Annotated in this window: 46 protein-coding genes and 1 pseudogene (2 of these 47 only partly in view); 21 read left to right on the top strand and 26 right to left on the bottom strand. The window is 66.2% G+C overall.

What is annotated here, in order from left to right:
- The 6 genes and pseudogenes from truA to prmB form a co-directional block, all read right to left on the bottom strand.
- Positions 1-723, bottom strand: the 5' portion of a protein-coding gene (gene truA / locus BIZ42_RS03875) for a tRNA pseudouridine(38-40) synthase TruA (RefSeq protein WP_046273243.1). It extends 51 nt beyond the left edge of the window; 723 of the gene's 774 nt are visible here — the first part of the coding sequence; it begins with the start codon at positions 721-723; its stop codon lies off the left edge, out of view.
- A gap of 146 nt (positions 724-869) precedes the next feature.
- Positions 870-2,920, bottom strand: a pseudogene (locus BIZ42_RS03880) (FimV/HubP family polar landmark protein).
- An 88-nt stretch (positions 2,921-3,008) separates the two neighbouring features.
- Positions 3,009-4,034, bottom strand: coding sequence for an aspartate-semialdehyde dehydrogenase (locus tag BIZ42_RS03885; protein ID WP_019182660.1), 1,026 nt, complete (start codon positions 4,032-4,034; stop codon positions 3,009-3,011).
- 165 nt (positions 4,035-4,199) lie between these two features.
- Positions 4,200-5,255, bottom strand: a complete 1,056-nt coding sequence (locus BIZ42_RS03890; RefSeq protein ID WP_070425599.1) for a D-glycerate dehydrogenase — start codon at positions 5,253-5,255, stop codon at positions 4,200-4,202.
- On the bottom strand, positions 5,248-6,351 hold the full coding sequence (gene aroC / locus BIZ42_RS03895; RefSeq protein ID WP_070425600.1) for a chorismate synthase: 1,104 nt from the start codon (positions 6,349-6,351) through the stop codon (positions 5,248-5,250). Before aroC ends, BIZ42_RS03890 begins: the two co-directional genes overlap by 8 nt.
- The gene (gene prmB, locus BIZ42_RS03900) at positions 6,348-7,277 is read right to left on the bottom strand and encodes a 50S ribosomal protein L3 N(5)-glutamine methyltransferase (RefSeq protein ID WP_019182657.1); all 930 of its coding nucleotides are present in this window, start codon (positions 7,275-7,277) and stop codon (positions 6,348-6,350) included. Before prmB ends, aroC begins: the two co-directional genes overlap by 4 nt.
- Positions 7,278-7,424: 147 nt before the next feature.
- On the opposite strand from prmB, the gene BIZ42_RS03905 reads away from it, so the two are divergent.
- Together BIZ42_RS03905 and asd are read left to right on the top strand one after the other, a co-directional pair.
- The gene (locus BIZ42_RS03905; RefSeq protein ID WP_019182656.1) at positions 7,425-8,075 is read left to right on the top strand and encodes an SCO family protein; all 651 of its coding nucleotides are present in this window, start codon (positions 7,425-7,427) and stop codon (positions 8,073-8,075) included.
- Positions 8,072-8,914 carry an archaetidylserine decarboxylase gene (asd, locus tag BIZ42_RS03910; RefSeq protein ID WP_046273246.1) on the top strand — a complete coding sequence of 281 codons (843 nt, stop codon included), beginning with the start codon at positions 8,072-8,074 and terminating at the stop codon, positions 8,912-8,914. The genes BIZ42_RS03905 and asd overlap by 4 nt, the downstream gene beginning before the upstream one ends.
- Positions 8,915-9,013: 99 nt before the next feature.
- On the opposite strand, the gene BIZ42_RS03915 is transcribed toward asd, so the two are convergent.
- Both BIZ42_RS03915 and BIZ42_RS03920 read right to left on the bottom strand, forming a co-directional pair.
- Entirely contained in the window at positions 9,014-9,355 is a 342-nt protein-coding gene (locus BIZ42_RS03915; protein ID WP_070425601.1) for a ribonuclease E inhibitor RraB, read from the bottom strand.
- A gap of 114 nt (positions 9,356-9,469) precedes the next feature.
- Positions 9,470-11,074 (bottom strand): transglycosylase SLT domain-containing protein, encoded by a 1,605-nt coding sequence (locus tag BIZ42_RS03920; RefSeq protein WP_070425602.1) that lies wholly within the window; start codon positions 11,072-11,074, stop codon positions 9,470-9,472.
- A gap of 121 nt (positions 11,075-11,195) precedes the next feature.
- Here BIZ42_RS03920 and BIZ42_RS03925 point away from each other — a divergent pair, with 121 nt between their 5' ends.
- Both BIZ42_RS03925 and greB read left to right on the top strand, forming a co-directional pair.
- Positions 11,196-12,701: a helicase HerA-like domain-containing protein gene (locus BIZ42_RS03925; protein WP_070425603.1), complete on the top strand. Its 1,506-nt coding sequence runs from the start codon at positions 11,196-11,198 to the stop codon at positions 12,699-12,701.
- 55 nt (positions 12,702-12,756) lie between these two features.
- Positions 12,757-13,260 (top strand): transcription elongation factor GreB, encoded by a 504-nt coding sequence (gene greB / locus BIZ42_RS03930; protein ID WP_019182651.1) that lies wholly within the window; start codon positions 12,757-12,759, stop codon positions 13,258-13,260.
- Positions 13,261-13,334: 74 nt separating this feature from the next.
- On the opposite strand, the gene BIZ42_RS03935 is transcribed toward greB, so the two are convergent.
- Together BIZ42_RS03935 and rimO are read right to left on the bottom strand one after the other, a co-directional pair.
- Positions 13,335-14,165 carry a DUF3025 domain-containing protein gene (locus tag BIZ42_RS03935; protein WP_156785799.1) on the bottom strand — a complete coding sequence of 277 codons (831 nt, stop codon included), beginning with the start codon at positions 14,163-14,165 and terminating at the stop codon, positions 13,335-13,337.
- Positions 14,165-15,529 (bottom strand): 30S ribosomal protein S12 methylthiotransferase RimO, encoded by a 1,365-nt coding sequence (gene rimO, locus BIZ42_RS03940; RefSeq protein ID WP_070425605.1) that lies wholly within the window; start codon positions 15,527-15,529, stop codon positions 14,165-14,167. Before rimO ends, BIZ42_RS03935 begins: the two co-directional genes overlap by 1 nt.
- A gap of 203 nt (positions 15,530-15,732) precedes the next feature.
- Between rimO and BIZ42_RS03945 the strand changes: the two genes are divergently transcribed.
- The 3 genes from BIZ42_RS03945 to BIZ42_RS19680 are packed head-to-tail and all read left to right on the top strand — an operon-like array spanning position 15,733 to position 17,009.
- The gene (locus BIZ42_RS03945) at positions 15,733-16,410 is read left to right on the top strand and encodes a dienelactone hydrolase family protein (RefSeq protein WP_070425606.1); all 678 of its coding nucleotides are present in this window, start codon (positions 15,733-15,735) and stop codon (positions 16,408-16,410) included.
- Positions 16,407-16,829, top strand: coding sequence for an HIT family protein (locus tag BIZ42_RS03950; protein WP_019182648.1), 423 nt, complete (start codon positions 16,407-16,409; stop codon positions 16,827-16,829). Before BIZ42_RS03945 ends, BIZ42_RS03950 begins: the two co-directional genes overlap by 4 nt.
- A 15-nt stretch (positions 16,830-16,844) precedes the next feature.
- Positions 16,845-17,009 carry a DUF5668 domain-containing protein gene (locus BIZ42_RS19680; protein ID WP_167390309.1) on the top strand — a complete coding sequence of 55 codons (165 nt, stop codon included), beginning with the start codon at positions 16,845-16,847 and terminating at the stop codon, positions 17,007-17,009.
- Between the two features lie 242 nt (positions 17,010-17,251).
- Here BIZ42_RS19680 and dcd read toward each other — a convergent pair whose 3' ends face one another.
- On the bottom strand, positions 17,252-17,824 hold the full coding sequence (gene dcd / locus BIZ42_RS03955) for a dCTP deaminase (RefSeq protein WP_019182646.1): 573 nt from the start codon (positions 17,822-17,824) through the stop codon (positions 17,252-17,254).
- A 272-nt stretch (positions 17,825-18,096) separates the two neighbouring features.
- Between dcd and BIZ42_RS03960 the strand changes: the two genes are divergently transcribed.
- The gene (locus BIZ42_RS03960; RefSeq protein ID WP_070425607.1) at positions 18,097-21,138 is read left to right on the top strand and encodes a TonB-dependent receptor; all 3,042 of its coding nucleotides are present in this window, start codon (positions 18,097-18,099) and stop codon (positions 21,136-21,138) included.
- A gap of 75 nt (positions 21,139-21,213) precedes the next feature.
- On the opposite strand, the gene apbC is transcribed toward BIZ42_RS03960, so the two are convergent.
- Complete coding sequence (apbC, locus tag BIZ42_RS03965; RefSeq protein ID WP_102788256.1) at positions 21,214-22,056, bottom strand: iron-sulfur cluster carrier protein ApbC; 843 nt, start codon at positions 22,054-22,056, stop codon at positions 21,214-21,216.
- 219 nt (positions 22,057-22,275) lie between these two features.
- Between apbC and BIZ42_RS03970 the strand changes: the two genes are divergently transcribed.
- From BIZ42_RS03970 to BIZ42_RS03990, 5 genes are all read left to right on the top strand, one after another.
- Positions 22,276-25,077, top strand: coding sequence for a TonB-dependent receptor (locus tag BIZ42_RS03970; RefSeq protein WP_046273250.1), 2,802 nt, complete (start codon positions 22,276-22,278; stop codon positions 25,075-25,077).
- Between the two features lie 421 nt (positions 25,078-25,498).
- Entirely contained in the window at positions 25,499-28,306 is a 2,808-nt protein-coding gene (locus tag BIZ42_RS03975; protein ID WP_026069695.1) for a TonB-dependent receptor, read from the top strand.
- Between the two features lie 408 nt (positions 28,307-28,714).
- Positions 28,715-31,528, top strand: a complete 2,814-nt coding sequence (locus BIZ42_RS03980; RefSeq protein ID WP_070427439.1) for a TonB-dependent receptor — start codon at positions 28,715-28,717, stop codon at positions 31,526-31,528.
- A gap of 220 nt (positions 31,529-31,748) precedes the next feature.
- Positions 31,749-33,857, top strand: coding sequence for a M13-type metalloendopeptidase (locus BIZ42_RS03985; RefSeq protein WP_172838069.1), 2,109 nt, complete (start codon positions 31,749-31,751; stop codon positions 33,855-33,857).
- 142 nt (positions 33,858-33,999) lie between these two features.
- The gene (locus BIZ42_RS03990; RefSeq protein ID WP_070425610.1) at positions 34,000-36,012 is read left to right on the top strand and encodes a M13 family metallopeptidase; all 2,013 of its coding nucleotides are present in this window, start codon (positions 34,000-34,002) and stop codon (positions 36,010-36,012) included.
- Between the two features lie 102 nt (positions 36,013-36,114).
- On the opposite strand, the gene BIZ42_RS03995 is transcribed toward BIZ42_RS03990, so the two are convergent.
- From BIZ42_RS03995 to BIZ42_RS04020, 6 genes are all read right to left on the bottom strand, one after another.
- Entirely contained in the window at positions 36,115-36,789 is a 675-nt protein-coding gene (locus BIZ42_RS03995; RefSeq protein WP_070425611.1) for a rhomboid family intramembrane serine protease, read from the bottom strand.
- Positions 36,790-36,878: 89 nt separating this feature from the next.
- Positions 36,879-37,226, bottom strand: coding sequence for an MGMT family protein (locus BIZ42_RS04000; RefSeq protein ID WP_019182636.1), 348 nt, complete (start codon positions 37,224-37,226; stop codon positions 36,879-36,881).
- Positions 37,227-37,237: 11 nt separating this feature from the next.
- Positions 37,238-38,158, bottom strand: a complete 921-nt coding sequence (locus BIZ42_RS04005) for a DMT family transporter (RefSeq protein ID WP_070427440.1) — start codon at positions 38,156-38,158, stop codon at positions 37,238-37,240.
- A 261-nt stretch (positions 38,159-38,419) separates the two neighbouring features.
- Entirely contained in the window at positions 38,420-39,775 is a 1,356-nt protein-coding gene (gene gorA, locus BIZ42_RS04010; protein WP_070425612.1) for a glutathione-disulfide reductase, read from the bottom strand.
- A 153-nt stretch (positions 39,776-39,928) separates the two neighbouring features.
- Positions 39,929-41,176, bottom strand: a complete 1,248-nt coding sequence (locus BIZ42_RS04015) for a DUF418 domain-containing protein (RefSeq protein WP_070425613.1) — start codon at positions 41,174-41,176, stop codon at positions 39,929-39,931.
- Between the two features lie 83 nt (positions 41,177-41,259).
- Complete coding sequence (locus BIZ42_RS04020; RefSeq protein WP_019182632.1) at positions 41,260-41,739, bottom strand: peptidylprolyl isomerase; 480 nt, start codon at positions 41,737-41,739, stop codon at positions 41,260-41,262.
- A 111-nt stretch (positions 41,740-41,850) separates the two neighbouring features.
- Here BIZ42_RS04020 and BIZ42_RS04025 point away from each other — a divergent pair, with 111 nt between their 5' ends.
- From BIZ42_RS04025 to BIZ42_RS04035, 3 genes are all read left to right on the top strand, one after another.
- The gene (locus tag BIZ42_RS04025) at positions 41,851-42,390 is read left to right on the top strand and encodes a C40 family peptidase (RefSeq protein ID WP_070425614.1); all 540 of its coding nucleotides are present in this window, start codon (positions 41,851-41,853) and stop codon (positions 42,388-42,390) included.
- Positions 42,391-42,536: 146 nt separating this feature from the next.
- The gene (locus BIZ42_RS04030; RefSeq protein WP_235318920.1) at positions 42,537-43,298 is read left to right on the top strand and encodes a C40 family peptidase; all 762 of its coding nucleotides are present in this window, start codon (positions 42,537-42,539) and stop codon (positions 43,296-43,298) included.
- 246 nt (positions 43,299-43,544) lie between these two features.
- Positions 43,545-44,882: a sigma-54 dependent transcriptional regulator gene (locus BIZ42_RS04035; RefSeq protein WP_046273254.1), complete on the top strand. Its 1,338-nt coding sequence runs from the start codon at positions 43,545-43,547 to the stop codon at positions 44,880-44,882.
- Positions 44,883-44,913: 31 nt separating this feature from the next.
- Here BIZ42_RS04035 and BIZ42_RS04040 read toward each other — a convergent pair whose 3' ends face one another.
- The 7 genes from BIZ42_RS04040 to BIZ42_RS04070 form a co-directional block, all read right to left on the bottom strand.
- Positions 44,914-46,230, bottom strand: coding sequence for a hypothetical protein (locus BIZ42_RS04040; protein ID WP_019182628.1), 1,317 nt, complete (start codon positions 46,228-46,230; stop codon positions 44,914-44,916).
- Between the two features lie 48 nt (positions 46,231-46,278).
- On the bottom strand, positions 46,279-47,043 hold the full coding sequence (locus BIZ42_RS04045) for a hypothetical protein (RefSeq protein ID WP_070425615.1): 765 nt from the start codon (positions 47,041-47,043) through the stop codon (positions 46,279-46,281).
- 9 nt (positions 47,044-47,052) lie between these two features.
- Positions 47,053-47,739: a C39 family peptidase gene (locus tag BIZ42_RS04050; RefSeq protein ID WP_026069689.1), complete on the bottom strand. Its 687-nt coding sequence runs from the start codon at positions 47,737-47,739 to the stop codon at positions 47,053-47,055.
- Positions 47,740-47,898: 159 nt separating this feature from the next.
- Positions 47,899-49,365, bottom strand: a complete 1,467-nt coding sequence (locus BIZ42_RS04055) for an adhesin (protein WP_237393557.1) — start codon at positions 49,363-49,365, stop codon at positions 47,899-47,901.
- Between the two features lie 56 nt (positions 49,366-49,421).
- Positions 49,422-50,060, bottom strand: coding sequence for a hypothetical protein (locus tag BIZ42_RS04060; RefSeq protein ID WP_046273258.1), 639 nt, complete (start codon positions 50,058-50,060; stop codon positions 49,422-49,424).
- Complete coding sequence (locus BIZ42_RS04065) at positions 50,057-50,587, bottom strand: hypothetical protein (protein ID WP_070425617.1); 531 nt, start codon at positions 50,585-50,587, stop codon at positions 50,057-50,059. The genes BIZ42_RS04060 and BIZ42_RS04065 overlap by 4 nt, the downstream gene beginning before the upstream one ends.
- 447 nt (positions 50,588-51,034) lie before the next feature.
- Positions 51,035-52,363 carry a dicarboxylate/amino acid:cation symporter gene (locus tag BIZ42_RS04070; protein WP_019182622.1) on the bottom strand — a complete coding sequence of 443 codons (1,329 nt, stop codon included), beginning with the start codon at positions 52,361-52,363 and terminating at the stop codon, positions 51,035-51,037.
- A gap of 149 nt (positions 52,364-52,512) precedes the next feature.
- Here BIZ42_RS04070 and BIZ42_RS04075 point away from each other — a divergent pair, with 149 nt between their 5' ends.
- From BIZ42_RS04075 to BIZ42_RS04095, 5 genes are all read left to right on the top strand, one after another.
- Positions 52,513-54,225 (top strand): alkaline phosphatase, encoded by a 1,713-nt coding sequence (locus BIZ42_RS04075; protein ID WP_019182621.1) that lies wholly within the window; start codon positions 52,513-52,515, stop codon positions 54,223-54,225.
- Positions 54,225-54,833, top strand: coding sequence for a hypothetical protein (locus tag BIZ42_RS19685; RefSeq protein WP_070425618.1), 609 nt, complete (start codon positions 54,225-54,227; stop codon positions 54,831-54,833). Before BIZ42_RS04075 ends, BIZ42_RS19685 begins: the two co-directional genes overlap by 1 nt.
- A 64-nt stretch (positions 54,834-54,897) precedes the next feature.
- A complete protein-coding gene (gene tilS / locus BIZ42_RS04085) occupies positions 54,898-56,187 on the top strand; it encodes a tRNA lysidine(34) synthetase TilS (RefSeq protein ID WP_070425619.1) in 1,290 nt (429 codons plus the stop codon).
- 36 nt (positions 56,188-56,223) lie between these two features.
- Positions 56,224-56,484, top strand: coding sequence for an exodeoxyribonuclease VII small subunit (locus BIZ42_RS04090; RefSeq protein ID WP_019182618.1), 261 nt, complete (start codon positions 56,224-56,226; stop codon positions 56,482-56,484).
- Positions 56,474-57,352 carry a farnesyl diphosphate synthase gene (locus tag BIZ42_RS04095; protein WP_019182617.1) on the top strand — a complete coding sequence of 293 codons (879 nt, stop codon included), beginning with the start codon at positions 56,474-56,476 and terminating at the stop codon, positions 57,350-57,352. The genes BIZ42_RS04090 and BIZ42_RS04095 overlap by 11 nt, the downstream gene beginning before the upstream one ends.
- Before the next feature lie 102 nt (positions 57,353-57,454).
- Here the strand turns inward: BIZ42_RS04095 and BIZ42_RS04100 are convergent, their stop codons facing one another.
- A protein-coding gene (locus BIZ42_RS04100; protein WP_019182616.1) for a DUF4870 domain-containing protein crosses the window boundary here: on the bottom strand, positions 57,455-57,671 show its 3' portion. 161 nt of this gene lie beyond the right edge of the window; only the last 217 of its 378 coding nucleotides appear in the window; its start codon lies beyond the right edge, outside the window; its stop codon occupies positions 57,455-57,457.

The raw sequence follows: 57,671 nt of genomic DNA on the forward strand, positions 1-57,671 counted from the left end.
AACGAAGACCAATCCCTGCGGCGGAGCGGTCGGGCCGGCGACGGTACGGTCGCGCCCGGCCAGCAACTGCTCCATCCACGAGACCGGTTGCTCACCACAACCGACCAGAATCAGTGAACCGACGATATTGCGCACCATGTGATGAAGGAATGCATTGGCCTGAACGGCGACCTCCACCACCTCGCCCTGGCGGGTCACCGAGAGCGACTGCATGTTCCGGCGCGCGTGCAGGGCCTCGCACTGCACGCTGCGGAAGGCACTGAAGTCGTTCTCGCCCAGCAGGGCCTGCCCTGCCGCATGCATCAGCCCGGCATCCAGCGGCCGGCGCTCCCAGCTCAAGGTCTGCCGATACAGCGCCGGGCGGACCTGGCGATTGAGCAGGCGATAGCGGTAGCGTCGCGCGCGCGCGGCGAAGCGCGCATGGAACTCATCGGCCACCGGAACGCACCAGCGCACGGCGATCGAGCGCGGCAGGCGGGTGGTGGTGCCCAGCATCCAGCTGCGCGGATCGCGCACGACATCGGTATCGAAATGCACGACCTGGCATTCGCCGTGGACGCCGGCATCGGTACGCCCGGCACACACGACCTGGATCGGCGCATTGGCCACCGAGGACAGCGCTTCCTGCAGGCTGGCCTGCACGCTCGGGCAGCCGCTCTCACCGAGCTGCTGCCAGCCTTTGAATTCGCTGCCGTCGTATTCCACGCCCAGTGCGTAGCGCATGGTGAACCTCTGTGTTTTGGGGGACCGGCGCAGGCGCCGGGTGGTGCATCAGGCAGCGTCGCGCTCGGACCACACAGCCGGTTCGCTGGAAGCGAACGCGACGTGCTCCAGCGGGCGTGCGCGGGTTGCCATCGGGCGGACGTGGCTCATCCCAGCCGCGCCAGCAGTTCGCGCGCCTCGGCCTGGCTGTGCGGGTCGGCACCGACGGCCACTTCGTGCAGCAGGGTGCGCGCGGTCTCGGCGTCGCCGAGGTCCAGATAGGCAATGGCCAGTTCCAGGCGGTCGCGGCCAGGGCTGCCGACCGGGGCGATGGGGGCCTCGTCGGCCGGCGGAGCAGCGGCATCGGCAATGTCATCCGCGCGGGCCGTGTCATCCGCACTTGCGATGGCCGGCGCAGCGTCGAGACCCTCAGGATGATCGCTCGCCTCTGAACCGTGCGCTTCACCCGCCGCGGATTCGTCCGGGAATTCGAAGACGCCGCGGAACGAGGGGTGCGCTTGGGCTTCCAACGCGTGCGCCGGCGGCTCGATCAGCGGTGCCGGGTCACGGAACAGCGCATCGTCCACGGTCACATGCTGCGCGTCGGCCTCGATGCCGTAGGCGGATGCAGCCGTGGCCTCGACCTCCGGCAACACCGGCGCTTCGTCCGTCGCGGGGGCGCTCCAGCGAGGATCATCGAGAGGAACCTGCGGCTCGGCGTCGTGCATGGAAGGCGTGGGCGAGAAGACCGGCTCACGGCGCAGCCCGGCATAGACGTCGGCGTCGGCAACGGCTTGCTCGTCGGGCAAGCGGTGCGCGTCATCGCGGTGTGCGGCCAGTTCGTCCCCATCATCGGCCGCCGGCACGGCCGCGGCCAGCGAGGCGCCGTCGAGCCCATCACGCGCCAGTGGCGGCAGCGGCGACGGCTTGCGGCGGCGCACCAGCGCCCAGCCCCGACCACCAGCAGCAGCACGACCAGGCCCAGCCAGTACCAGCCACCGCCGGCGCTGTCGCGCGTACCGGGCGCCTGCTCCAGACGCTGTTGCGCGGCGGCCAGGTCGGTGTCCCTCATCTCGATCAGCGAGGCCTGCTGCGCCTTGAGTTTTTCCAGCTCGGCCACGCGCTCACGCAGTTCCTGGATCTCGGCATCGCGCGTGGCAACGTCTTCCTTGGCCTGTCGCAGTTGTTCGTTAGCCAGCATGTCGCCCTCGGTGCCGGCAGCGGTGCCGGTGGTTGTACCTGCGGTGGTGCCTGCGGCGGCAACGGCCGGCGCGATTTCAAGGCGAGCGCCCTGGGTGGCGGCCGGGGCCACGGTGGCGGGTGCCGGCGCTGCGACGACGCCACTGTCGGCCGGTTGCGGGATCGCCGCACGCGACTGCCGCCACTGCGCGGTGTGCTCGCGCACGATCGCCGCAGCCTGCTTTGCATCGATCTGCGCCACCCCGTCGGCGCCCGGCGTGCGCAGCACCGCGCCCTGTTTGAGCAGGTTCACGTTGCCACGGATGAAGGCATCGGGATTGGCCCGCAGCAGCGCGATCATCGCCTGGTCGCGGTTGATGCCCTGCTCGCGGGCCAGCGAGCCTGCGATCTGCGAGAGGGTCTGCCCACGCTGCACCGTGACGCTGCCATCAGCGGCGACCGGCGCAGTGGGTGCCGCACGTGGCGCGGCCGGGCGCGGCGTGGTGACCGGTTGCGCACCACGCGACGGCGTGGCGGCAACAGGTGCGGGCTCACGGATGATGGCGTTGGACATCGCGCCGGCAGGGGCGACGATCTCCGGCTCGGCCACGGTGGCGGCGCTGTTGGGCGCGTCCACCAGGGCGGAATACTCACGGACCAGGCGGCCCTGCCCCCAGTCGGCTTCGATCAGGAAATTCAACGAGGGCGTGGCGACCGGTGCCTGGCTGCTCACGCGCACCACGGCGCGGCCCTGCGCATTGCGGGTCAGCTCGAACTGCAGCTCACTGACCAGCCCGGACGGCGGCTCAAGGCCCACCCGGGCGAACGTGGCCGACGAGGCCAGCGCGACGCGGAGGTTTTCCAGTTCCGACGGATCGGCGGAAATGACGGGGATTTCGGCCAGCAGCGGCTGGCCCGGCTTGGACAGCACCCGGATATCGCCCAGGCCCAGGGCCATGGCCGAACTGCTGGCCAGGGCCAGCAGCAGCGTCGATACATACTTGAGCGGACGCACTGCGCCCGGAGCCCGGTTCTTCATGGCGGCCAATATAACGGCTCCCCCCGTGATCGGCGATGTTTCAATGCGGGTTGTCGGCGGCATCCCCATGCCGCCGACAGCCACGCGATCAGCCTTCGGCGGCGACCAGCTCGGCCAGCTGCACGGCATTGAGGGCCGCGCCCTTGCGGATGTTGTCCGAGACGATCCACAGATTCAGGCCACGCGGGTGCGACAGATCCTCGCGGATGCGGCCGACGTACACCGCATCGGTGCCCGAGGCATGGGTGACCGGGGTCGGATAGCCACCGGCCTCGTGCTTGTCCACCACTTCCACGCCCGGCGAACGCGCCAGCAGCTCGCGCGCCGCGTCCGGGGTGACCTTGTCACGGGTTTCGATGGTGACCGCTTCGGAGTGACCGTAGAACACGGGCACGCGCACGGCGGTCGGGTTCACCAGGATGCTGTCATCGCCAAGGATCTTGCGCGTTTCCCAGACCAGCTTCATTTCTTCCTTGGTGAAACCGTTGTCCTGGAAGTCATCGATGTGCGGGATCAGGTTGAACGCGATCTGCACCGGGAAGCGCTGCGGGTCGATGTCCTGGAAGCTGAGCAGCTGGCCGGTCTGCTTGCCGAGCTCTTCCAGCGCCGAGCGACCACCGCCGGAGACGGACTGGTAGGTCGCCACGTTGATGCGCTCGATGCCGTACTGGCGGTGCAGCGGGGCAAGTGCGACCAGCATCTGCATGGTCGAGCAGTTCGGGTTGGCGATGATGCCGCGCGGACGGTGCTTCAGCGCCTCCGGATTCACTTCGGAGACGACCAGCGGCACGTCATCGTCGTAACGGAAGGCCGAGGAGTTGTCGATCACCACCGCACCGGCGGCGGCGAACTTCGGGCCAAACTCCTTGGAGACGCTGCCACCGGCAGAGAACAGCGCGATGTCCACGCCGTTCGGATCGAAGGTGCTCAGGTCCTGGACCTTGATCTTCTCGCCCTGGTACTCGATCTCGCCACCTGCCGAGCGCGAGGACGCGAGCAGGCTCAGCGTGGCGATCGGGAAGTTGCGCTCGGCCAGGATGGCCAGCATGGTTTCGCCGACAGCACCGGTGGCACCGACGACGGCGACGTGGAAACGACGATCTGGATTGCTCATGGGGAAACCTCGTGTTGGGCGTACCGACCAACGGTCGGTATCTGCCGGAATGTTGAATGTGCGTGCCGACCAACGATCGGTACCTGCCGTGCCTTGGGGATGCGTACCGACCGACGGTCGGCACCTTCCGGTTCGGGAACCTCGCCTGTTGGCCAGCGCGGTTCCCTATCGTTTTGCGTCGTCGATTTTTTTGCCGCCCACGGTCGCGCCGCCGGTTTTCACGGCAGCGACAGCGTCGGCATTGATCGCGCTCGGCGGATGGCCCGCGTTCGGCCCCTGCCCCAGTGCGGCGGTCAGGTTGTCCACGGCCAGCTGCACCATCGCCCGGCGCGTGGCCTGGCTGGCACTGCCGATATGCGGGGTCAGCACGATGTTGTGCAGGGCGAGCAGCTCCGGGCGCACCGTCGGCTCGCCTTCGAACACATCCAGCCCGGCCGCGGCCAGGCGACCCTTGGCCAGGGCATCGGCGAGCGCCAGCTCATCCACGATGCCGCCACGGGCGATGTTGACCAGGGTGGCGGTCGGCTTCATCTTCGCCAGCGCGGCGGCATCGATGATGTGATGCGAGGAGGCGTTGTACGGCAGCACCAGGACGAGGTGATCCACCTGCGCCAGCAGGGTGTCCAGGTCCACGTACTGCGCACCGACCTCGGCCTCGGTGGCCTCGGGCAGCCGCGAGCGGTTGTGGTACAGCACGCGCATGCCGAAGCCGTGCGCGCCGCGGCGGGCGATGCCCTGGCCGATGCGGCCCATGCCGAGGATGCCCAGCGTGCTGCCGTGGATATCCGCACCGAGCATGGTCTGGAACGACCACTGGCCCCATTGGCCATCGCGCAACCAGCGCTCGGATTCGGTGATCCGGCGCGCGGTGGCCATCAGCAGCGCGAAGCCGAGGTCGGCCGTGGTTTCGGTCAGCACGTCCGGGGTGTTGCTGGCCAGGATGCCGGCGGTGCTGAGCGCGTCGATATCCAGGTTGTTGTAGCCCACACCGACGTTGGCGATCGCGCGCAGCCGCGGCGCGTTGGCGATCTCGGCCGCGCCGATGCGTTCGTTGAGGGTGATCAGCGCGCCATCGACGCCAGCCAACTGCTCGGCCAGCCCCTGCGGCGTATAGCGGGTGACGTCGCCGGTCATGGTCAGGTCGAAATGCTGCCCGAGCTGCTCGACGACATCGTCGAACAGGGGCTGGCTGACCCAGACCTTGGGGCGCGGGTCAGCCATCGATCGTGCCCGGGATGCGCGGGGTGATCTCGCCGACATCGCCGCACTGGGCGCGATGCCGCAGCGCCTGGTCCATCAGCACCAGTGCCATCATCGCCTCAGCGATCGGCGTGGCGCGGATGCCGACGCAGGGGTCGTGGCGACCGGTGGTGATCACCTCGACCGAGGCACCGCTGGCGTCCACCGTGGCACCGGGCAGGCGCAGGCTGGAGGTCGGCTTGAGCACGATCGAGGCGGTGACCTGCTGGCCGGTGGAAATGCCACCGAGGATGCCGCCGGCATGGTTGCTGGCAAAGCCCTGCGGGGTGAGCAGGTCACGGTGCTCGGTGCCCTTCTGCGCGGCGCTGGCAAAGCCGTCGCCGATCTCCACGCCCTTGACTGCATTGATGCTCATCAGCGCGGCCGCCAGATCGCCATCGAGCTTGCCGTAGATCGGCTCGCCCCAGCCCGGCGGCACGCCGTCAGCCACCACGTTGACGCGCGCGCCGACCGAATCACCGGACTTGCGCAGCGCATCCATGTAGCTTTCCAGCGCCGGCACCTGATCGGCGACCGGCCAGAAGAACGGGTTGTCTTCCACCGCCGACCAGTCGAAGCCGGTCGGGGTGATCTCGCCCAGCTGCGAGAGATAGCCACGCACCGTGACGCCATGGCGCTGCAGCAGCCACTTCTTGGCGATGACGCCGGCAGCGACGCGCATGGTGGTTTCGCGCGCGGACGAGCGCCCGCCACCGCGCGGGTCACGGATGCCGTACTTCTGCCAGTAGCTGTAGTCGGCATGGCCGGGACGGAACTGCTGGGCGATGTTGGTGTAATCCTTGCTGCGCTGGTCGGTATTGCGGATCAGCAGGCCGATCGGGGTGCCGGTGGTACGGCCTTCGTACACCCCGGACAGGATCTCGATCTCATCGGCTTCGCGCCGCGCGGAGGTGTGCCGGCTCTTGCCGGTGGCGCGCCGCTGCAGGTCGTGGGCGAATTCGTCGGCGCTGATCTCCAGCCCCGGCGGACAGCCGTCCACCACGCAGCCGATCGCCGGACCGTGCGATTCGCCGAAGGTGGTGACGGTCAGCAGTTTGCCGAAGCTGTTGGAACTCACGGCCGCTGCGCTGCCAGTTCGGTGATGCGGGCGCTGTGCGCGATCAGTTCGCGGCACTCCACGGCGAAGATGCCCATCTGGCCGACCTTGAACTCGACCCAGCGGAAATCCACTTCGGGCAGCAGCTTGTACAGGTGCTGCTCGGACTCGCCCACTTCACAGATCAGCAGGCCATCCTCGCTCAGGTGCAGCGGGGCATCGCGCAGGATCTTCAGCACCAGGTCCAGGCCATCGTCACCGGCACGCAGGCCCATTTCCGGCTCGTAGGAGTATTCCTGCGGCAGGGCATCGGTCTCATCGTTGGTGACGTACGGGGGGTTGGTGACGATCAGGTCGTAATGGCGACCGGTCAGGCCGTTGAACAGGTCGGACTTGAGCAGGGTGACGTTCGGCGTCTGCAGCCGTTCCTTGTTCTCTTCGGCCAGCGACAGGGCCTCGTCGCTGAGGTCCACACCATCCACTTCCCAGTTCGGGTAGTAGTGGCCCATGGCGATGGCGATGCAGCCCGAGCCGGTGCACAGGTCGAGGGCGCGATGGACATCGCGGCCGGCCAGCCACGGCTCGAAGCCGCACTCGATCAGTTCGGCGATCGGCGAGCGCGGCACCAGGGCGCGCGCGTCGCTCTTGAAGCTCAGGCCGGCGAACCAGGCCTCACCGGTCAGGTAGGCGGCCGGGATGCGCTCGTCGATACGGCGCTGGAACAGCTCCAGCACGCGGACCTTTTCGTCCTGCAGCAGGCGCGCCTGGCCATAGGCCGGGCCAAGGTCGTGCGGCAGGTGCAGGCTGTGCAGGACCAGCTGGGTGGCTTCGTCCAGGGCGTTGTCGTAGCTGTGCCCGAAGGTCAGCCCGGCGGCGTTGAAACGGCTGGTGCCGTAGCGGATCAGGTCGATGATCGTGTGGAGTTCGGCGGCCGTTTCGGCAGTCATGGCGGGGCAACAGACAAAGTGGCCCTCGATTATAGGCGCTGGGGCGGGCCGGGGCATCCGTTGCAGTCGAAACGGGTGCGGCTGCCGCATGGGACGCCACCGCCCGCATCCCTCTATCATGGTGGCCACTTCCGGGACGGGGCCCTTATGTTCAATCGCAATGTCGGCATCATCCTGCTGATCGCCCTGGCCGCTGGGCTGGGCCTGGTCGTGGCCCAGAAGGTCTTCGCGCCCAAGCCGGGCGGTGAACGACCCGCCACGGAATCGATCACGTTCTACCCGCAGCCGCGCCCGCTGCCCGATTTCAACCTCGGCCAGTCCGACGGCACCCGCCTGATCCCCGGCGAGCTGAAGGGCCATTGGACCCTGGTGTTCCTCGGCTTCACCTTCTGCCCGGACGTCTGCCCGACCACGCTGGCCGATCTGGCCCAGGCCCAGAAGCAGTGGGAAGCCCTGCCTGAAACACTGCGCCCGCGGCTGGTCTTCATTTCGGTCGATCCCGAGCGCGACACCCCGGCGCGGCTGGGCGAGTACGTCCACGCCTTCCACAAGGACACGCTGGCGGCCACGGCGGATGTGCCCTCGCTGGAGCGCTTCGCCACCTCGCTGGGCTTCGTGTTCCAGAAGGTGCCGGGCAAGCATTTCGATGAAAACCCCGAGGACTACACCCTCGAGCACTCGGCCAGCCTGGCCGTGCTGGACCCGGAAGGCCGCCTGGCCGGCCTGATCCGCCCTCCTTTCCAAGCGCAGGCCATCGCCCGCGACCTGCAACTGCTGACCGAGAAATCCGCCCCATGAGTTTGATGACCACGCTGAGCTACGCCCTGCCCCACCGCCTGCTGTCGTCCATGGCACGCAGACTGGCGTACTCGAGCAACCCGCGGATCTCGCGCTGGCTGATCGATACCGTGACCGCCAAGTTCGGCGTGAACCTGGCCGAAGCCGCCAACCCGGACCCGCGCAGCTACCGCACCTTCAATCAGTTCTTCACCCGTGCGTTGAAGCCGGGCGCGCGCGTGGCCGATGCCGATCCGCGCACGCTGGTCATGCCGGCCGACGGCCGGATCAGCCAGCTGGGCACGATCGAGGACGGGCGCATCTTCCAGGCCAAGGGGCAGTCCTTCACCGCCGCCGAACTGCTGGGCGATGCCAAGGATGCGGAAGTCTTCCACCACGGCCTGTTCGCCACGGTGTATCTCTCGCCGAAGGATTACCACCGCGTGCACATGCCGTGGACCGGCACGCTGCGCGAGACGGTGCATGTGCCGGGTCGGTTGTTCAGTGTCGGGCCGGCGGCGGTGAACAAGGTGCCCGGGCTGTTCGCCCGCAACGAGCGCCTGGTCTGTCACTTCGATACCGATTTCGGCCCGATGGTCTCGGTGATGGTCGGCGCACTGCTGGTCTCCGGCGTGGAGACAGTGTGGGGCGGCGAGGAGATCCCGGCCTACGGCGATACCATCACCCGCAAGGATTACCGCGGCAAGGGCATCACCCTGGAGCGCTTTGCGGAGATGGCGCGCTTCAATTACGGCTCGACCGTGATCGTGCTGCTGCCGCCGGGCGTGGCCGAGTTCGCGCCGCATCTGGACGCCGAGCATGCGGTGCAGTTGGGGCAGGCGCTGGCCACCCTGAAGTGACGGTAGTGCCGGCCCATGGCCGGCACTACCCGGGCTCACGCCCATAAAAAAACGCCCCGGGAAACCGGGGCGTTTTTTTGTGTGCGATGTTCCGCTCGATCAGACCTCGACCGGGCCGACGTCCATGCCGTCGTAGTCTTCCACGCCGTTCGCTTCGGCCAGCGCCTGCAGCTCGTGGTTGCGGGCATCCAGCGAGGCTTCGGTGTGGACCTCGGCGCGCTCCACGTGCAGCACGTGGTACGGGGCCTCGCCCTCTTCCAGGTCCGGCTCGAACACTTCCACCAGGGTGTACCCCATCTCGACCAGCTTCTCGCCCAGGCCGTGCAGTGGCTCCGGGGTGGTGTTGACGAAGAAGTAGCCCCACAGCATCGGGCCGTTGAGGTCCCAATCGGTGTTTTCACGGATGTTGGCGAACATCTCGTTGATCGCGGTGATATCCATCTTGCTGTCCTGTCTGCGTGTTGCGGTGAGCACCGACCCGTGGCCGACGCTGCGATGGATGTGCTGGGCCGGGCGGCCGCAGGCGTGATGCCGGCGAGCCTACCCGGTTATGGCTTACTTGTCGCAGCCCTGCAGCTTGATGCTCTGGCCCTGCCTGAGCGAATAGGCCGGCGCCTTGAGGCCGTTGGCCCGGGCCAGGGTCGGTACGTCGCACTGGAACCTGGCCGCGATCTTGCCAAGGGTCTCGCCTTTGCCGACCTTGTAACTGCGGGCCGGCTTGGCCTTCGGCTTGGCGACCGGCACGGCGACGGGCGCAGCCGGGGTCACCGCCGGCATGGCCTGGGCCTGGGCGACCGGGACCACGCTGCCCACCGCCACGTTGCCGGTGTAGCTGACGGCCGTGGGACGCACGATCGCCGCATTGAGGTCGGCGGTGATCAGGGTGCGGGCCAGATCGGCACGCGGGCCGCTGACACAGAAGCGGTTGTACAGCCCGGCGATGCGGGTGGTCGCGTTGATCGTGGTGCCGGCCGGAATCCAGCCGTCGGCCTCATAGCGCGGGTTGAGGTTGCGCAGCGCGCGCATGTAGCCGTCGCGGGTGCCGGCGCTGCCCAGGCAGATGGTCAGCTCATAGATCGTGGTCGACTTGGCCAGGCGGATGGTGGCCGGCTGTGCGCTGATCTTCGGGAACTCCACGCCGTACTGCTGCGGGTGCAGATAGATCCAGGCCGCGGCGATCACCATCGGCACGTAGTCCTTGGTCTCGCCCGGGAACTGGTTGTAGACGCTGTCGGTCCAGAAGCTCTGGCCCGGATACTGGCGGAACACCCGGATGGCACGGCCCTCACCGCCGTTGTAACCGGCCAGCGACAGCTCCACGCTGTTGTTGAGCTCGCGCATGCGCTCGTTGAGGTAGGTGGCGCTGGCCTCGGCCGCGCTGCGCGCATCGAAGCGGGTGTCGAAGCCGGTGCCATCCGGGCCCAGGCCGAAACGACGGCCGGTGGCCGGCATGAACTGCATCAACCCCGCCGCGCCCGCACGCGAGGACGCATGCACCCGCCCGTTGGATTCCTTGGCCATGATGCCGAACAGCAATGCTTCGGGCAGGCCACGCTTTTCCCACTCCGGCCACATCACCGCCCGCAGGTTCTGGTAGTTCTCGTAGCTGGTGAGCAGCGCCGGGCGCATGTCGGTCAGCCAGCGGCGGATGCCCGCCTGCACGGCCGGGTTGTACTCGACCATGGTGTCGAAGGCGTGGCGCTTGTCATTGAGCAGCGCTGCGGCGCGGGCAGCTTCGGGCACGTCGGCAGCCAGCGGGCCGACATGGTCCGGGTCGGCCTCCAGCAGGGTGCCGTCGGCGATGACGGTGCCGTCCTCGCTGTCCTGCTGGCTGTCGGCGTTGCTCTTGAGCAGGCGCTTGTAGGTCGGCAGCAGGTTGCTGACCTGGCAGCCCTTCTGGGCCACGCAGGCGCTGATCACATCCTCCATGTCCTCCAGCGCGGCATCGGCCTCGCTGGTGCCTTTCGGGTCGGCATTGTTCACCAGCACCAGCGCCGCGTTGTAGCGCTTCTCGGCGGCTGTCATGCGCTGATCGAGCGCCTCCACCTTGGCCTTGTCGCGGGCGGAGACGCGCTGGGCATGGGCCTCGGGGACGAACGACAGCATCGCGGCGACCGCCAGCAACGGCCAACCACGGACAAGCAAGACAGGAACGGGCATTTTTGGCACTGTGTGCGAACGATGGGGCAGAGTAGCCGTGCCGCTTGCATCGGGGCAACCCGTCTGCCGGCCGGTCAGTGCCGACGTTTAGAATCCCGCCTATTCACACTGCGAGTTGACCATGGATCCGATTCTGCTCGGCAAAGGCATCACCGACGATATCCCCGTCACTCTGTTGCCGCGGCTGGGCAACCGGCACGGCCTGGTGGCCGGCGCGACCGGTACCGGCAAGACCGTCACCCTGATGACGCTGGCCGAAGGCTTCTCGCGGATCGGCGTGCCGGTGTTCCTGGCGGATGTGAAGGGTGACGTGTCCGGCCTCGCCGTAGCCGGTGCCGGGACGGATGCGCTGCTGCAGCGTGCGAAGGACCTGGGCGTGGCCGACTACGCGCCCGCCGCCAGCCCGACCATTTTCTGGGATCTGTACGGCAAGCTCGGCCACCCGGTACGCACCACGGTGAGCGAGATGGGCCCGACCCTGCTGGCCCGCATCCTGGAGCTCAACGACACCCAGGCTGGCGTGCTGGACATCGTGTTCAAGCTCGCCGACGACCGCGGCCTGCTGCTGCTCGACCTGGATGACCTGCGCGCCCTGCTCGGCCTGGTCGCCGAAGAGCGCAAGGACATCTCCACCGAATACGGGCTGGTCAGCGCGCAGACGGTGGCGGCCATCCAGCGTTCGCTGCTGCGCCTGTCGCAGGACGGCGGCGAGGCCTTCTTCGGCGAGCCTGCGCTGGAGCTGGCCGACATCATGCGCGTCAACCACGACGGCCGCGGCGTGATCGGCATCCTCGCCGCCGACCAGCTGGTACTGAAACCGCGGCTGTACTCGACCTTCCTGCTGTGGCTGCTCTCCGAGCTGTTCGAAACACTGCCGGAAGTGGGTGATCTGGAGAAGCCCAAGCTGGTCTTCATCTTCGACGAAGCGCATCTGCTCTTCGATGACGCACCGCCGGCGTTGGCGCAGCGCATCGAGCAGGTGGTCCGGCTGATCCGCTCCAAGGGCGTGGGCGTGTATTTCTGCTCGCAGTTCCCCGATGACGTGCCGGCCAACATTCTTGGCCAGCTCGGCAACCGCGTGCAGCACGCGCTGCGTGCGTTCACCCCGCGCGACCAGAAGGCGGTGAAGGTCGCCGCCGAAACCTTCGTGCCCAATCCGAAACTGGATGTGGCTGCCACGCTGGCCAAGCTGGGTACCGGCGAGGCGCTGGTCTCCACGCTGCAGGACAAGGGCATCCCCTCCCCCGTGCAGCAGACCCAGATCGCACCGCCGCGCTGCCGGATGGGCGCGATCAGCGAGGCCGAACGTGCGCAGGTGCGCGCCGGCAGCCCGGTCGGCACCCGCTACGACACCGCGATCAATCGCGACTCGGCGGCGGAACGGCTGGCGCAGCGCGCGCAGAAGACGGTCGAGCAGGCGGATGCGCCGAAGGCCCGCACCCGCCAGCAGGATGAGGCGCAGGAGGGCGGCTTCGGGCAGAGCATCAAGGATGCGATCTTCGGTACCAAGCGCCGCCAGGGCATGATCGAAACCATGGCCAAGCAGACCACCCGTACCGTCGGCACCAAGCTGGGCAACCAGATCGTGCGCGGCCTGCTGGGCGGTATTTTCGGCGGAAAGCGCTGATACTCCGTGTCGCGCCCCATGGCGCGGCACCTTTTGACGAGCACAAGCAGACCTGATGTCGCGTTGGCGTCCCCCCGCGGAAAAAAGCACGGCCCTGATCACCGCACAGGGCCATCAGCGGCTGAAGACCGAACTGGATGAACTGTGGCGGCACAAGCGCCCGGAGGTGGTGAAGGCCCTGGCCGCAGCCGCCGCGGAAGGCGACCGTTCCGAGAATGCCGAGTACACCTACCGCAAGAAGCAGCTGGGCGAGATCGACCGGCGCGTGCGTTACCTGACCAAGCGACTGGAGGCGCTGCGCATCGTCGATACGGCGCCGACCGATCCGAACGCCGTGTTCTTCGGCGCGACGGTCGAGCTGGAGAACGTCGACTCGGGCGATATCCACGTGTACCGCATCGTTGGTCCGGACGAGACCGACGCCGGTGCCGGCTGGATCAGCATCGATTCGCCCTTGGCCCGCGCATTGCTGAAGAAGCGCGTGGACGATGAGTTCGAAGTGGAACTTCCCAGCGGCCGCCATGGGTTTGCGATCCTGTCGGTGGCGTATCCCGGCTGACGGCAAGTGCATCCACGCGTGGCGTGGATCTACAGGTGGCGCCGGAAACCAGCGGGGCTAGAGCAGCCGCCGAATCACCCCAGCGCTGCGGGATACACGCGCCCCGGGCGCAACGGGCGGAAGTAGTCGGCCCGCGCATAGAAGGCCGCCGCCTGCCGCGCGTGCCACCCGGGAATCCCCGCCAACGGCAACGGACGCAGCTCCAGCGGATCACCAAGCCGCCCACCATCCGCGATGGCCTGCGCCACCGCCGCGACTGCACTGGCATCGTCATCGCCCTGTACCAGCACGCACTTCCCGACCAGCAGGCGGTCCGGCAGCAGGGCCTGCTCCAGCAGCGCATGCCCGATCACCGCCGCGACGGCGATATCACCGTTGCACCAGTGCCCTGCTCCGTCCACGAACAGCGCCGGCCAGTCGTGCCGGTCCCATGCGCCCAGCAGCGCAGGGTCGCGCACCCGCACGATCACGCCTGTTTCGTCGAACTGGGTCAGTGCAGCCTGCGCACGGTTGCGTTGCCCCGGCGCCATCGCCGCGATGTGCCGGCATTGCTGTTGGTTGAGCGCGCGCTTGATGGCAGGGTAACGCGCCCAGATCAGGGCGTTGAACAGGTCATGCCAGTTGTCCGCACGCGTGGCGATCCGGCCGCGCCCGGCGATGCGCGTTTCATAGTGCAGGCCGTCGGCCAGCAACGCCTCGTCCTGCTCGGCCAGATGCTTGTCTGGCAACGCGAGGCGCGCATCAAGTGCTGCGATGGTGGGCCAGTCGGGTGCGCCCATCAGATCCTGGAACTCGCGCAGCCCGGCATAGATCGGCTGTGCGAAGCAGGCCGCATCCACCGCGTTGCGCGGTGGTGCGATGAAGCGGCGTCGACCGCCAGTATCGGCAGCCGACGCCGATACGATCACAGCACGTGCAGATCGAACGGCTTGCGCGCTTCGGCGGCGAGGATCGCGTCACCGAACAGATCGTGGTCGTCGCTCTCGGTGATCTCCACATCGACGAACTGACCCACCCGCAGCCTGGCTTCTTCCGCGTTCTGGATATGCACCAGACCGTCGATCTCCGGCGCATCGGCCTTGGAACGGGCCACCGCGATGCCGTCTTCGATGGCATCGACCAGGCACTGCTGCACGGTGCCGATCTTGGCTTCCAGGCGCGCGGCGGAAATCTCCGCCTGGCGCTCCATGAAGCGGGCCAGGCGCTCCTGCTTCACTTCTTCGGGCACCGCACCGGGCAGATCGTTGGCGGTCGCGCCGGTGACCGGCGAGTAAGCGAACGCACCGACGCGGTCCAGCTGCGCCTCGTCCAGGAAGCTCAGCAGCTCCTCGAACTCGGCATCGGTCTCGCCGGGGAAGCCGACGATGAAGGTCGAGCGCACCGTGATGTCCGGGCAGAGCTGGCGCCAGCGCTGCACACGCTCGAGCGTCTTGTCGACCGCGCCCGGGCGCTTCATCAGCTTGAGGATGCGCGGGCTGGCATGCTGGAACGGGATATCCAGGTACGGCAGGATCCGGTTCTCGGCCATCAGCGGCACGATCTCGTCCACGTGCGGGTACGGGTAGACGTAGTGCATGCGGGTCCACGCATCCAGCTCGGAAAGGCCTTCGCACAGCGCCTTCAGGCGGGTCTGGTAGGCCTTGTCGCGCCACATGCGCTCGGCGTACTTCACGTCCACGCCATAGGCCGAGGTGTCCTGGGACACCACCAGCAGTTCCTTGACGCCACCACGCACCAGCCGCTCGGCTTCGCGCAGCACCTCATCCACCGGGCGCGAGACCAGCTTGCCGCGCATCGAGGGGATGATGCAGAAGCTGCACTTGTGGTTGCAGCCTTCGGAAATCTTCAGGTACGCGTAATGGCGCGGGGTCAGCTTGATGCCGTAATCGGGCACCAGATCCACGAAGGGATCGTGCTTGGGCGGCAGCGCGGCGTGCACGGCCTCCATCACGCTCATGTAGTCCTGCGGACCGGACACCGCCAGCACGTTCGGGTAGGCCTCGCGGATCTGCTCCGGGCGTTTGCCCAGGCAACCGGTGACGATCACCTTGCCGTTGGCGTTCATCGCCTCGCCGATCGCATCCAGCGACTCGGTCACGGCCGAATCGATGAAGCCGCAGGTGTTGACCACCACCACATCGGCCGAGTCATAAGAGGGAACGATGTCGTAGCCCTCGGACCGCAGCTGGGTCAGGATGCGCTCGGAATCGACAAGGGCCTTCGGGCAGCCAAGGCTGACGAAGCCGACTTTGGGGTTCAGCTGGGACATGGATCGCAAGGACTCTGGGGGCCTGGGCCCATGCCGGAATGGCGTGGGGACCTGGGGCCGGAAACGGCGGCAAGTATACCGGCGTTCAGCCCGCGCCCCTGAACCGGATCGGGTCGATCCCGCCAGATACCGCATGCCCGCTGACATCACGCTAACCCGCGCGGGGCCGATAATGAATGCCTGAACCAACGGAGTCTCGCACCATGGGTGAGTGGATCACGCTCGATACGCATTACGGACCGGTCCGCGCCTGGCAGGCAACGCCGGCAGGCAAACCGCGCGGGGGCCTGGTGGTGATCCAGGAGATTTTCGGCGCCAACCCGCACATCCGCGCGGTGGCCGACGACTATGCCGCCAAGGGCTATGCGGTGCTGGCCCCCTCGTTCTTCGACCTGGCCGATTCGGCCCCGGACGGGACCGAACCGCCGGAACTGCCTTATGACAGTGAAGGCGTGGCCGCCGGCCTGCAGATGGTGGACGAACTCGGAGTGGAAAAAGCGCTGGAGATCGTCCGGGCCGCCGCGTCGCGGCTGGCACCGGCTGGCAAGGTCGGCACGGTGGGCTACTGCTGGGGCGGCAGCATCGCCCTGCTCTCCGCGCTGCGCCTGGGCCTGCCCTCGGTCAGCTATTACGGCGCCCGCAATGTGAAGTACCTGGACGAAACGCCCAAGGCGCCGGTCATGTTCCACTTCGGCGCCCAGGACAAGAGCATCCCGCCTGAAGCGATCAAGGCCCACCGCGAGAAGCTGCCGCAGATGGCCACGTTCGTCTACCCGGCCGATCATGCCTTCAACCGCAGCGTCGGACATGCGTATGATCCAGACAGCGCCCACCTGGCGCTGGAACGCACCCTGGACTTCTTTGCGGAGCATCTTGGATGAGCGAGTTCGAACTGGATTCACGCCTGGCCACCGACAGCGTACTGGTAGCAGAAGGGCCGTTATCGCAAGTGCGATTGATGAACGATGAAAGGTATCCCTGGCTGATCCTGGTCCCACGCCTGAGTGGCGTGACCGAATGGATCGACCTGGATGGCGAGCAGCAGGACAAGCTGCGGACCGAATTGAACCGGGCGTGCAAGGCGCTCAAGGGCACCGATGGGGTCGAGAAGATCAACATCGGCTCGCTGGGCAACATCGTGCGCCAGCTGCATTTCCATGTGATCGGGCGCCATGTCGGCGATCCGGCATGGCCGGGCCCGGTCTGGGGACAGGGGCAGGCACACCGTTTTGACCCGGAGGTGCTGGCCGAGCGTGTCGCACTCTGGAAGGAACGGCTAGGATATTCGCCCCAGCCCTAGCGGACCCTGCCCCTGATGCGTTCCAACCTTGTCGCCGCCATCGTCCTGATCCTTGTCGGCCTGTTCCTGCTGGCCAGCAATCTGGGCTGGACCAACATGAACATGGGAAAGCTGATCCTCACCTGGTGGCCGGTCGTGCTGGTGGCGGTTGGCATCGGCCTGCTGTTCGGCCGCAAGTAGAGCGGACCGTTGGTCCGCTGCTTTTCGGCCCACTGCTTTTGGGCCCGCTGCTTTTGATCACCACGCCGCACGTCGGACCAAGCCACAAAAAAAGCGCGGAGTACTCCGCGCTTTTTTTGTGGTCGCCCCTTGATGGGTGACGGTAACCGCAGAAGCAGCCGACCAACGGTCGGCTCTACCAGGCGCGGACGCGGCAGCACGCCCGGGGATCGATCAGGTGCGCCGCGCCACCGGCGTGATCATCAGGTCCGCGGCAGCGTGACGCCGGTCTGGCCCTGGTACTTGCCACCGCGGTCCTTGTAGGACGTCTCGCAGATATCGTCCTTGTCAGCCTGGAAGAACAGCATCTGGGCCACGCCTTCGTTGGCATAGATGCGCGCCGGCAGCGGCGTGGTGTTGCTGAATTCCAGGGTCACATGCCCTTCCCACTCCGGCTCCAGCGGGGTCACGTTGACGATGATGCCGCAGCGCGCGTAGGTGCTTTTGCCCAGGCACACCACGAGCGTGTCGCGCGGGATGCGGAAGTACTCCACGGTGCGCGCCAGCGCGAAGCTGTTGGGCGGGATGATGCACTCATCACCCACGATGTCCACGAAGCTGCCCGGGTCGAAGTGCTTCGGGTCCACGATGGTGGAGTTGATGTTGGTGAACACCTTGAACTCGCGCGAGCAACGGACGTCGTAGCCGTAGCTGGAGGTGCCGTAGCTGACGATGCGCTGGCCGTTGGCCTGCTTGACCTGGCCAGCTTCGAACGGCTCGATCATGCCGTGCTGCTCGGCCATCTGACGGATCCAGCGGTCACTCTTGATGCTCATGTTCGATCCTGGCTGGGGACAATTGGACAGACGCCCGGGCCAGCGATTCTACAGCGACCTGTGATGCTCGCCTACGCGCTTCAGCGTGACCGGGAAAGGCGCGAATCAGCCCAACCACTCTCGCTCTAAAGTGAGACATATAACCTCTAATTATCTCATTTTTACAGAATGGTTGCGCCGCGAAGAACTGTTCATTATGGTTTCATTAAGCCTGAACGCTCGATTCAGGTAGGGATATTCAGTCACCGTAAAGCATCACGCAAAGGAATCTGATGAAACACACCATCCATGGACGCAAGTTCGCCCGTACCGCACTCGCCTTGATGTTGAGCGCATGCATCGGCACCTCTTTCGCACAAAGCACCTCCGGCAACATCAACGGCAGCGCTACGGCGGAGAAGGTTCAGGTCAAGAGCCTGGCCTCCGGTGCCACCCGCGAAGTCACCGTCGGAACCGACGGCCGCTTCAGCTTCTCGCAGTTGCCCATCGGCACTTATGAGGTCACCACCTTCAGTGGCGGCAGTGCGGTGAACACCACGCGCGTCAATGTCGTCGCCGGCCAGTCGACCACTGCCAGCTTCGCCTCGGCATCCAGCGGCGCCACCTCCCTCGACACGGTCAATGTGCGCGCGCTCAGCGCGGCCAATGCCATCGATCTCGGTAGCGTGGAATCGCGCACCACCTTTACCGCCGACCAGCTCAATTCCCTCCCCGTGGCACGCGATATCACGAGCGTTTCGCTGCTCACCCCCGGGACCGTTGCATCAAGTGGATATTTCGGCCCGGCATCGTTCGGCGGCGCCTCGGCCGCAGAGAACAGCTACTACGTCAACGGCTTCAACGTCACCAATCTGTACGACAGCCTGTCGTTCTCCGAGATCCCCTACCAGGCCATCGACCAGCTGGACGTGCAGACCGGCGGTTACGGCGCGCAGTACGGCTTCTCCACCGGCGGCGTGACCAGCGTCAACGTCAAGCGCGGCACCAACGAATGGAAGGGTGGCTTCAGCTGGACCGGCGCCCCGGATTCGCTGCGCGAGAGCGCGCCCGATACGTACTACGACGATGGCTCGCTCTTCCGTTCCTATGATCGCAACAGCAGCAGCTCCAACGTCTACAGCGTCTGGGCCGGCGGCCCGCTGATCGAAGACAAGCTGTTCGTGTTTGCGATGGGCCAGTTCAGCAACTCCAAGACCGGCAATTACGGCAACCGCGGCTCGCAGTACACCACCAATGGCCGTCCGCCCTCCGCTACCGCATTGTCCACGTCGGCCTACGACTATGAGTCCAAGACCCCGTACTGGCTGTTGAAGCTGGACTGGTACCTCAACGACAGCAACCACCTCGAGTACACCGGTTTCGACAACAGCCGCCGCTACAATTACGACTACTACAACGCTGCCTATGATGATCCCAGCAGTGGTGGCGAACCGGCCAAGACCAGCGCCCTCGGCGCGCTGATCGGCAAGTCCGGCGGCCAGACCGACGTCTTCAAGTGGACCAGCTACCTGACCGACAACCTGACTGCATCGCTGCAGTACGGCCAGATGCGCAACCGCAGCTCGGAGCACACGATCAGCCCCGACGGTGTGATGAGCACCTACGACGGCGACATCAACAGCCCGCAGGGCAGCTGCCCCTACGTTCTGGACTACCGGTCCGAGACCGGCGGAACCGGCCGGCAGATTGGCTGCGCCGTGGCCAGCACCGTCGGCATCTTCGGCGGCCGCAACGAGCGCAAAGGCACCCGCCTGGATCTCGACTGGCAGCTGGGCGACCACAAGATTGGCTTCGGCTACAGCGACGAGAAATGGACCTCCGTGCAGGGCACGTCCTACTCCGGCGGGGCCTTGTGGTACCTGGAAGATGACTATGCCGAGCGGGTGAACTTCCGCAACGGCGGTTCCATCGAAATCAAGCAGCAGTCGTGGTACCTGCAGGACAACTGGCAGATCACCCCGAACTTCATGCTGTATGCGGGCATCCGCAATGACTCGTTCGACAACAAGAACTCGGACGGCATCTCCTTCGTCAAGCAGGATGACATCTGGCAGCCGCGTGCAGGCTTCTCCTGGGATATCCTGGGCGACGGTCGCAGCAAGCTGTTCGCCTCGGTTGGCCGGTACTCGCTGCCGATCGCCGCCAACGTCGCGCTGCGCGCAGCCAGTGCCTCGTACTATCTGGACGAGTATTTCACCTACAGCGGCATCAATCCGAACGGCTCGCCGATCGTCACCGGCAGCTTCGAGGACGGTGCGTATGACGCAGTGATCAACGGCGAAAGCGGTGCTACGCCTGATCCGCGCGCAGTCGCGTCGCGGGGCCTGAAGCCGTACACCCAGGACGAAGTCATCCTGGGCTACCAGCAGCAGATCAATTCGTCGATCGATTTCTTCAATGACTGGACCGTGGGCATCAAGGCCACCTACCGTCGTATCAACAATGCGATCGATGACACCTGCGACTCCCGCTCGCTCTACAACGCTGCAGTCGCTGCCGGCTATGACCTGTCCAACTGGTCCGACCCGTGGACCGTGCCGGAAGGCCTGCCCGGCTGCTGGATCTACAACCCCGGCAGCGACCTGAACGTCACCCTGGATGTCGACGGCGATGGCACGGTGGAAGAGATCAACGTGCCGGGCGACACACTGGGGCCGAAGGCCAAGCGCACCTACAAGGCCGTCACCCTGAGCGCGGACAAGCAGACCGAGCGCTGGTACGCCAGCCTCTCCTACACCTGGTCCAAGCTGGAGGGCAACTACGAAGGTCTGGTCAAGAGCACCAACGGCCAGGATGACACCGGCACGACCTCGGACTTCGACTTTGCCGAGATCATGTACGGCGCTGATGGCTACCTGTTCAACGACCACCGCCACAGCTTCAAGCTCTTCGGCGGCTTCAAGTTCACCGACGAGTGGTCGGTCGGCGTCAACGTGCTGGCCCAGTCCGGCGCACCGAAAAGCTGCCTCGGCGGCGGCTGGGGCAGCTTCGACACCGAGTACGGTTATACCGGCGTGTTCCACACCTGCGAACAGGGTACCGACGAGATCTCCAAGGTGGGCAGCGCTGGCCGCACGCCGTGGCAGTTCACGGTCAGCCCGAACATCACCTACACGCCGAACTGGCTGGAAGGGCTGAGCATGCAGGTCTCGGTGATCAACGCCTTCAACAACATCAAGCCGGTCCAGGTGTACGAAACCAAGTACGGCCGCCCGAGCTCGGCACCGACCATCCGGACCTTCTACAACTACAACACGCCGAAGTACTTCAACGATCCGCGCTATGTCCGGTTCCAGGTGCAGTACGACTGGTAAGCCGAAAACCCGCGTTGCTTTCTCTCTTGACCGCCGGCCTCATGCCGGCGGTTTTTTCTGCAGGGAACAAAAGCCTTACAGCAACGAGGACAGGATCGGGATGGCTGCCCGCGGCCGCTTGGCCACTTCCTCGATCAACCGCTCGGCCGCGCGCAGGTAGGCCTGGGCCGCAGAAGACGCCGGCGCGGCAGCAGTGATCGGCGTACCGGCATCGCCCTGTTCACGGATGCCGATCTCCAGCGGCAGCGACCCCAGCAGCGGCACCCCGTACTGGGCGGCCATGCGCTCGCCACCGCCCTCGCCGAACAGATGCTCGACCTGGCCGCAGTTGCTGCAGGTATGCACGGCCATGTTCTCGACGATGCCCAGCACCGGCACCTCCACCTTCTCGAACATCTTCAGCGCCTTTTTCGCGTCCAGCGTGGCGATGTCCTGCGGCGTGGTGACGATCACCGCACCGGCCAGCGGAATCTTCTGGGTCAGGGTGAGCTGGATGTCGCCGGTGCCCGGCGGCAGATCGATCAGCAGGTAATCCAGGTCGTCCCACAGCGTGTCATTGAAGAACTGCGTCATCGCCGAGGTGGCCATCGGCCCGCGCCAGATCATCGGCGTCTCGTCCTCGATCAGGTAACCGATCGACATGGTCTCCACCCCGAACGCGCGCATCGGCTCGATCGACTTGTTGTCAGGGCTTTCCGGACGGCCACTCAGACCGAGCATGGCGGGCACGCTGGGGCCGTAGATATCGGCATCCAGCAGGCCCACGCGCGCGCCGAGCGCGGCAAGTGCGACAGCCAGGTTGACCGCGGTGGTGGACTTGCCGACCCCGCCCTTGCCCGACCCCACTGCGATCACGTTGCGCACGCGCGGATGCGGCGACAACCCCTTCTGCACTTGGCTGGCGTGGGGACGACGCACTTGGCTGGCACTCACTGCGGGCACTCCGGGAACACAACAATTGGACGCAACACTATACAACCTTGACTGCACCTGACTGAAAATCCCGATTGCTACGAAACCATGCAATTTTCGTTAAGTTCATGTTACGGTCGAAACGCACTACGTTGAGCGTTTTCCGCGCGTTCCGGGAGGGAATCATTGGCGTCAGTGCTTTCTGTTTTGTTCTATGGACTATCAATGAATTACAGCACCACCGCACGTCGCAACACGCTCGCCGCTGCACTGTTCTCCGCCCTGATCGCCACCGCAGCCGCTCCGGCCATGGCACAGGATAAAGCCACGACGCTGGACAAAGTCACCGTCACCGGCTCGCTGATTCCGCAGACCGATATCGAAACCCAGACGCCGGTGATGTCCATCACCGCGCAGGACATCCAGACCCGCGGCTTCACCAGCGTGGCCGAAGTCCTCCAGCAGTCCTCGCTGACCACCGGCGGCCTCCAGGGCGGCCAGACCTCGGCGTCCTTCACCCAGGGCGCGGAAGCCTCGGGCATGTTCGGCCTGAACCCGGGTTACACCAAGTACCTGATCAACGGCCGTCCGATGATGTCGTATCCGGCGCTGTACAACGGCGGCGATACGTTCAACAACATCAGCGGCATTCCGATCGACATCGTCGAGCGCATTGAAGTCCTGCCGGGCGGCCAGTCGTCGCTGTACGGTTCGGACGCCATCGCCGGCGTGGTCAACATCATCCTCAAGGAACGCATGGACGGTGGCAGCATCTCCGTGCGCGGCGGCACCTACACCGAAGGTGGCGGCAACAGCGTTCGCTTCAGTGGCGCGCACGGTTTCAGCGCGTTCGATGACCGCTTCAACGCACTGGTCAACGTGCAGATCGAGTCGAGCAACCCGATCTGGGGCTACCAGCGCGACCTGACCCGCACCACCAATGCCAACGGCTACACCGCGCAGCTGCCGAGCAACGATTTCGCCGTCATCGACGCCGATACCAACCGCCTGTACATGATGGACCCGAACAACTGCGCCAACGTGGCCAGCCAGTTCGGTGGCACCACCGTGCTGGGCACCCGCCCGACCGGCCAGTCGTGCGGCACCTACTTCGGCGCCGGCTACAAGACGCTCAAGAACGGCAAGGACAGCGGCCAGTTCTATTCGGCGATGACCTTCGACGTCAACGACAACCTGCAACTGTTCGCCGACGTGCTGTACAGCAAGGAAAAGACCGAGTACACCTCCGGTTCGAGCTACCTGTGGTGGGGCACCAAGAGCGGCATGGGCGGCTTCTACGACCAGTCCTCGGGCAAGGTAGTGAACCTGCAGCGCGCGTTCGCCCCGGAAGACATCGGTGGCCAGGGCTACAACGACGTCCTCAACAGTGACGAGAGCCGCTCCTACCAGGTGACCCTGGGCGCGAAGGGCATGGCCGGCAACTGGGACTACAGCGCCAGCTTCACCCGCGGTGAGTACAAGCTCACCGAAAACAAGTTCATGCGTTGGAAGGACCCGATCAACAACTACTTCGCCGAACACGTGCTGGGCCCGCAGCTGGGCACCACGGCCGACGGCTGGGGCATCTACAACCCGAACTACGACGCGTTCTACTCGCCGATCTCGCCGGAAGATTTCGCCAGCTTCACCGGCTACGCGACCAACCGCAGCCGTACCTGGCAGAACCTGGGCCGCGTGCAGATCACCAACGGCTCGCTGTTCTCGCTGCCGGGCGGCGATGCCGGCTTCGCCGTGGTGGTTGAAGGTGGCAGCGAAGGCTGGGACTACTCCCCCGACCAGCGCCTGCTGGACGGCCAGGTGTGGGGCTCCTCGGCCGTGGCCGGCAATGGCCACCGCAGCAATTATGCGGTGACCTCCGAACTGCGCATGCCGGTGCTGGAGCAGGTCACGGTGACCGCTTCGGGTCGCTATGACGCGTTCAAGATCGCCGACAACACCGTCGACAAGGCCACCTACAGCCTGGGCCTGGAGTACCGTCCGATCGACAGCCTGCTGTTCCGCGGCAAGTACGGCACTGCGTTCCGCGCACCGACCCTGTCCGATGCCTTCCAGGGCAAGAGCGGGTACTACGCCGCGAACTCGACCGACTACTACCGTTGCGGCACCCTGGGCTATGCACCGGGCAACACCGCCGACTGCCGTTACCACGACAACGTCTCGGTGTACTCCGAGCGGGCCGGCAACCCGGACCTGGAGCCGATCACGGCCGATGTCTGGAATGCAGGCGTGGTCTGGGCACCGATGGCGAACCTCTCCATCTCGGCCGACTACTACAACTGGAAGATCGAGAACGAAGTCGATACGGCCAGCACCGACCAGCTTCTGCTGGCCGAGTACTACTGCCGCAACGGCCTGCCCAACGGCTCTTCGGCCAGCTGCCAGAACGTGGCCGACTGGGTCGTGCGCGACGCCGCCGGCAACCTGAGCAGCCTGTACACCCCGAAGATGAACGTGGCTCGCCAGAATCTGCAGGCCGTGACGGTCGGCTTCAAGTATCTGCAGGACATCGGCCGCTTCGGCTCGCTGCAGTTCTCGGCCAACTACACCAACATGCTCAAGCGTGAAGTGCAGTCGCAGCCGGGTGAGGAGTTCCAGGATCTGCTGGGCAACCCGATCGCGATGTGGAACTACGACAACTTCGCCAAGGTCCGCAGCGATGCCTCCGTGGGCTGGTCGGTCGACAAGTTCACCACCACGCTGTACGCGAACTACATCGGCAAGACCCCGAACTACCTGGCCGGCATCAACGGCTATGACTACGTCCACCCGGCATCGGGCAAGGCGGCAGGCAAGTGGGGCTCGTACACCACGTACAACCTGAGCGTGAACTATCGCGCCCAGGATGACCTGACGCTGTCGGTGATGGTCAACAACGTGTTCAACAAGATGCCCGACGGCCAGGCTTACAGCTACCTGGGCACCTCGGGTGCGCCGTACAACACCGGCCTGTACAACGCGTACGGCCGTGCCGTGTACGTCCAGGCCAAGTACGACTTCGGCAAGTAACCGCCGCAGGCCACACCGGCGACCGTGCAGGGCCCTGCCCTGCCGGTTCGCCATCCGGAGCGCCCCGAAAGGGGCGTTTCGCGTTTGTGGGGCTGCCACGTCACCCGCGCCGCCACCGGCGCGAAAGAGGAAGCGAAACCGGAACGACGACCTCGGAAACAGTAATCGTTTTCAACCGCTACCATTCAGCATTGCGTCATCCACTCCGTTGTTACAAATTGTTACATTTTCATACACGACTGATTTTCAAACACTTTTTATCGAACCTCCAGCCTTATGGCCAATGGCTATGTGACTGAGCTGTGTAAGCCTCGTTAAGCCCGTGTTACGTTCGATGACGAAGCACGGAAAGCTTCACACGCAGATGTAATCGCTTCCATGGACGGCCCTACCCACGTCGACACCGCACTCGGGGATGCCCATGTCTCGCCACAGCTCCACTCTGTCTCGCCACCCGCTGACCGCCGCCGTACTGACCGGCATGCTGCTGACCAGCGCCGTCACCGCCTTTGCCCAGGACACCGGTACCACCAACCTGGACAAGGTCACCGTCACCGGTTCGCTGATCCCGCAGACCGAGATTGAAACCCATACCCCGGTGGTGACCATCACCGCCGAAGACATCCAGACCCGCGGCTTCACCAGCGTGGCCGATGTGCTGCAGCAGTCCTCGCTGACCACCGGCGGCCTGCAGGGCGGCCAGACCTCCGCCTCGTTCACCCAGGGCGCTGAAGCGGCCGGCATGTTCGGCCTGAGCCCGAGCTACACCAAGTACCTGATCAACGGCCGGCCCATGCTGTCCTACCCCGCCCTGTACAACGGCGGCGATACGTTCAACAACATCAGCGGCATCCCGATCGACATCGTCGAGCGCATCGAGATCCTGCCCGGTGGCCAGTCCTCCCTGTACGGCTCGGATGCGATTGCCGGCGTGGTCAACATCATCCTGAAAGAGCGGATGGACGGCAGCGTACTCAACGTGCGCGGCGGCACCTACACCGAAGGCGGCGGCAGCACCTTCCGCGTCAGCGGCGCGACCGGCTTCAACAGCGCCGACGATCGCCTCAACGTGCTGGTCAATGCCCAGTTCGAGTCGAGCAATCCGATCTGGGGCTACCAGCGCGACGTCACCAAGACGACCAATGGCAAGGGCTACACCGCCCAGGTGCCGACCAATGACTTCCTGGTCGTCAATCCGGCGGCCGGCAACGCCTACCTGATGATGGATCCGAACCTGTGCGCCAACGTCGCCGGCCAGTTCGGTGGTACCACCGTGCTCGGCACGCGTGCGGCCGGCCAGTCCTGCGGCTCGATCTACAGCCCGGGCTACAAGACCGTCAAGAACGGCAAGGACAGCGCGCAGGTCTACAGCTCGTTCACCTTCGATGCCAGTGACAGCCTGCAGCTGTTCGGCGACGTGCTGTACAGCTATGAGGACGTGAAGTACGCCACCGGCTCCAACTACACCTGGTGGGGCACGGCCTCCGGTTACGGTCGCTTCTGGGACCAGACCAGCGGCCAGTGGATGAACCTGCAGCGCGCGTTCGCCCCGGAAGACATCAGCGCCAACGGCTACAAGGACATCCTCAACACCGACCGCAACAAGGCTTACCAGGTGACCCTGGGTGGCCGCGGCACGCTGGGCAACTGGGATTACAGCGCCAGCTTCACCCGCGGCGAGTACAAGCTGACCGAGCGCAATTTCGTGCGCTGGGCCGATCCGATCAACAACTACTTCGAAGAGCACGTACTGGGCCCGCAGTTGGGCACCCGCAGCGGCTACGCAGTGTTCGCGCCGAACTGGGACGCCTTCTATGCGCCGATCCCGGCCGGCGACTTCGCCACCTTCACCGGTTACACGGAGAGCCAGAGCCGCACGTGGCAGAACCTGGGCCGTTTCCAGCTCACCAACGGCACGCTGTTCTCGCTGCCCGGCGGTGATGCCGGTTTCGCCGTCGTTGCCGAAGCCGGCAGCGAAGGCTGGGATTACACCCCCGACGAGCGCCTGATGGACGGCAGCGTATGGGGCACCACCGCGGTCGCCGGTGCAGGCCATCGCAGCAACTACTCGCTGACCTCCGAGCTGCGCCTGCCGCTGCTCGATTCGCTGACCGTCACCGGTTCGGGCCGCTATGACGCCTTCAAGATCGGTGACAGCACCGTCGACAAGGCAACCTACAGTGTCGGCGTCGAGTTCCGTCCGATCGAGAGCCTGCTGTTCCGCGGCAAGTACGGCACCGCGTTCCGCGCGCCCAGCCTGTCCGATGCGTTCCAGGGCCTGAGCGGCTACTACGCCAACGGCTCCACCGACTACTACCGCTGCGGCCAGCTCGGCTATGCGCCGACCGATACCACCGGCTGCGCCTATGACAGCGTCTCGGTGTTCGGCCAGCGTGCCGGCAACCCGGACCTGGAACCGATCACCGCCGATGTGTGGAATGCCGGCGTGGTCTGGGCACCGTTGAGCAACCTGTCCTTCTCGGTCGATTACTACAACTGGAAGATCAAGAACGAAGTCGACACGCTGAGCTCGGACCAGCTGCTGCTGGCCGAGTACTACTGCCGCAACGGCCTGGTCAACAACACCTCGGCCAGCTGCGACAATGTCAACGAGTGGATCACCCGTGATGCGTCCGGCGTTCTGGACGAGATCTACACCCCGAAGATGAACGTGGCCAGCCAGAACCTGCAGGCCATCACCGCCAGTGCCAAGTACGTGCAGGAACTGGGTCGTTTCGGTGCACTGCAGTTCTCCACCAACTACACCAACATGATCAAGCGCGAGCTGCAGCCGCAGCCGGGCGATGAATACCTGGACCTGCTGCGCGATCCGTACAACATGTGGATCTACGACTCCTACGCCAAGGTGCGCGCCGATGGTTCGCTGGCCTGGGCCTTGGACAAGTGGACCACCACGCTGTACTTCAACTATGTCGGCAAGACCCCGAACTACCTGGCTTACGCCGGCAACGGCTACGACTACGTGCACCCCTCGGGCGCCAAGGCTGGCAAGTGGGGTTCGTACACCACCTACAACCTGAGCGTGAACTACCGGGCAGCGGAGAACATGACCTTCTCGGTCATGGTCAACAATGTGTTCAACAAGATGCCCGACAACCAGGCGAGCAACTACCCGGGCACCTCCGGTACGCCTTACAACAATTACTTCTACAACATCTACGGCCGGGCCGTGTATGTGCAGGCCAAGTATGAATTTGGCGGGAAGTAACACGATAGCCACTCAGCACTGACACCAGAAAGCCCCGCCGAAAGGCGGGGCTTTTTTCGTGCGGCATCGTACATTCGGAATGCGATTACCGGTTTCATCCCACTTGTTAATCACGGCCCTGTTCAGCAGCCAGGCCGCAGCGCAATATGAATAAAGTTTCATGTTCATCCAGCCCATTGTTTTTCAAGATATTTCAACAACGCCTCGCCTTCGCCGCAGACAGATCGCGGCCATTCAGCGTATTTCACGTTAAGCGCGTGTTACGTTCGCGGCACGCCGGTACCGACTGAACGCAGAATGAAACACCCAAGGACGGCCATGCAGGCCTGATACCGGATCGTTGTTGCACGCAATCAAGAGGTCCCACGGAAGGGCAAGCCACGACATCACCACTACATGGGGTTGCACATGTCTCGCCAAGGTAATTCGATCTCGCGTCATCCGCTTGTCGCCGCCGTCCTCACCGGCCTGCTGCTCACCAGCGCCACCGTCTTCGCACAGGACAACGCCGCCACCAATCTCGACCGCGTCACCGTCACCGGGTCCTTGATCCCGCAGACCGAGATCGAGAACCACACACCGGTGCTGACCGTCACCGCCGAGGACATCCAGACCCGCGGCTTCACCAGTATCTCCGAGGTGCTGCAGCAGTCTTCGCTGACCACCGGCGGCCTGCAGGGCGGCCAGACCGCCGCCTCCTTCACCCAGGGTGCCGAAGCGGCCGGCATGTTCGGCCTGGACCCGGGCTACACCAAATACCTGATCAACGGCCGGCCGATGCTGCAGTACCCGGCGCTGTACAACGGCAGCGACGCGTTCAACAACCTCAGCGGCATTCCGATCGACATCGTCGAGCGCATCGAGATCCTGCCCGGCGGCCAGTCCTCGCTGTACGGCTCTGACGCCATCGCCGGCGTGGTCAATATCATCCTCAAGGAGCGCATGGATGGCGGCGTGCTCAATGTCCGCGGCGGCGCCACCACCGAAGGCGGCGGCAACAACATCCGCGTCAGCGGCGCCAGGGGCTTCAACAGCGCCGATGACCGCTTCAATGCACTGGTCAACGTGCAGTACGAAAAGAGCAACCCGATCTGGGGCTACCAGCGCGACCTGACCCGCACCAACAACCGCGTCGGCTACAGCGCGCAGGTGCCGGCCAACGATTTTCTGGTCTATCTGCCCGCCGACAACAACGCGTTCGTGATGATGGACCCGACCCGTTGCGCCAGCGTCGCCGGTCAGTTCGGCGGCACCACCGTGCTGGGCACGCGCGCGGCCGGCGAGTCCTGCGGCTCGGCCTACGGCGCCGGCTACCGCACGCTGAAGAACGACAAGGAGAGCAGCCAGTTCTACAGCTCGATGACGTTCGATGTGAACGACAACTTCACCCTGTTCGCCGATGCGCTGTACAGCCTGGAAGAGGTCAAGTACACGCCGGGTTCGGGGTATACGTTCTGGGGCAGCGACCTGAGCTTCGGCGCGTTCTATGACCAGGACACCGATCAGTACATGAACCTGCAGCGCGCGTTCGCGCCGGAGGACATCGGGCCGAACGGCTACAAGGACATCCTCAACACCGACCGCAACAAGGCCTACCAGGTCACCCTGGGCGGGCGTGGCACGTTCGGCAACTGGGATTACAGCGCCAGCTTCAGCCGCGGCGAATACAAGCTGACCGAGCGCGGCTTCGTGCGCTGGGCCGATGACATCGACAGCTACTTCGAGAACCGCGTGCTCGGCCCGGTGCTGGGTACCACCGATGACGGCTACAACATCTACAGCCCGAACTGGGGCGCGTTCTATTCGCAGCTGCCAGCCGGCGATTTCCAGACCTTCACCGGCTACACCTACAACCAGAGCAAGACCTGGCAGAACCTGGGCCGCTTCCAGCTCACCAACGGCTCGCTGTTCACCTTGCCCGGTGGCGATGCAGGCTTTGCCGTGGTCGCCGAAGCCGGCAGCGAAGGCTGGGATTACCGCCCGGACGAGCGCTTGATGGATGGCAGCGTGTGGGGCACCACCTCGGTGGCCGGTAATGGCCATCGCAGCAACTACGCGGTGACCTCCGAACTGCGCCTGCCGCTGATCGACTCGCTCACCGTGACCGGCTCGGGTCGCTACGACGCCTACAAGATCGCAGACAACACCGTCGACAAGGCCACCTACAGCGTCGGCGTGGAGTTCCGTCCGATCGAAAGCCTGCTGTTCCGTGGCAAGTACGGCACCGCGTTCCGTGCGCCGACCCTGCCCGACGCCTTCCAGGGCGAGAGCGGGTATTACGCCAACGGCGCGGTCGACTACTACCGTTGCGGCCAGCTCGGCTATGCCCCGGCCGATACCCTCGCCTGCCCGTACGGCAACGAGTCGGTGTTCGGCGTGCAGGCGGGCAACACGGAGCTGGAACCGATCACCGCCGATGTCTGGAACGCCGGCGTGGTCTGGGCGCCGATGAACAACCTCTCGGTCTCGGTCGACTACTACAACTGGAAGATCGACAACGAAGTCGACACCCTGAGCTCGGACCAGCTGCTGCGCGCGGAGTACTACTGCCGCAATGGCCAGGGCAACCCGACCTCGGCCAGCTGCGAGAACGTCGCTGACTGGATCACCCGCGATGCGGCCGGCAACATCGAGCAGATCTTCACGCCCAAGCTCAACGTCGCGCGCCAGAACCTGCAGGCCCTGACGGCCAGCTTCAAGTACGTGCAGGACATCGGCCGCTTCGGCTCGCTGCAGTTCGCCAGCAACTACACCAACATCCTCAAGCGCGAGCTGCAGCCGCAGCCGGGCGACGACTATCTGGATCTGCTGCGCGACCCGTATGCGATGTGGTACTACGACGCCTACGCCAAGGTCCGTACCGATGGTTCGGTGGGCTGGGCCAAGGACCGCTGGACCACCACGCTGTACTTCAACTACATCGGCAAGACGCCGAACTACATGTCCTACCTGGGCGAGAGCTTCGACTACGTCCACCCGTCCGGTTACAAAGCCGGCAAGTGGGGCTCCTACACCACCTACAACCTCAGTGTGAACTACCGGGCGCTGGACAACCTGACCCTGTCGCTGATGGTCAACAACGTCTTCAACAAGATGCCCGACGGCCAGGCCCACAGCTACGCCGGCAACATCGCCTCGCCGTACAACAGCAGCATCTACAACCCGTACGGACGCGCGGTGTATGTGCAGGCCAAGTACGATTTCGGCACCAAGACCAACTGAGCCGAACCCGGGATGACACCCCCAGGCCCCGCCGCAAGGCGGGGCTTTTCCATGGCCGCTGCCGGGCGGGGCCACGTCCGCAGTTGACCGGATCAGACCTCTTGCCATCGGCCATGACCTTCGACACCCTTGCAGGCCGGGCCGGCGGCGTATCGTCTGGCCCACAGGCTCTTCGGGGCCATTCCTGCACGACTTTTCCGGCCTGGAGGCCAATCACGTGATCGCACGTACACCCAAACTGGTACTGCTGACCCTGGCCGTTTCGGCCGCGCTGGTCGGCTGCGGCAAGAACGAAACCCCGGCCACGGACAGCGCAGCCTCCACCGCCGCGCCGGCGGCCCCGGCCGCCACCGAGTACAAGCTCGACGAGAGCAAGCTGCCGGCCTACAACGCCTTCCACCCGTCCGACCTGGACACCAGCATGGACGCCTGTGGCGCGTTCGGTGACTACGTCAACAGCAAGTGGCTGGCCGCCAATGAAATCCCGGCCGACCGCACCAGCTGGGGCGCCTTCACCATCCTGGACGAGCGCTCGGTCGCCGTGCAGCACCAGCTCGCCGAGCAGGTCGCGGCGGTCAAGAACCCGGCCGGCATCGAGAAGATCGTCGGCGATTTCTGGGCCACCGGCATGGACGAGGCCAAGATCAACGCCCAGGGCATCGAGCCGATCAAGGCCGACCTGGCCGCCATTGACGGCCTGCAGGACAAGGACGCGATCGCCAACTACCTGCGCACCAGCGCCGCCAAGGGCGAGAACGTGCTGTTCGGCTTCGGTCCGGAAGCGGACTTCAAGAATTCCAGCATGAACCTGGCCTACGCCAGCCAGGGCGGCCTGGGCCTGCCGGACACCACCTATTACACCGACGCCAAGAACGCCGACAAGCTCAAGGCTTACCAGGCCCACGTGGCCAAGGTGCTGGAACTGGCCGGCGTGGCCACGGCCGACGCTGAGAAGCAGGCCGCCGATGTGGTCAAGTTCGAAACGCGCCTGGCCAAGGCGTCCAAGTCCAGCGTCGAGCTCTCGCGCGATGTCTCGCTGTTCTACAACCCGGTCACCGTGGCCGACGCGGACAAGCTGACCCCGAACTTCAGCTGGACCGAATTCTTCAAGGCCCAGGGCATCGCCGCCCCGGAGAAGTTCTCGCTGGCCATGCCCAGCTTCCACCAGGAAGTGAGCAAGGCACTGGGCGATACCGATCCGTCGGTGTGGCGTGCCTACCTGCGCTTCCACACCGTGGACAGCGCCTCGCCGTACCTGGCCGATGCCTTCGTCAATGAGAACTACAACTTCTACGGCAAGACCCTGAACGGTCAGAAGGAGCAGAAGCCGCGCTGGAAGCGCGTGCTGGGCACCATCGAAAACGATGCCGGCGACGCCTTCGGCCAGCTGTACGTGAAGGTCGCCTTCTCGCCTGAAGCCAAGGCCAAGATGGAAGAACTGGTCAAGAACCTGGCCGCCGCCCTCAAGGAGCGCATCCAGGGCCTGACCTGGATGAGCGATGAGACCAAGGCCAAGGCCATCGCCAAGTGGGAAACCTTCACCCCGAAGATCGGCTACCCGGACAAGTGGCGTGACTGGAGCGGCCTGGCCACCGGCCGCGACAGCTACCTGGGCAACGTCCGCGCCGCCAATGCGTTCAACTACAAGTTCGCGCTGTCCAAGATCGGCCAGCCGGTGGACAAGACCGAGTGGGGCATGACCCCGCAGACGGTCAATGCCTACTACAACCCGCTGCAGAACGAGATCGTCTTCCCGGCCGCCATCCTGCAGCCGCCGTTCTTCGACCCCAAGGCCGATGACGCGCTGAACTACGGCGGCATCGGTGCGGTGATCGGCCACGAAATGACCCACGGTTACGACGACCAGGGCAGCCGCTTCGGGCCGACCGGCAACTTCGAGAACTGGTGGACCGAGGCGGACACCAAGAACTTCAGCGGCCTGACCGGCAAGCTGATCAAGCAGTTCGACGGTTACAAGGTGGACGGCCAGCCGGTCAACGGCAAGCTGACCCTGGGCGAGAACATCGCCGACCTGGGTGGCCTGGCCACCGCCTACGACGCCCTGCAGAAGGCCTCGGCCGGCAAGGAAGATCCGAAGGTCGACGGCTTCACCCGTGACCAGCGCTTCTTCTTCAACTGGGCCACGGTGTGGCGCACCAAGTACACCCCGGAGAACATGAAGGTCCGCCTGGCGACCGACCCGCATGCCCCGGCGCAGTTCCGCGCGATGGGTGCCCCGTCGAACCTGCCCACCTTCGCCGCGGCCTTCCAGTGCAAGGCCGGCTCGCCGATGGTGCGCGCTGGCGACCAGCAGGTCGTGATCTGGTAACAAGCGCCCTTTATTGAGCGTTGCGCACGCAAAGGCCCGGGATTTCCCGGGCCTTTGCTTTTGGTGCGGGGGGCACCCATCACGCTCTTTTCGCTTTGCTTGGTACACTCGCGCGATCCCAATCCTGCTGGATTCGCTTTACATGTCCAACCTCCGTCCGCTTGCCATTGCCCTGGGCATCAGCCTGGTCACCCTGGTCGCTGCTCCCGATGCGCACGCCGCGCCGAAGAAGAAGGCCGCCGCGCGTGCGCCGGCCGTCAGCGCCCAGTGCAGCGACTTCTACGAGGCCACCAATGCGACCTGGCTGAAAGCCAATCCGGTGCCGCAGACCGGTGCCACTACCGCACTGGGCCAGCTTGCCGACCGCGCACGCCAGCAGCAGCGTGAACTGCTGGATGGCGCGATGACCGCGCCGCAGGGCAACGTGCAGAAGCTGCTCGGCGACTTCTGGGCCAGCGGCCTGGACGAAGCCGCCGTGGAAGCCGATGGCTCCAACCCGATCGCCCCGCTGCTGACCCGCATCAACGCGATCAAGAAGGCCAAGGACGTGCCGGCCTCGATCGCCGCGCTGCACCAGGTGGGCATCCCGGTGGCCTTCAACTTCGCCCCGGACGTGGACCTGAAGGCACTGGACCGCCACATCGGCTACTTCATGCAGGGCGGCATGGGCCTGCCGGACCCGGCGTTCTACACCCGTACCGATGCCGACACCGTCGCGCTGATGGCGCGCTACCGCACCTACGTCAAGCAGGTGCTGGCGCTGACCGGCACCCCGGCGGACAAGCTCGATGCCGAATCGCAGTCGGTGATCGCACTGGAAACCGAACTGGCGCGCAATGCGCAGTCGCTGGCTGGCATCAACAACCCGTTCAACAACTACGCGCCGATCTCCACCAAGGAGCTCAACAGCCGTTACCGCAACCTGCAGCTGGAAGCCTTCCTGAAGGCACAGGGCGTCAATGACGACCTGGTCTCGCTGTCCGATCCGGCGCTGTTCAAGCAGCTCGACGGCATGGTCACCCGGCTCAAGCCGGAGCAGTGGAAGGTCTACCTGCGCTGGCGCGTGGGTGATGCGATGGCCCCCTACCTGTCCAAGGCCTACCGCGATGCCGAGTTCGAGTTCCGCGGCCGCGTGATGCGTGGCCAGACCCTGCCGCCGGCACGCTGGGAGCAGGTGCTGGATGCGATCAACGTCGCCGCCGGCCCGATGGTCGGCCGCGAGTACGCCGCCAAGCATCTCTCGGCCGACGACCGTCGCAAGGCGGCGCTGGTGGTGGACAAGATCCGCGAAGTGCAGATCGATGCGGTCAAGCGCAGCACCTGGATGAGCGATGAGGCCAAGACCGAAGCGCAGGCCAAGCTGGCCGCGCTGAAGATCGAGATCGGCACCCCGCTGCGCGATCTGGACTACACCGTGCAGCCGATGGGCCGTGGCAGCTTTGGCGGCAACATGCTGATCGCCTCGACCTGGCGCCACCGCGAAGAGATGAAGCGCATCGGCAAGGGCAACGCCGACCGTCGCTGGGACGTGCTGCCGCAGCAGCCGGCCCTGGCCTACGACATCGCGCAGAACCGCCTGATCGTCACCGCCGCCGTGCTGCAGGGCCCGGTGTTCAATGCCAAGGGCGATACCGCCGACCTGTTCGGCAGCTACGGCGCGCTGGTCGCGCACGAGCTGACCCGCGCGATCGATGCCAAGGGCGCGCTGGTGGATGCCAAGGGCGAACTGCGCAGCTGGTGGACCCCGGCCGACAAGACCGCCTGGACCCTGTTCGGCAACCGCGTGGCCGCGCAGTACAGCGGCTATGACTACCCGGGCGTGAAGGGCGCCAAGGTCAACGGTGAACTCACCCGTGAAGAGAACCTGGCCGACCTGGCCGGCCTCGAACTGGCGTGGGAGGCCTACAAGGCCGTTGAGCCGGCCGCCAAGCCGGCCGCACAGCAGGGCTTCTTCCGTGCCTGGGCGAGCCTGTGGCCGCAGCAGCTCTCGCCGAACGTCGCCGCCCAGCGCCTGAGCTCGGACATCCTGGCCCCGGGCCGCTGGCGCACCAACGGCCCGCTGTCCAACCTGCCGGCCTTCGGTGCCACGTTCACCTGCAAGCCGGGCCAGCCGATGCAGCGCGTGGACAACGACCAGATCAAGGTCTGGCGCTGAGCCCCGCTGCACAGCAGAAACGAAAAGGGCGCCCACTGGGCGCCCTTTTCATTTAACGGGGACGGAGGTGGTTATTGACTACCTCCGTCCCTGTTATTTGCCTTACTTGATGCTGCGCAGATGATTGGGCCGCTTCGGCGGGCCCGGCGGTCGCCGGTTCTTGAACGGCGGTTGGCCGCGCCAATAGCGGATCAGCAGCCAGCCGAACAGCATGCCGCCCAGGTGGGCGAAATGGGCCACGCCCGGCTGCCAGCCGGTGGCGCCCAGCATCAGCTCCATTGCACCGAACACGATCACGAACGTGCGCGCCTTCATCGGGATGGGCGGGAACAGCAGCATCACCCGCTGGTTGGGGAACAGCATGCCGTAGGCCAGCAGCAGGCCGAACACACCACCGGAGGCACCCAGCACCGTGGCCGGATCGGCCAGCATCATGCCGACCACCAACTGGCACAGGCCGGCGCCAGCGACACACACCAGGTAATAGGTCAGGAAACGCTTCTCGCCCCAGGTCTGTTCCAACGGCGCGCCGAACATGAAGAGCGCGAGCATGTTGAAGAACAGATGGCCGAAGCTGCCATGCAGGAAGCCATAGGTCAGCAGCTGCCAGGGCTGGAAGTTGCCGCCGGGCGAGAACGGATCGAAGCCGCCGCCCAGGGGCTGCAGCATGAAGGGCTCGAACGTGGCATTGCCGAGCAGGAACGGCTGCTGCAGCAGGAACAGCACGGCGTTGGCGATCAGCAACGCTTTGGTGACGGTAGGCAGGCGGGGAAACATGGGGGCATCCGTTGGAACTGCCTCCATCATAGCCGCAGCACCCCGCTGCGATCTGCGCGCCAGCGCCCGCGTTCAACCCGCAGGCAGCGTCAGCCCGGTCCCCACAGGGCGGCATCCAGATCGTTGGCACCGGCCACCGGCATTCCCTTGACCCGGCCGCGCTCCACCACCACGCCCTCGGCACGCAACCGCTGGCTCTGCTCCTTCCAGCCGGCCGAGCCTTCCGGCATCGCGATGCGGCCGTCCGAGCGCAGCACCCGGTGCCACGGCAGAGCTGGATCGTCATTCATGCCGAGCACGCGTGCGGTCAGCCGCGCCCTGCCCGGCAGCCCGGCCTTGGCGGCGACCTGGCCGTAGCCCATCACCTGCCCGCGCGGAATCGCATGGATCACCGCCAGGATCCGCGCCCGTGCCTGTGCGGCCGCGTCATCGCCCATGGCAGCGGCGTTCACGCGCGGACCCGGCTGACCAGCAGCACGCCGAGCAGGACCAGGGCCGTGCCGAGGATCTGCCACGTTCCCATGGGTTCGTCGAGCAGCCATAGACTCATCACGATGGTGGAGACCGGACCGAGCATACCGACCTGCGCGGCCAGCGACGAGCCGATCCGCTTCACCGCCAGCATGATCGCCATCACGGGCAGCACCGTGCAGACCGTCGCATTGATCAGCGACAGCCAGTACACCGGCGGGGGTGCCTGGCCCAGGGCGGACATCGGGTGCAGCACCGCGAAGTGCAGCACGCACAGCACGCAGGCTACGCAGCTGGCGTAGGCGGTCAGGCGGATCGCGCCGATCCGGGCCACCACCTGGCCGCTGCCGAACAGATACAGCGCATAGCTCAGCGCGCTGGCGAACACCAGCGCACTGCCCAGCACGATGCGCCCGCCTTCCAGCTGCAGGTCATGGCCGAACGCCAGCAGTACGCCGAGGTAGCTGAGCACCAGCGCGGCCACCTGCCAGCGGCCGGGGCGCTTTTTCAGCAGGACCAGGCTGATCAGCAGCACCAGGGTCGGGTTCAGATACAGGATCAGCCGTTCCAGGGTGACGCTGATGTACTGCAGGCCCTGGAAGTCCAGCAGGCTGGACAGGTAGTAGCCGGTGAAGCCCAGCCACACCACCCGCCCACGGTCGCCCCAGGACAACGCCGGCGCGCGCCGTGCCGACCATACCGCCAGCACCGCGAACAACGGAAAGGCCATCAGCATCCGCAGTGCCAGCAGCGTGGTGGCATCCACGCCGTGCCGGTACGCAAGTTTGACGATGACCGCCTTGCCCGAGGCGGCAATGGCCCCGATCGCGGCCAAGGCGATGCCGCCGGCGGCGATGCGACTGGAGGACGTGGGGAACGAGGAAGCGGGTGACGACATCAGGACGGCGAACAGCCGCACGGAGGCGGCTGGGCAGCAGGTGGGGCGGCCATTGTCGCATGCTGGCGGCGGGTGTTTTGTGCCGGTAGACCCTGCAGGAACGGCGCTCCGAGCCTGTTTCAACGGCGGAAAGGGCTCGGCCGACCGACAGACCCGGCGCCTGCGGAAGGCTGTGCCGCTTCGTGCGCGGTTGCCACGCATGGCGTGGCACTACCTGGATCCCGGGCGCGGCTTCGGCGGCGACACGCCGCTGGCGCGCTTTCAGCGCATCAGTACGACTTCTTCTGCCGAGGTCGGATGGATCGCCACGGTGTCGTCGAACTGGGCCTTGGTCACGCCCATCTTCACCGCCAGGGCAAATCCCTGCAGGATTTCATCGGCGGATTCGCCCAGCAGGTGCACACCGACCACGCGCTCCTCCTCGCCCACGCAGACCAGCTTGAACACGCTGCGCTGGGTGCCGTCGGCCAGCGCCTGCAGCATCGGGCGGAAGTTGCTGCGGTACACGCGCACGTCGCCGTACTTCGCACACGCCTCCTCTTCACTCAGCCCCACGGCGCCGAGCGCCGGATGCGAGAACACCACGCTGGCCACGTTCTCATAGTCCATCTTCGCCTGGGGCTGGCCACCGAACAGGCGGTCCATCAGCTTGCGCGCCGCGGCGATCGCCACCGGGGTCAGGCCGACCTTGCCGGCGATGTCACCCACCGCGTGCACGCTGGGTACCGCGGTGGTCTGCCACGCATCGACCTCGACCTCGCCCTTGTCGCCCACCACCACGCCGACCGCCTCCAGCCCGAGATCGGCACTGTTGCCGCGCCGGCCGGTGGCAAAGAACACGGCATCGAATTGGCCATCCGCGGGTCCATCGTGCCCGAACGCCACAACGGCATCGCCGTCACGGCGCAGCTCGCGCAGGCGGTAGCCGAAGTGGACCTGCACGCCTTGATGGCGCAGATTCTCGGCAAGTTGTCCGGTGAGTTCCGCATCGAAGCGCTCCAGCAGGCGCTCGCCACGGACCAGCAGGGTCACGCGGCTGCCAAGGGCCTGCAGCAGCCCGGCCAGCTCGACCGCGATGTAGCCGCCGCCGACGATCGCGACGCGTTCGGGCGCGCTGCACAGGTTGAAGAAATCATCGGAGACCAGGCCAAGCTCGGCGCCGGGAATGTCCGGGCGCTGCGGATGCGCACCGGTGGCGATCAGGATGTGCGCGGCGCTGATGCGTACACCATCGCTGCATTCCACGGTGTGCGCGTCGACCAGCCGACCACGGCGCGGCACGCGCACCACCTTGTTCTCATCCAGGCGCTTGAGATAGCTGGCATGGATGTTGGCGATGTAGGCCTGGCGGTGTACCACCAGTTCTTTCCAATCCAGCGAGGGGCGTACCGGGACATCGAATCCCATCGCCGCGGCAAGGCCGATGCGTGCAGACAGATCGGCGGCCAGCCACATCGCCTTCTTGGGGACACAGCCGACATTGACACAGGTGCCACCGAGTTCGCCCGGCTCCAGCATCGCCACCCGCTGCCCATGCTGCGCAGCGCGGAAGGCCGCGGCCAGGCCGCCGGAACCACCGCCCAGCACGATCAGGTCATAGTCGTATTGCGTCGTCATTGGCATCGCTCAACTCGGTAAGGGGCAGGATCGATCGCCGGCGCGCGGGCAGTTGATCAGCTCTGCCATCAACCGCCGGTGCCGCCGCTCATGCGCATTCCCAGCATGCCATGACCGACCGCGATCCAGACGTGAGGGGCTGGGCGCGACGGGTCAGGTCCGGCGCAGCGGCGGCCACTGCAGATAGGTCATCGCGCGCCAGATCCACTCCAGCGGCCCGAAGCGGAAGCAGCGCAGCCACACATGGCTGATGCCGACCTGCAGCGCGAACAGCGCCAGCGCAAAGGGGATCTGCCACAGCCGGGGCATCGCCTCGAACGCGCCCAGTCCGTATCCATAGAACACCCAGGTGCAGACCAGCGACTGCCCGATGTAGTGGGTCAACGCCATCCGCCCCATCGGCGCCAGCAACTGCAGCCGCGCGCGCCAGTGCACGATCCAGGCCAGGTACCCCAGGCACATCAGCAGCCCGGCCAATGCACTCACGGCGTAGGCCACGCCACCGGCAAGATCCAGCGTGCCAGGGGCCTGGTACGGATGCCAGATTGCACTGCCCAGCATCAACACCAGGCCGACCGGCAGGGCGATCCAGCGCAGCCGCGCATACAGCCGCGCGAACCGTTCCGGCTCGGCCAGCGCGCCGCTACGGGCGAACCAACTGCCGATCAGGAACATGCCCAGCACTTCCGGACCGATCACGAAGATGCCCGAGAGCATCGCGCCGAGGTCGCGCAGGCGTTGGCCGACGGCCTCGCCCCACGTGCCGTGCGCGTACGCCTGCCGTTGCAGTTCGATCGTGCGCTGGGCCTGGGCGATCGCCTCGCGCAGCGGGTCCTGCGCGTGCTCCATGCTGGCCATCCAACTCATCAGTGCACCCAGCACCAACACCAGCCCGGCCGCGCCCAGGTAGCTGATCGCGCCCATCGCCGGCAGCCAACTGCGCGGCGCTTCGCGGCAGGCGAGCAACAGCAGCGAGATCAACGCGTAGATCACCAGGATGTCGCCGGACCACACCAGCAGCGCATGGCACAGGCCGATCAGCAGCAGGGCCGCGCTGCGGCGCAGATAGAACGGTGCGAACGCGCGGCCAGCCGTTTCGGCGCGCTGCGCCATGACGGAAAAGCCGGCCCCGAACAGCAGCGAGAACAGGGTGAAGAACTTGCCCTGGACCAGCACGTAGATCGCCGCGTCGGCCCAGTAGTCCGCGCCCTGCCAGTGCGGGTCGATGCCGGTGAAGGACAGGTCCAGCGGACCGCTGAACGCCTCCATGTTCATCAGCAGGATGCCCAGCAACGCGAACCCGCGCAGGATATCGATGACGGCGATGCGCTCATGCGCGCCCACCGGCTGCAAAGGAGAAGAAGCTGCGTTCACAGGCAATCCGCTGACCAGGTCCGTCATTATGCCGTGCGCACGGCGGCCTGCCGCGGAAACGAAAACGGCCCGCCGAAGCGGGCCGTTGGATCAACGAGGGGGCGCAGCACTCAGTGCTGGTGGCCGCCGTCGCCGTGCACGTGGCCGTGCTCGATTTCTTCCTTGCTGGCTTCGCGCACGTCGACGATCTCGACGTTGAAGTGCAGGTCCTTGCCGGCCATCGGGTGGTTCAGGTCGACGTCGACCACGCTCATGCCGACCTTCTCAACGGTCACCGCGCGCGGGCCGAAGTTGGTCTGCAGCACGACCTGCTGGCCCGGGACCAGCTTGCTGGTACCGAAGTGCTTCTTGGGCACGCGCTGGGTCAGGCCTTCGCGGCGCTCGCCGTAGGCGTCGGTCGCCTTGACGTCCACCTCGAAGGTGGCGCCGGCTTCCTTGTCCATCATGGCGTTTTCCAGGCCCGGGATGATGTTGCCGTGGCCGATCAGGATCGCCAGCGGATCACGGTCCCTGGAGCTCTCGATCGGCTCCTGGCCCTGCTCGGCGACGGTGTAATGGAAACGGACGACGCGGTCTTTTTCGATCTTCATGCGCAACTCTGGTCTGGAGACTGCCGAGGGCAGACGGGTGAGGCGGGTTGTGGCCTGCCGGATACGCCGCCATCATGACGGCCTTCTAAGGTCGCGCATTATCCGGACAACATGCACATGACGCCAGTTTCGCGCCTGACCCGCCTGCCCGGCCACGTGGCCCTGCTGGCGATCATCGCCCTGCTGAGCGCCTGCGGCGGCGGCAAGACCACCCGCCCGGCCCCGCCGCCCGCCCCGGCCCAGGTCTGGCCCAGCGTCACCCCCAACGACCCGCAGGCCGCCAACTCGGTGCTGATGCGCGCGATCGGACTGGTCGGCACGCCCTACCGCTATGGCGGCAACACCCCCGAATCCGGTTTCGACTGCAGCGGCCTGGTCGCGTATGTGTACCGGGAAATGCTCGACCTGCGCCTGCCGCGGACCTCGCGCGATCTGGCCGCGGTGCAGGGGCCGAAGATCGACCCCAAACGACTGGCACCGGGCGACCTGGTGTTTTTCGGCGACAGGGGCAACGTCTTCCATGTCGGGATCTATGTGGGTGAAGGGCGCTTCGTGCATGCCCCGAGCACCGGGGGCACGGTCCGGCTGGACTCGCTCGGCGGCCCCTATTGGAAGGACCACTACACCGGCGCGAAACGCGTCCTTAACTAAGCTGAACAGGGGTAAGGTACAAATTTGTGACGCGAATCACATAGTTGTAAACGAAAAATTAACGGAATTTGTACCTAATCACTGCGCTTACACGGCATCATCACCCATCGTTTTTATTCAGTGACCGCCGCGTGACGACAGACGACCTGACTTGCAAAGGCCAGACCGCCGCAACCCGGCGACGTGCCCGACCCGCTTTCCTCGCTGCAGCGCTCTGCCTGGCCAGCCTTCCGGCCTGGGCGCAGTCCGCACCGACGATCGCCCCCGAAGCTTCTGCAACCCCTGTCACTGTTGCCCCCGATTCCTCCGCGCCGGCCAAGCCCAAGGCTGATGCGCCGGCCCGCAGCAAGGCCGATGCCGCTGCCAGCGCCACCCTCGCCGCCCTGCTTCCGCACCTGGCGGCCAACGACACCATCCCCCTCATGGACCGTTCGGCGATGTTCGCCGGCGATCTGAGCCGCCTGCTCGCCAATTACGATGCCAGCACCGGCGCGATTACCGTGGCCGGCGACGCCGCCGAAAACGGCAAGGTCCAGTCACTGCTGCGCCGTGCGATGACCCTGCTGGGCACCCCGTACCGTTGGGGCGGCACCTCGCCGGACAGCGGTTTCGACTGCAGTGGCCTGGTCGGCTATGTGTTCCGTACCGCACTGGGCGTCGAGCTGCCGCGTGTCTCGCGCGAAATGGCCCATGACGGCGCCGCCCAGCTGATCAACGACCGCAACGCCCTGGCCGCTGGCGACCTGGTGTTCTTCGGCCGCAAGGGCCGTGTGGACCATGTCGGCATCTATGTGGGTGAAGGCCGCTTCCTGCACGCCCCGAGCACTGGCAAGGACGTCCGTGTGGACAGCCTGGTCAGCGGCTACTGGGGTGGCAAGTTCATGCAGGCCCGCCGCGTCGACCTCTGAGCCGCCCTGCGGGACCACCGGATCGAAGGCCGCTGCCCTGCAGCGGCCTTTTTCGTTGGGCCGCGGAAGTGGCCGCTGAGCGCCCCAACCCGCGTTCCCTTCTCTGTCACGGTCTTTTTCCCGACCGGCGACGCGCCCGGCGCACACGTGCTGCGGCGGGGGACGGACCCGGACGTGGGGCGGCACGTCCGTGGCAACCGATCAGGCAGCAGATACCGCCCGCGATTCCTGTCGACAAGGTGACGCATGGCGGCTGTCCCCGATTTTCCTGCCCGGTGTGTGATCTGGTTTGGGCAACCCCTCGCGCTTGAACGGGCAACGCTGGCTGCGGCCGGCTGGCAGGTCCGCAGCGTGGCCCCCGAACAATGCGCCGGGATCGGCATGCGCGGCAGCGACCAGGTGGTCGGCCTGCTGGACCTGCGCACGGTGGTGCCGGCCAACCTGGCCCACCTGCAGCAATTGCTGGTCGATCACCGCCACATGAGCCTGCTGGCGCTGTTGCCTGCTGCGCCGCTGCGCTCCTCGCCGGTGCTCGATGCGCTGCTGGCGGCGTGCGTGGATACCTATGCCGCCCCGATCGACCTGCCGCGCGTCGTGCAGCGGCTGCAGCAGCTGGCCGGCGCCGAATCCCTGCCCGCCGCCCACGGCCCGCAGTCCCTGATCGGCGACAGCGCGGTGCTGCAGGTCACCCGTGCGGCCATCCGCAAGTACGCGCCGGTGGACCTGCCGGTGCTCATCACCGGCGAGACCGGGACCGGCAAGGAACTCGCCGCCCAGGCGCTGCATGCGCTGTCGGCACGGCATGCGCGCCCGTTCCTGGCAGTGAACTGCGGCGCCATTCCGGCTGCGCTGGTCCAGTCCGAACTGTTCGGCCATGAGCGCGGCGCCTTCACCGGTGCGGCGACGCGGCGCCTGGGCCTGTTCGAATCGGCCAGTGGCGGCACCGTGTTCCTGGACGAGATCGGCGACCTGCCGCTGGATGCGCAGACCAACCTGCTGCGGGTGCTGCAGGAAGGCACGGTCGAACGCGTCGGCAGCAACCGGCCGCTGGAGGTCGATGTGCGCGTGCTCGCGGCCACGCACGTGGATCTGGAGAAGGCGGTCGAACAAGGCCATTTCCGTCGCGACCTGTTCTATCGGCTCAATGTGCTGCGCCTGCCGTTGCCGCCGCTTCGTGAGCGCGGCAGTGATATCGCACTGCTCGCCCACCATTTCCTCAGCAGCTTCCGGCATCGCCATGTCACCCGCGCGCGCGGCTTCACGGCCGAGGCGGTGCAGGCGCTCGAACGCTTCGGCTGGCCGGGCAACGTGCGCGAGCTGCTCAATCGGGTCCAGCGTGCGGCGATCGTCAGCGATGCCGAGCTGATCACGGCGGCGGACCTGGAGTTGAGCCAGCCGCTTCTGGCCAGCACCGAACGCGGCCTGCACGGCGCAAAGCAGATCGCCGAACGCGAAACGCTGCTGCATGCACTGCGCCAGCACGATTTCAACGTCACCGCCTGCGCCCGTCACATGCAGGTCTCGCGGGTGACGGTCTACCGGTTGTGCCGCAAGCACCAGCTCGCGCTGCCCGAACTGCGTTGAGCCGCACGGCGCAGCGAGTGAGCGGGCGCGCTCACAGGCTGTACGGCACTTTGAAGGCCAGGGTGAAGTCCGGTGCATCCGGGGTCAGGCCGATACCCAGCAGGCTGACCAGGGTGGTTTTCTGGTTGAGCGCATAGGTGATGCCCAGGTTGAGCGTGCCTGCATTGGCGTCGCTGCCGATCACCTTCAACCACTGCCCGTTCTTGTAGCGCGTGGAGGCACGCGCGCTCAGCTTGTCACTGAAGGAGATGCTCAGGCTGGTGCGCTCATTGAACGCGAACGCCACGCCGGCGCCGAAGTAATAGGAGCCTCCAAGCTTCACGTCGCCCGGGTTGGTGGTGTCCGGGTTGGCATCAATGTCATCGAAGCTGCGCGGGAAGGAATGGATGTAGCCGATGTTGGCGAACAGGATCGCCGGGTCGGCGGTCTTCACGGCCGACAGGCCGACGTTGGCCTGCCACACGCCGTTGCCGGTCGGTTGCTGCTCGGGCACGGCAAAGCGGATGAAGTCATCGTCATCGCGCTCGAGCACCTTCCAGTCCAGCCCGTACGGCGCCCGCCCGGTCGGCGCGGTCGCGCCCACGGTGAGCACGGTTTCGGGAAGCCGCCCGCGCTCGGCGAACAGCCGGTAGTTGGCGCTCAGGCCAACGTCGCCAATGCCGTTGCCCGTGGTCTCTTCCTGCGCGATGGCCGCGGCCGAGCCACCGGCACCGCCCTTCTGGAACACCGTCTTGCGCGCCAGGTACGGCACGTCCAGGTTCAAGGTCAGGCGCGGACTGATGCCCCAGCGCGCGGCCAGGTTGTAGGTCAGCGTGTCCGACTCCACGTTCTCGATGGCGATGTTGCCGAGGAAGATCGCATCCAGCGCCAGGAAGCCGTTGAGGCTGAGCTGCTTGCGGTCGTAGCGGGCGTAGGAAAGGCTGTTTTCAATCGTGAAGCGGCGGCTGAAGAGTGCGGCCTGCTGCTGTTTGACATCATCCACGCTGCGCCGCGACTCCTGCTTGGCCTGCTGCGCTTCGGCCGCCGAGCTGGCATAGCCATCGGCACTGGCCGGTGCGGCCGGGGTGCCCGCCGGCAGGGCCTGCTGCGGGGGAGGCGCGCTGGAGGCCACCGGCGCGGTCTTGCCGGTCAGCCGTGCCTGCATGGCCTGCACCTGCATGTCCAGTTCGCGCAGGCGACGTACTTCCTGCGCGTAGTTGGCCTTGAGGCTTTCCAGCTGCGCCATCAGTGCCTTGACGTCGGCCTCGTCAACCGGCGCAGGCTGTTGCGCCTGCGCCTGGGCGGACGCAGCCGCCATCAGTGCCAGCGCCGCCAGCGCCAGCGGTGTTGCGCGGATCATCGTGTGCATTGCCTTGGCCCACTGTTGTGTTGACGCTCCCCCTGCCGTGCCGATGGATCACTGGCCCGGCCCCATGCCTACCCCGCGTACCAGCGTCATCGCCTGCGCCACGTTCTGGTTGAGCGGCACGTTGTTGGCCATTGACTGCCTGACAAGGTCGATCTGCAGCCGGTTGGTGACCGACTGCCCATCACTGCCCAGCGCGATGCTCTGCCCGACGCTGCCGTTGCGGATCCACTGCTGGACCGCGCCGACACCCTCGATCTGCAGCTGCACCTTGGCCGTGTTGCCTTCCAGTTGAGCCAGCGCACTGACCCCGCCCTGTTGCACGGTGGCCAGGTTCACGCCTTCGCCGGTGGGCGTTGGCGCGGTGCCATCGCGCACGGTCAGCTGGGTGGCGTTGCTGGCCAGGTTGCCGTCACCGGCGACCTGGATGCTCTGGCTCAGGCCGGCCACGTTCTGCAGGCCGCTGGCGTCCACGCTGCGCCCGGGTGTCACCGGCAGTGGCGCATCCGCAGCGGTGACACTCACGCTGGGCGCGAAGCTGATCTTCGGCGTGTTGCCGCCGTGGCTGAAGTCCATGCCCAGCTTCAGCGCGCTCTGTGCCGACTGCCCACCGGCGGTCTGCCATTGCGAGACCATGGTGACGCCGAACCACGCCACAGTGTTGCCACCAACGGTGTAGCGGCCACGCATGAGGTTCAATTCCGGATCGGGGATTTCGCTCAATCCCTTGCCGGGCCGGCTGTCGTCGGCATGTGCCGGTGCGATGCCCAGCAGGGCAAGCAGCACGATGCCGGGCGTCCAGGTTGCGATGTTCATGTTGCCTCCTTAAAACAGATCGGCATGGGTGAATCCGAAATCGACCAGTTCCGCGTCGGTGATCGGTCCCTGCCTGGCGTACAGCGAACGGGCACTCGGCCGTTCACCGGGCTGCAGCAGCACCGTGTTGCGATCGAAGTCACTGCCGATCACGACAAACACGGCGCGCGACGGCCACGCCTGGAGAAATTCGCTGACGGGAATGCTGCGGTTGCCCAGGATCGGGTCGGCCACATCCACCACATCGCCACGGACCTGCTTGAGGACCACGAAATGGCGGAAGCCCCGCACATCCATCAGCACCAGCCCGGGCACGCGCAGTGAGCGCAGGCGCTCTTCATTGACGCGGTAGCCGCGTCCACGCATGCCCATCGATTCGACATAACGCTTGATGTCCAGCAGCGAGAACCCGCGCTGGTGGACCAGTTGTGGATCCGAGACCCCCATCATCCCTTCGATCACCGTGCCCTCATCCGCCTCCAGGTGGTAGGCGTAGCGCAGGATCGTGGCCAGGGCTGCCGCCCCACAGCTGTAATCGGTGTGTTGCCTTACCACGTTGCGGAAGCGCCGTTCCTGCATGCTCTCCACGCGCTGGGTGAGCACCGCCCCGTTGGGCAGCACCCCGCTGAAGCCGATGTCGCCGGCCCGCACCAGGCCGATGGGCATCATCAGCATCGACAGTGCCCAGGCCAGCATCCAGGTGCGCATACGTGTGGACATGGTCTACTCCGGCTCAGGAAGGAGCCCCTGCCCCAAGGGGGAGAAGGGACAGGGGCTCCCGGGGAGCCCGGTCATTGGCGGATGACCGGGTTTGTTGCGCTCAACGCGTACTGCCTGCGAAAACGGACAACCTTCTTACTGTTCCGGACCGCCGCCGCCACCGCCGCCGGTGGAGGGCTGCGCAACCGCCAGGGCCAGGCTGTTGGCCTGCAGGTTGCCGGTACCGGAGGCCACGTTCACCCCGATGTTGCCGGAGGCGCCGGAGAACGCACTGCCGGACAACGCCGCGGTGTTGGTCGCATCCACGTTCACCCAGCGGGTGGTGGAGACGGTGCCGCTCAGGCTCGCGTAGAGATCGGCCACGCCCAGTTCGACGAACTGGCTGGTGCCGCGCTCATCGGTATCGAAGGCAATGCCGCCCACGCCCGGACGATTCGGGTTGGCGGTGGCATTCTGGATATCGCTATCCAGATCGATGTGGCCGTTCGCGCTGCCGCTCGGGTGATCCAGCGCGCCGCTCCAGCTGTCCAGGTAGTAGTTGTCTTTCTGGTAGGCACTACCCGTGCCGCTGTAACGGCCCGCCCCCACTGCCAACGTGGCGCCGGCGACGCGACCGCTCAGGTTCACGTCCACGGTGTCGGTCATCGACTGCAGGTAGCCGGCGTTGCTGACGGTGTTGCCGGAGGACACCTGGTTGGAGCTGATGCTCGAGGTCGCATAGGCGCTGGTGGCGACCGATGCGGCGAGCGCGTTCTTCTGCTCGTTGTTGTTGCCGGAAGCGACGTTGGCGCCGATGTTGCCGGACGCACCGCTGAAGGCATTGCCACCCAGGCCCGCAGCGTTGGTCACGCCGGAGTTGATCGTGGTGTTGCCACCGCCGAACTGGTTGACGAAGACTTCCGCATCGGCCATGCCGAAGCTGAAGGAGGCATCGGCGGCGGACAGCGAGGCGGCGTTGTCCTGCGCGTTGTTGTCACCGGCAGCAACGTTGAAGCCCAGGTTGCCGGAGGCATCGGCACCGACGTCGTCGGCGATCGAGGCGCTGTTGGTCACCAGGCTGTTGCCGGCCAGATTGTTGGTGACCGACTGGCGGTTGTCGATGACGGCGATGGCGGCCGAATCAATGTCGATCGAGCCGGTGATTTCCGGATCACCCGAGAAGCTGATGTCCGAGCTCAGGCGCAGGTCCTTTTCAATGTTGACGTCGACGCCGTGGTTGTTCTTTTCCTGGCGCTCGTCAGCCTGGATGTTGCTGTTCTTGTTGACGTTCTCGGTGACGTTGCGGTTGCTGGTCACGTTGCGGTTGCTGGTGACGCTGGTGTTGCTCGTCACGTTGTCGTTGATGGTGGTGTTGGTGGTGCTGTTGTTGTTGCGGGTGTTGTTCCAGGTCCGGTTCCAGGTGCGCGAATCGGTATCGGTGTTGGTGGTGGTATTGGTTTCGGTGTTGGTATCGGTGTTGGTGTTGGTGCGCGTTTCAGCCACGTTGTGCAGGTGGTTGATGTTGGCGCTCTGGTTCTGGTTGTCGCGGTCATTGCCCCAGCCATTGGCGCCGGCGGAGGCGGATGCAGCGGCGACGGCGATGGCCAGTACGGTCCGTTTCATGTTGGTGTTCATGGTGCCCTCTCTCTCATCACAGACAATCGGGTGGATGTGACTACTCACGGGGTGGACTGCACCGAAATGCTCAGTTGGTTTGCGGTGGCGTTGCCGGATCCCGCGATCTGATTGAGTTGCAGGACGCCGTCGAATCCCTGCAGTGCGGAGGCTTCGACCGCCACCCTGCGAGTTCCGGCCGACCGACCGCTGTTGACGGCCCCCTGCCCCCCTGCTGACGCGAGCGCGCCCGACGCGGCCAAGGCCTCGTCGTTCGTTTCGCGTATGCCCTGTTGCGCCAGCGTGGCGGTGACGACGTTGAGCGTCGCGTTGCCATTGCCGCTGGCCTGGTTGATCGATGCGACGCCGCTGGCGCCGTTCAGTGCCTGGCCGCCGATCGTTGCGCTGGCGTCCATGGCGGTGTCGCTGATGCTGAGGTTGTTGGACTGCTGCTGGCGCGCATCGACGTTGATGTGGGCGTTGCGGCCGTTGGCGATGCCCATCAGGTTGGCCTGCTGGTTGAGATCACCGGCGGCCATGTTGACGGTCATGGCGCCATCGGCGCCGGCCAGGGTGCGGCCGTCGATGCGGCTCTGGTTGAGATAGGACAGCATCGCGGCGTAGTCGTTGCCCTGCTGGGCATGCGCGGCCAACGGCGCGAGCATCAGGCCCGTGAGCAGTGCGGTGCGCAGCACGGTGTTCATTTGCCGGGCCCGCCCGCAGGCTGGCCGAGCGGGAACTGGGCGAGCGCGCCGCGCACCTGGTCGCCTATGCCGCGGGTCGCGTTGCCGACCGCGCCCATGGGGCCGCCGATGGTGTTGCTGAACTGGCCGCTGGACAGCATGCCGCTGTCGGTGACCTTGCCGAGCGTGCCGTTGACGGTATGCCCGGTGACGCGCTCGATGGTGGTGGCGTTGCGCGGAATGCCGGCGCCGGTGTTGGAGCCGAGCGAGGCGTAATCGTCGTCGCTGAGTTCATCCATGCCGGTGGAGGTGCCGAGGGCGTGGCCGATTTCGCGGCGCGGCGAGGGGTCTGCGATGAGGGCCATGCCCGGAGGTGCGGGGCGATAGGCCGGTCGTGCGGAGACGTCACGCAGGAGGACGATTTCGCCGGGCTGGGCCTTGACGCCCTGGCGTGCGCCGGAGGCGTTGGCGGCGGCCGGCACGGCGAGTGCAGCGGCGAGCAGCCACAGGGTGATGTGTCGTGTGCGGTGTGCGGCAACGCTGTCCATGGCGACCTCCGATGACATGCGGAGGGGGGGAGCAGCATTCGTGCCAAGTTCTGTACGCCCGTGTTTGCTGGGCTTTCGTGCGGTTGGGGTTAATGGCGCGCAACATTGCTGTTACAGGGGCGTTGGCATTTGGGCGAATGAATGGGTCGGTGCGGTGATCACGCGTTGCTGACAGGTAGACGCGGTGCGGGTGTATCACGGGTGTTACACCGGGTGATACAGGGGTTTACGGTGCGGATTCAGGGTGGTTGCCTGGCGCGCGCAACGCTTCAACTGTTCACTGGCGGGGGCGGCCGGTGTGTCGAGCGCTGGGCCTCGCTACGCTTGTCGGCGAATGTCCCCCGGTGCGGGCCTGCCGGTCGCTTCGGGGCGTGACGCTCGCGGACACCCAAAGCGGAAAAAAAGACCGGCTCTCGCCGGTCTTTGGGTGCTGCGTTCGTGCCTGCATCAGGACGTTCGTTCTTCGCCTTCGTCCACACCCAGGTTGGTGGATGGGTTGTCGTAGACCGCGCGGTCGAGCAGGCCGGTTTCCTTGGCAACGATCACCGGGACCAGCATCTGGCCGGTCACGTTGGTCATGGTGCGCATCATGTCCAGGATGCGGTCGATCGCGTAGAGGTAGCCGATGGTTTCCAGTGGCAGGTTGGCCGCGCTCAGCACGACGGTGGCCATGACCACCGCGGTGCCGGGGACGCCGGCGGTGCCGAAGCTGCCCAGGACCGAGGCGATCAGCACGACGATGTACTGCTCGGGGGTGAGCGGAACGCCGGTGTACTGGGCGATGAAGACGGCGCACAGGGCGGGATAGATCGCGCCGCAGCCGTCCATCTTGATGCTGGCACCCAGGGGAACGGCGAAGGAGGCGTAGTCCTTGTTGACGCCGAGGTTGTGGGTGATCGAGCGCATCGCGGCCGGCATGGCCGCGAAGCTGGAGGAGCTGACGAAGGCCACCTGCATGCCGGGGGCGGCGCCGCGGAAGAATTTCAGCGGATTCAGGCCGTGCATGAGCAGGAGGCTGCCGTAGACCACCACGATGTGCAGCGCGCAGGCGATGTACAGGGCCAGGACGAAGTTGCCGAGCGGCAGCAGTTTCTCGAAGCCATAGCTGCCGACCAGGCCGGCGATCAGGCCGAAGGTGCCCAGCGGGGTGATCTCCAGCACGAAGCGCGTCACCTGGATCATGATGTCGCTCATCTGGCCGGTCAGCTTGCGTGCTTCGCTGACCTTGTCGCCCAGCTTGACCATGGCGAAGCCGAGCAGGCCGGCGAAGAAGATCACCGGCAGGATCGAGCCGCGGCCGGCGGCCAGGACGGTTTCACCGGCCGCGTTGACGCGGGTGCCGATGCCGGTCAACGCGTAGAACACGTTGGAGGGCACGACATCCATCAGCACCTTGATCACGCTGGGTACTTCGCGCGGGGTGTAGCTGTGGTCCATGCTCAGGCTGAGCGCGCCGCTGCCCGGCTGCATGAGGGTGCCCACGCCCAGCCCCACGCACACGGCCAGGGCCGCGGTGATGATGAACCACAGGAAGGTGCGCCCGCCGAGTGCCGCCACGGACTTCTGCCCGTGCAGCGAGGAAATGGCGTTGATCACGGCGAAGAACACCAGCGGCACCGCGATCATCTTGATCAGGGTAACGTAGAGATCGCCGAGGGGGCCGAACCAGGTTTCGGCCGCCGGACCGAGCAGCCAGCCGGCCAGTGCGCCCAGCACGAAGCCGCCGAGGACCCGTTGCCAGAAGGGGATCCGCAGCCAGGCAGAGACCAGCTTCATGTGCGTTCCAGAGATGATTTGACAGCTAGGCACCTTAGCCCAAGCCGGGCCGCGGAACGAGGCGTGGACGGAAAATCAGCGTGTCATCGGCGTGCCTTGCGGCGTTCTGCATAATGAACGCCCGTTTCACATGTGAGATTCATTCATCCATGTTCCGTTTCACGCCCCTGGTGGCTGCCGTCACCACCCTGCTGCTCGGCGCCTGCGCCAGTACCGCTCCCTCCTCCAGCGCCTCTGCCGGCGCGGTCCAGGTCGATGTGCCGGCCATTGCCCACCCTGCCGGGGAGACGCCGCAGTGGTGGTACCGCAGCGGCGCGGCACGGGCGGCCAGCACCGGTGCGATGGACGGCAAGGCCAAGAACGTCATCCTGTTCCTGGGCGACGGCATGAGCCTGACCACGGTGGCGGCAGCGCGCATCTTCGAGGGGCAGCGCAACGGGCACCCGGGCGAGGAGAACCTGCTGTCCTGGGAGCGCTTCCCTGCGACGGCGTTCAGCAAGACCTACAACACCGATTCGCAGACGCCGGATTCGGCGGGCACCATGACCGCGATCACCACCGGCGTGAAGACCCACATGGGCGCGATCGGCGTCAGCGCGGGCACCCGCAATGACTGCGCCGACAGCCTCGACAAGGGCCTGCTGACCTGGCTGCAGCTGGCCGACAGTGCCGGCATGGCGACCGGCGTGGTCTCCACCGCCCGCCTGACCCATGCCACCCCGGCAGCGACCTACGCGCACTCGCCGGAGCGCAACTGGGAGAACGACACCGATGTGCCGGAAGAGGCCAAGGCGGCCGGCTGCCGTGACATCGCCCAGCAGCTGCTGTCGACCTCGCGCTTCGGGCGCGGCCCGCTGGTCGCCCTCGGCGGCGGCCGCGGTGAGTTCACCACGGTGGAAGAGCGCGATCCCGAGTACGACGACAAGGTCGGCCAGCGCCTGGACGGGCGCAGCCTGGTGACCGAATGGCAGCAGGCGCACCCGCAGGGCGCGTACGTGTGGAACGCCAGGCAGCTGCAGGCGGCGGCCAATGCGCCGGCCATCCTGGGCCTGTTCGAGCCGGACCACATGCGCTACGAAGCCGAGCGCAAGGACGACCCGGCCGGTGAGCCGAGCCTGGCCGAGCTGACCAAGGCGGCGATCGCCAATCTGTCGCGCCATCAGGAAGGCTATGTGCTGATGATCGAGGGCGCGCGCATCGATCACGCCAACCACAGCGGCAACGCCTACCGGGCGCTGACCGATACGGTGGCGCTGTCCGATGCGGTGCGCGCCGCGGTCGAGGCGACTTCCGACCAGGACACGTTGATCATCGTCACCGCCGATCACTCCCACACACTGAACTTCGTTGGTTACCCGGCCCGTGGCAACCCGATCCTGGGCAAGGTCAAGGACAAGGGGGGCGAAGACGGTGCCGGCAAGCTGGACCTGGCCCGCGACGGCCTCGGCCTGCCGTACACCACGCTGACCTACGCCAACGGCCCGGGCTACACCGGTGCCACCAACCAGCAGCCGGTCGGCCCGAAGCGCTACCCGCACAACCCGAGCAGCTTCGATCCGACCACGGGTCGGCCGGACCTGACCGCGGTGGATACCGAGCATCCCGATTACATGCAGGAAGCGCTGGTCCCGGCCAAGAGCGAATCGCATGGCGGCGAAGACGTCGGCATCTGGGCACGTGGCCCGGGCAGCAAGGCGGTCCGCGGCACGATGGAGCAGAACGCGATCTACCACATGATCGTGCAGGCCACCCCGCGCCTGCGCCAGCGCCTGTGCGAAGCCGGCACCTGCGATGCCAGGGGCGTGCCGGTCGAGCTGCCCAAGCCGACCGCGTTCGAGCGCCAGGCGGGCGACAGCAAGTAATGCATCGACTGCTTCGCAATGCAGCGAACAGGGGCCGCCTCGCGCGGCCCCTGCTGCTGGTGGCCGGTCTGTTCGCATCGCCGTTGGCCTTGGCCGCCGGCACCGGCACCGGCACCGACACCGACACCGGCACCGACACCGGCACCGGCACCAGCTGCGCCGCCCTGACCCAAGAGGATGGGCTGCAACCGCTGCCCGGTTGCCAGTGGCTCGATGGGCATCTGGAACTCGACGCGGCGTCCCTGGCGTCGCTGTCCTACGATCAGGACGGGCTGGCAGCGGTCTACGCCGGCGGTGGATTCCACTACGTCCGTGCCGATGGTCGTCAGTTGCCGGTGATCACCTTCGACAACGGCCCGGACTACGTTGTGGAGGGGTTGGTCCGTGGGCGTGTCGGGCAGCGCATCGGTTACTTCGATACCCAGCTGCGCCAAGCCTTTCCGGGCACGTTCGATTTTGGCTGGGCCTTTGATGACGGGGTGGCCCGCGTCTGCGAAGGCTGCCGTCCGGGCACGCCGGACGACCACGGCCACATCGCGATGGTTGGCGGCACCTGGTATCGCATCGATCGGCAGGGGCGCCCGGCGATGGATGCCGGCACACCGTGATTCCCGCGTGGCAACGTCGCCACGCAGCCCCGATACTGCCGGTCTGCCTGAGATCGCACTTCCCATGACCTCCCTGCTGCCGCCACCGCCCTCTGTCGTCCGCCCTGTGCTGGTCGGCTTCAGCGGTGGCCTCGATTCCACCGTCCTGCTGCATTGGCTGGCCACCTCGCCGGCACAGCGGACGGCCGGCCTGCGCGCCGTGCATATCCATCACGGCCTGCAGGAACAGGCTGACGCCTGGACCGTGCACTGCACGCAGCTCTGTGCGCGCTGGAACATCCCGCTGCGGGTGATCCGCGTGCAGGTGCCGCGTCACCAGGGACAAGGCCTGGAAGCCGCCGCGCGGCATGCGCGCCGTGAGGCGTTCGCTTCGCAGCTGCTGCCTGGTGAACACCTGGCCCTGGCCCATCACCGCGATGACCAGGCCGAGACCTTCCTGATGCGTGCGCTGCGCGGCTCCGGCGTGGATGGGTTGGCCTCCATGCAGGTCACCAGCGCGTTTGGCGCCGGCACCGTGTGGCGGCCCTTGCTGGAGGTTCCGCGCAGTGCGTTGCGCGCACATGCGCAGGCCGAGGGGCTGGAGTGGATCGAAGATCCCAGCAATGCCAGCGATGACGCCGATCGCAACTTCCTGCGGCTGCACGTGCTGCCGCAACTGCGCCAGCGCTGGCCGCAGGCCGATGCGGCATTCGCCCGGAGTGCCGCCTTGTGCGCGCAGTCCCAGCACCTGCTCGACAGTGCCGACCGCGACGCATTGGAACGCTGCAGCGTCGGCCCCGGCGTGATCGACTGTGCGCGGCTGCTGCGCCAGCCGCTCGAGCGCCGCGCCCGGTTGCTGCGGCACTGGGTGCGCGGCAGTGGCCTGCCGCCGCTGCCGGCCGCGGGCGTGGAGGCGGTCGAACGCGAGCTGCTCCCGGCTGCCCACCACGCCGATGCGCAGTTCGCCTGGCAGGGGGCACGCATCCGCCGCTGGCGCGGGCAACTGCACCTGCTCTCGGCCAGCCTGGCCTTGCCGGCCGACTGGAGCGTGCACTGGGATGGCCGCGCGCCGCTGGCATTGCCAGATGGTGGCGAGCTGCGCCTGCTTGGCACGGACGCCGGTTTCGACAGCCCGGTGCAGATCCGCGCACGCCGCGGCGGCGAGCGCATCCAGCTGCCCGGGCGCACGCATTCCCATGCGCTCAAGGACCTGCTGCAGCAGCAGGGCCTGCCGCCGTGGCAGCGTCGCCAGCTGCCGCTGCTGTTCGACGAGGACACATTGCTGGCCGCCGGTGACCGGGTCATCGGTGCCGCCCTGCAACCGTGGCTGCTGGCCCATCACGCGCAGTTGCAGTGGACACCCGGCGCGGCCTGAATTGACCCCGCCCGGCCAGCAGCCCACACTTGGCACATGGCAAAGAAGTCCCCCAATGAAACCTCCCCGGTCGCCCACTTCGAGCAGTCGCTGGAAGAGCTGGAGCAGCTGGTGGAGAAGATGGAAACCGGCGAAATGAGCCTGGAACAATCGCTCAGCGCCTACGAACGTGGCGTCGGCCTGTACCGCCAGTGCCAGCAGGCGCTGGAACAGGCCGAACTGCGCGTGCGCCTGCTCAGCGATCCAGCCCAGCCCGACACCGCGGTGCCATTCGACCCGCCCAGCCATGACGGTTGAGGCCACGTTCGCGCGTTGGCGCGACCGGATCGAAAGCCAGCTCGACGCCAGCCTGCCCTCCCCGTCCGATGCCCCGCGTGGACTGCACCAGGCGATGCGCTATGCGGTGCTCGGGGGCGGCAAGCGCATGCGCCCGCTGCTCGTGTATGCAAGCGGCCGAATTTTCGGCGCCGACGAGAACGCACTGGACGCGCCGGCGATGGCGGTGGAGCTGATCCACGCGTATTCGCTGGTGCATGACGATCTGCCGGCGATGGACGATGACGCCCTGCGTCGCGGCCGCCCGACCACGCACATCGCCTTTGATGAAGCCACCGCGATCCTCGCCGGTGATGCCCTGCAGACGCGCGCGTTCGGCCTGATCGCCGATGCGCCGCTGCCCGCGTCACTGCGCGTGGCCTGCCTGCAGACGCTGGCCCACGCCTCCGGTGCCGCCGGCATGTGTGGCGGCCAGGCGCTGGATATCGACGCCACCGGTCATCAACAGCCGCTGCAGGATCTTGAGCGCATGCACGCGCTCAAGACCGGCGCACTGATCCGCGCGGCGGTGCGCATGGGCGCGCTGTGTGGCCAGGCACCCGCCGCCGATCTGGCAACGCTGGATACGGTCGCCTCGGCGCTCGGTCTGGCGTTCCAGGTGCGCGATGACATCCTCGATGTCGAAGCCAGTTCCGAACAGCTCGGCAAGACCGCCGGCAAGGACGAGGCACAGGCCAAGTCGACCTTCCCGGCACTGCTCGGCATGGACGGGGCGAAGGCGCATCTGCGCACGCTGAGCGAGCAGATGTTCGATGGCCTGGCCGGATATGGCGAGCCGGCAGATGCACTGCGTGCGCTGGCGAAACTGGCGGTCGAGCGGGATCATTGAGCGACCGTGCCGGCAGCCACGCATGGCGTGGTTGCACAACGCCAGGACACAGAAAAACGCCCGGGAATCCCGGGCGTTTTTCGTTCCAGCGCTGCGGATCGATTACTTGATCAGGCGCAGGGCGAACGGATAACGGTAGGCTTCGCCGTTGTTGGCCTTGACCGCTGCGATGATGCAGAAGATCACGTTGAGCAGGCCGACGATCGGCGCCAGCAGGCCACCGATGATGACGATGGTCAGCACGATGCAGATCAGCATCGCGATGGTGATGGTGATCTGGAAGTTCAGCGCTTCCTTGGCCTGGTCGGTGACGAAGCGC

Source organism: Stenotrophomonas sp. LM091 (assembly GCF_001806305.1).
Taxonomy (GTDB): Bacteria; Pseudomonadota; Gammaproteobacteria; order Xanthomonadales; family Xanthomonadaceae; genus Stenotrophomonas; species Stenotrophomonas bentonitica_A.

Coding starts and splice junctions, on each gene's coding strand:
- BIZ42_RS03885 (WP_019182660.1), bottom strand. CDS start 4,034: ATGAGCAATCCAGATCGTCGTTTCCACGTCGCCGTCGTCGGTGCCACC.
- BIZ42_RS03890 (WP_070425599.1), bottom strand. CDS start 5,255: ATGGCTGACCCGCGCCCCAAGGTCTGGGTCAGCCAGCCCCTGTTCGAC.
- prmB (WP_019182657.1), bottom strand. CDS start 7,277: ATGACTGCCGAAACGGCCGCCGAACTCCACACGATCATCGACCTGATC.
- BIZ42_RS03905 (WP_019182656.1), top strand. CDS start 7,425: ATGTTCAATCGCAATGTCGGCATCATCCTGCTGATCGCCCTGGCCGCT.
- asd (WP_046273246.1), top strand. CDS start 8,072: ATGAGTTTGATGACCACGCTGAGCTACGCCCTGCCCCACCGCCTGCTG.
- BIZ42_RS03915 (WP_070425601.1), bottom strand. CDS start 9,355: ATGGATATCACCGCGATCAACGAGATGTTCGCCAACATCCGTGAAAAC.
- BIZ42_RS03920 (WP_070425602.1), bottom strand. CDS start 11,074: ATGCCCGTTCCTGTCTTGCTTGTCCGTGGTTGGCCGTTGCTGGCGGTC.
- BIZ42_RS03925 (WP_070425603.1), top strand. CDS start 11,196: ATGGATCCGATTCTGCTCGGCAAAGGCATCACCGACGATATCCCCGTC.
- greB (WP_019182651.1), top strand. CDS start 12,757: ATGTCGCGTTGGCGTCCCCCCGCGGAAAAAAGCACGGCCCTGATCACC.
- rimO (WP_070425605.1), bottom strand. CDS start 15,529: ATGTCCCAGCTGAACCCCAAAGTCGGCTTCGTCAGCCTTGGCTGCCCG.
- BIZ42_RS03945 (WP_070425606.1), top strand. CDS start 15,733: ATGGGTGAGTGGATCACGCTCGATACGCATTACGGACCGGTCCGCGCC.
- BIZ42_RS03950 (WP_019182648.1), top strand. CDS start 16,407: ATGAGCGAGTTCGAACTGGATTCACGCCTGGCCACCGACAGCGTACTG.
- BIZ42_RS19680 (WP_167390309.1), top strand. CDS start 16,845: ATGCGTTCCAACCTTGTCGCCGCCATCGTCCTGATCCTTGTCGGCCTG.
- dcd (WP_019182646.1), bottom strand. CDS start 17,824: ATGAGCATCAAGAGTGACCGCTGGATCCGTCAGATGGCCGAGCAGCAC.
- BIZ42_RS03960 (WP_070425607.1), top strand. CDS start 18,097: ATGAAACACACCATCCATGGACGCAAGTTCGCCCGTACCGCACTCGCC.
- BIZ42_RS03970 (WP_046273250.1), top strand. CDS start 22,276: ATGAATTACAGCACCACCGCACGTCGCAACACGCTCGCCGCTGCACTG.
- BIZ42_RS03975 (WP_026069695.1), top strand. CDS start 25,499: ATGTCTCGCCACAGCTCCACTCTGTCTCGCCACCCGCTGACCGCCGCC.
- BIZ42_RS03980 (WP_070427439.1), top strand. CDS start 28,715: ATGTCTCGCCAAGGTAATTCGATCTCGCGTCATCCGCTTGTCGCCGCC.
- BIZ42_RS03990 (WP_070425610.1), top strand. CDS start 34,000: ATGTCCAACCTCCGTCCGCTTGCCATTGCCCTGGGCATCAGCCTGGTC.
- BIZ42_RS03995 (WP_070425611.1), bottom strand. CDS start 36,789: ATGTTTCCCCGCCTGCCTACCGTCACCAAAGCGTTGCTGATCGCCAAC.
- BIZ42_RS04000 (WP_019182636.1), bottom strand. CDS start 37,226: ATGGGCGATGACGCGGCCGCACAGGCACGGGCGCGGATCCTGGCGGTG.
- BIZ42_RS04005 (WP_070427440.1), bottom strand. CDS start 38,158: ATGTCGTCACCCGCTTCCTCGTTCCCCACGTCCTCCAGTCGCATCGCC.
- gorA (WP_070425612.1), bottom strand. CDS start 39,775: ATGACGACGCAATACGACTATGACCTGATCGTGCTGGGCGGTGGTTCC.
- BIZ42_RS04015 (WP_070425613.1), bottom strand. CDS start 41,176: ATGACGGACCTGGTCAGCGGATTGCCTGTGAACGCAGCTTCTTCTCCT.
- BIZ42_RS04020 (WP_019182632.1), bottom strand. CDS start 41,739: ATGAAGATCGAAAAAGACCGCGTCGTCCGTTTCCATTACACCGTCGCC.
- BIZ42_RS04025 (WP_070425614.1), top strand. CDS start 41,851: ATGCACATGACGCCAGTTTCGCGCCTGACCCGCCTGCCCGGCCACGTG.
- BIZ42_RS04035 (WP_046273254.1), top strand. CDS start 43,545: ATGGCGGCTGTCCCCGATTTTCCTGCCCGGTGTGTGATCTGGTTTGGG.
- BIZ42_RS04040 (WP_019182628.1), bottom strand. CDS start 46,230: ATGCACACGATGATCCGCGCAACACCGCTGGCGCTGGCGGCGCTGGCA.
- BIZ42_RS04045 (WP_070425615.1), bottom strand. CDS start 47,043: ATGAACATCGCAACCTGGACGCCCGGCATCGTGCTGCTTGCCCTGCTG.
- BIZ42_RS04050 (WP_026069689.1), bottom strand. CDS start 47,739: ATGCTGGCCTGGGCACTGTCGATGCTGATGATGCCCATCGGCCTGGTG.
- BIZ42_RS04055 (WP_237393557.1), bottom strand. CDS start 49,365: ATGAAACGGACCGTACTGGCCATCGCCGTCGCCGCTGCATCCGCCTCC.
- BIZ42_RS04060 (WP_046273258.1), bottom strand. CDS start 50,060: ATGAACACCGTGCTGCGCACCGCACTGCTCACGGGCCTGATGCTCGCG.
- BIZ42_RS04065 (WP_070425617.1), bottom strand. CDS start 50,587: ATGGACAGCGTTGCCGCACACCGCACACGACACATCACCCTGTGGCTG.
- BIZ42_RS04070 (WP_019182622.1), bottom strand. CDS start 52,363: ATGAAGCTGGTCTCTGCCTGGCTGCGGATCCCCTTCTGGCAACGGGTC.
- BIZ42_RS04075 (WP_019182621.1), top strand. CDS start 52,513: ATGTTCCGTTTCACGCCCCTGGTGGCTGCCGTCACCACCCTGCTGCTC.
- BIZ42_RS19685 (WP_070425618.1), top strand. CDS start 54,225: ATGCATCGACTGCTTCGCAATGCAGCGAACAGGGGCCGCCTCGCGCGG.
- tilS (WP_070425619.1), top strand. CDS start 54,898: ATGACCTCCCTGCTGCCGCCACCGCCCTCTGTCGTCCGCCCTGTGCTG.
- BIZ42_RS04090 (WP_019182618.1), top strand. CDS start 56,224: ATGGCAAAGAAGTCCCCCAATGAAACCTCCCCGGTCGCCCACTTCGAG.
- BIZ42_RS04095 (WP_019182617.1), top strand. CDS start 56,474: ATGACGGTTGAGGCCACGTTCGCGCGTTGGCGCGACCGGATCGAAAGC.